50 protein-coding genes and 1 other annotated feature are annotated in these 51,262 nt (G+C 62.9%); of the genes, 25 read left to right on the top strand and 25 right to left on the bottom strand.

Annotation, left to right across the window (positions count from 1 at the left end; genetic code table 11):
- Positions 1-102: 102 nt before the first annotated feature.
- From alkB to VNC39_RS08945, 3 genes are all read right to left on the bottom strand, one after another.
- On the bottom strand, positions 103-726 hold the full coding sequence (gene alkB / locus VNC39_RS08955) for a DNA oxidative demethylase AlkB (RefSeq protein ID WP_325398322.1): 624 nt from the start codon (positions 724-726) through the stop codon (positions 103-105).
- A complete protein-coding gene (locus VNC39_RS08950) occupies positions 723-1,538 on the bottom strand; it encodes a PhzF family phenazine biosynthesis protein (protein WP_325398320.1) in 816 nt (271 codons plus the stop codon). The genes alkB and VNC39_RS08950 overlap by 4 nt, the downstream gene beginning before the upstream one ends.
- 178 nt (positions 1,539-1,716) lie before the next feature.
- Positions 1,717-2,052, bottom strand: a complete 336-nt coding sequence (locus VNC39_RS08945) for a (2Fe-2S) ferredoxin domain-containing protein (RefSeq protein ID WP_413788786.1) — start codon at positions 2,050-2,052, stop codon at positions 1,717-1,719.
- Between the two features lie 61 nt (positions 2,053-2,113).
- Here VNC39_RS08945 and VNC39_RS08940 point away from each other — a divergent pair, with 61 nt between their 5' ends.
- The gene (locus VNC39_RS08940) at positions 2,114-4,099 is read left to right on the top strand and encodes a thioredoxin domain-containing protein (protein WP_325398318.1); all 1,986 of its coding nucleotides are present in this window, start codon (positions 2,114-2,116) and stop codon (positions 4,097-4,099) included.
- Positions 4,100-4,277: 178 nt separating this feature from the next.
- On the opposite strand, the gene VNC39_RS08935 is transcribed toward VNC39_RS08940, so the two are convergent.
- From VNC39_RS08935 to VNC39_RS08920, 4 genes are all read right to left on the bottom strand, one after another.
- Positions 4,278-5,624 (bottom strand): MFS transporter, encoded by a 1,347-nt coding sequence (locus tag VNC39_RS08935; protein ID WP_325398316.1) that lies wholly within the window; start codon positions 5,622-5,624, stop codon positions 4,278-4,280.
- Between the two features lie 150 nt (positions 5,625-5,774).
- Positions 5,775-6,710, bottom strand: coding sequence for a glutamate cyclase domain-containing protein (locus VNC39_RS08930; RefSeq protein WP_325398314.1), 936 nt, complete (start codon positions 6,708-6,710; stop codon positions 5,775-5,777).
- A 58-nt stretch (positions 6,711-6,768) separates the two neighbouring features.
- Positions 6,769-7,863, bottom strand: coding sequence for an alanine racemase (locus tag VNC39_RS08925; RefSeq protein ID WP_325398312.1), 1,095 nt, complete (start codon positions 7,861-7,863; stop codon positions 6,769-6,771).
- Entirely contained in the window at positions 7,860-8,264 is a 405-nt protein-coding gene (locus VNC39_RS08920) for a RidA family protein (protein WP_325398310.1), read from the bottom strand. Before VNC39_RS08920 ends, VNC39_RS08925 begins: the two co-directional genes overlap by 4 nt.
- A gap of 308 nt (positions 8,265-8,572) precedes the next feature.
- Between VNC39_RS08920 and VNC39_RS08915 the strand changes: the two genes are divergently transcribed.
- The gene (locus tag VNC39_RS08915) at positions 8,573-9,976 is read left to right on the top strand and encodes a PLP-dependent aminotransferase family protein (protein WP_325398308.1); all 1,404 of its coding nucleotides are present in this window, start codon (positions 8,573-8,575) and stop codon (positions 9,974-9,976) included.
- An 84-nt stretch (positions 9,977-10,060) separates the two neighbouring features.
- Here VNC39_RS08915 and VNC39_RS08910 read toward each other — a convergent pair whose 3' ends face one another.
- Entirely contained in the window at positions 10,061-10,774 is a 714-nt protein-coding gene (locus VNC39_RS08910) for a DJ-1/PfpI family protein (RefSeq protein WP_325398306.1), read from the bottom strand.
- Between the two features lie 757 nt (positions 10,775-11,531).
- Here VNC39_RS08910 and VNC39_RS08905 point away from each other — a divergent pair.
- The 12 genes from VNC39_RS08905 to VNC39_RS08850 are packed head-to-tail and all read left to right on the top strand — an operon-like array spanning position 11,532 to position 23,676.
- Complete coding sequence (locus VNC39_RS08905) at positions 11,532-13,139, top strand: ABC transporter substrate-binding protein (RefSeq protein WP_325398304.1); 1,608 nt, start codon at positions 11,532-11,534, stop codon at positions 13,137-13,139.
- Between the two features lie 27 nt (positions 13,140-13,166).
- Positions 13,167-14,099, top strand: coding sequence for an ABC transporter permease (locus VNC39_RS08900; protein ID WP_325398302.1), 933 nt, complete (start codon positions 13,167-13,169; stop codon positions 14,097-14,099).
- A gap of 22 nt (positions 14,100-14,121) precedes the next feature.
- Positions 14,122-14,970 (top strand): ABC transporter permease, encoded by an 849-nt coding sequence (locus VNC39_RS08895; protein WP_325398300.1) that lies wholly within the window; start codon positions 14,122-14,124, stop codon positions 14,968-14,970.
- Positions 14,967-16,037, top strand: coding sequence for an ABC transporter ATP-binding protein (locus tag VNC39_RS08890; protein ID WP_325398298.1), 1,071 nt, complete (start codon positions 14,967-14,969; stop codon positions 16,035-16,037). The genes VNC39_RS08895 and VNC39_RS08890 overlap by 4 nt, the downstream gene beginning before the upstream one ends.
- Positions 16,034-17,065, top strand: a complete 1,032-nt coding sequence (locus VNC39_RS08885; RefSeq protein ID WP_325398296.1) for an ABC transporter ATP-binding protein — start codon at positions 16,034-16,036, stop codon at positions 17,063-17,065. The genes VNC39_RS08890 and VNC39_RS08885 overlap by 4 nt, the downstream gene beginning before the upstream one ends.
- Positions 17,062-18,063: an asparaginase gene (locus VNC39_RS08880; protein WP_325398294.1), complete on the top strand. Its 1,002-nt coding sequence runs from the start codon at positions 17,062-17,064 to the stop codon at positions 18,061-18,063. Before VNC39_RS08885 ends, VNC39_RS08880 begins: the two co-directional genes overlap by 4 nt.
- 11 nt (positions 18,064-18,074) lie before the next feature.
- The gene (locus VNC39_RS08875) at positions 18,075-18,257 is read left to right on the top strand and encodes a hypothetical protein (protein ID WP_325398292.1); all 183 of its coding nucleotides are present in this window, start codon (positions 18,075-18,077) and stop codon (positions 18,255-18,257) included.
- Positions 18,254-19,642 (top strand): amidase, encoded by a 1,389-nt coding sequence (locus tag VNC39_RS08870; RefSeq protein ID WP_325398290.1) that lies wholly within the window; start codon positions 18,254-18,256, stop codon positions 19,640-19,642. Before VNC39_RS08875 ends, VNC39_RS08870 begins: the two co-directional genes overlap by 4 nt.
- Entirely contained in the window at positions 19,639-19,833 is a 195-nt protein-coding gene (locus tag VNC39_RS08865) for a hypothetical protein (RefSeq protein WP_325398288.1), read from the top strand. Before VNC39_RS08870 ends, VNC39_RS08865 begins: the two co-directional genes overlap by 4 nt.
- Positions 19,830-21,230, top strand: coding sequence for an amidase (locus tag VNC39_RS08860; protein ID WP_325398286.1), 1,401 nt, complete (start codon positions 19,830-19,832; stop codon positions 21,228-21,230). Before VNC39_RS08865 ends, VNC39_RS08860 begins: the two co-directional genes overlap by 4 nt.
- 40 nt (positions 21,231-21,270) lie before the next feature.
- The gene (locus tag VNC39_RS08855; RefSeq protein ID WP_325398284.1) at positions 21,271-22,539 is read left to right on the top strand and encodes an amidase; all 1,269 of its coding nucleotides are present in this window, start codon (positions 21,271-21,273) and stop codon (positions 22,537-22,539) included.
- Positions 22,540-22,563: 24 nt separating this feature from the next.
- Positions 22,564-23,676: a M20/M25/M40 family metallo-hydrolase gene (locus VNC39_RS08850; protein WP_325398282.1), complete on the top strand. Its 1,113-nt coding sequence runs from the start codon at positions 22,564-22,566 to the stop codon at positions 23,674-23,676.
- 147 nt (positions 23,677-23,823) lie between these two features.
- On the opposite strand, the gene VNC39_RS08845 is transcribed toward VNC39_RS08850, so the two are convergent.
- The 7 genes from VNC39_RS08845 to VNC39_RS08815 all read right to left on the bottom strand — a co-directional run bounded on the left by VNC39_RS08845 (position 23,824) and on the right by VNC39_RS08815 (position 28,763).
- Positions 23,824-24,117 carry an addiction module antidote protein gene (locus tag VNC39_RS08845; RefSeq protein WP_325398280.1) on the bottom strand — a complete coding sequence of 98 codons (294 nt, stop codon included), beginning with the start codon at positions 24,115-24,117 and terminating at the stop codon, positions 23,824-23,826.
- A 3-nt stretch (positions 24,118-24,120) separates the two neighbouring features.
- Positions 24,121-24,417 carry a type II toxin-antitoxin system RelE/ParE family toxin gene (locus tag VNC39_RS08840; RefSeq protein WP_325398278.1) on the bottom strand — a complete coding sequence of 99 codons (297 nt, stop codon included), beginning with the start codon at positions 24,415-24,417 and terminating at the stop codon, positions 24,121-24,123.
- A 180-nt stretch (positions 24,418-24,597) separates the two neighbouring features.
- Positions 24,598-26,076 carry a SulP family inorganic anion transporter gene (locus VNC39_RS08835; RefSeq protein ID WP_325398276.1) on the bottom strand — a complete coding sequence of 493 codons (1,479 nt, stop codon included), beginning with the start codon at positions 26,074-26,076 and terminating at the stop codon, positions 24,598-24,600.
- 69 nt (positions 26,077-26,145) lie between these two features.
- Positions 26,146-26,201, bottom strand: a sequence feature (sul1 is cis-regulatory element that is thought to sense ions involved in sulfur or methionine metabolism; They are found in Alphaproteobacteria).
- A gap of 118 nt (positions 26,202-26,319) precedes the next feature.
- Entirely contained in the window at positions 26,320-26,823 is a 504-nt protein-coding gene (locus VNC39_RS08830) for a Spy/CpxP family protein refolding chaperone (RefSeq protein ID WP_325398274.1), read from the bottom strand.
- Between the two features lie 109 nt (positions 26,824-26,932).
- A complete protein-coding gene (locus VNC39_RS08825; RefSeq protein WP_325398272.1) occupies positions 26,933-27,229 on the bottom strand; it encodes a hypothetical protein in 297 nt (98 codons plus the stop codon).
- Between the two features lie 117 nt (positions 27,230-27,346).
- On the bottom strand, positions 27,347-27,814 hold the full coding sequence (gene rnhA, locus VNC39_RS08820) for a ribonuclease HI (RefSeq protein WP_325398270.1): 468 nt from the start codon (positions 27,812-27,814) through the stop codon (positions 27,347-27,349).
- Positions 27,804-28,763 carry a homoserine kinase gene (locus VNC39_RS08815; protein ID WP_325398268.1) on the bottom strand — a complete coding sequence of 320 codons (960 nt, stop codon included), beginning with the start codon at positions 28,761-28,763 and terminating at the stop codon, positions 27,804-27,806. Before VNC39_RS08815 ends, rnhA begins: the two co-directional genes overlap by 11 nt.
- Positions 28,764-28,807: 44 nt before the next feature.
- Between VNC39_RS08815 and VNC39_RS08810 the strand changes: the two genes are divergently transcribed.
- Both VNC39_RS08810 and VNC39_RS08805 read left to right on the top strand, forming a co-directional pair.
- Entirely contained in the window at positions 28,808-29,335 is a 528-nt protein-coding gene (locus VNC39_RS08810; RefSeq protein ID WP_325398266.1) for a hypothetical protein, read from the top strand.
- A 248-nt stretch (positions 29,336-29,583) separates the two neighbouring features.
- Entirely contained in the window at positions 29,584-30,564 is a 981-nt protein-coding gene (locus VNC39_RS08805) for an aldo/keto reductase (protein WP_325398265.1), read from the top strand.
- A gap of 138 nt (positions 30,565-30,702) precedes the next feature.
- Here the strand turns inward: VNC39_RS08805 and VNC39_RS08800 are convergent, their stop codons facing one another.
- Positions 30,703-31,743, bottom strand: coding sequence for a rod shape-determining protein (locus VNC39_RS08800; protein WP_325398263.1), 1,041 nt, complete (start codon positions 31,741-31,743; stop codon positions 30,703-30,705).
- A 288-nt stretch (positions 31,744-32,031) separates the two neighbouring features.
- On the opposite strand from VNC39_RS08800, the gene VNC39_RS08795 reads away from it, so the two are divergent.
- Positions 32,032-32,250, top strand: coding sequence for a YMGG-like glycine zipper-containing protein (locus tag VNC39_RS08795; RefSeq protein ID WP_325398261.1), 219 nt, complete (start codon positions 32,032-32,034; stop codon positions 32,248-32,250).
- Positions 32,251-32,314: 64 nt separating this feature from the next.
- Here VNC39_RS08795 and htpG read toward each other — a convergent pair whose 3' ends face one another.
- The 3 genes from htpG to VNC39_RS08780 form a co-directional block, all read right to left on the bottom strand.
- The gene (gene htpG, locus VNC39_RS08790; RefSeq protein WP_325398259.1) at positions 32,315-34,126 is read right to left on the bottom strand and encodes a molecular chaperone HtpG; all 1,812 of its coding nucleotides are present in this window, start codon (positions 34,124-34,126) and stop codon (positions 32,315-32,317) included.
- Positions 34,127-34,302: 176 nt separating this feature from the next.
- Positions 34,303-35,070, bottom strand: a complete 768-nt coding sequence (locus tag VNC39_RS08785) for an inositol monophosphatase family protein (RefSeq protein WP_325398257.1) — start codon at positions 35,068-35,070, stop codon at positions 34,303-34,305.
- A complete protein-coding gene (locus VNC39_RS08780) occupies positions 35,067-36,068 on the bottom strand; it encodes a c-type cytochrome (protein ID WP_325398255.1) in 1,002 nt (333 codons plus the stop codon). Before VNC39_RS08780 ends, VNC39_RS08785 begins: the two co-directional genes overlap by 4 nt.
- A 92-nt stretch (positions 36,069-36,160) precedes the next feature.
- On the opposite strand from VNC39_RS08780, the gene VNC39_RS08775 reads away from it, so the two are divergent.
- From VNC39_RS08775 to VNC39_RS08760, 4 genes are all read left to right on the top strand, one after another.
- Positions 36,161-36,898, top strand: coding sequence for a 3-deoxy-manno-octulosonate cytidylyltransferase (locus VNC39_RS08775; RefSeq protein WP_325398254.1), 738 nt, complete (start codon positions 36,161-36,163; stop codon positions 36,896-36,898).
- Positions 36,895-37,740: a prephenate dehydratase gene (locus tag VNC39_RS08770; protein WP_325398252.1), complete on the top strand. Its 846-nt coding sequence runs from the start codon at positions 36,895-36,897 to the stop codon at positions 37,738-37,740. The genes VNC39_RS08775 and VNC39_RS08770 overlap by 4 nt, the downstream gene beginning before the upstream one ends.
- A gap of 167 nt (positions 37,741-37,907) precedes the next feature.
- Positions 37,908-38,729, top strand: a complete 822-nt coding sequence (locus VNC39_RS08765; protein WP_325398250.1) for a DODA-type extradiol aromatic ring-opening family dioxygenase — start codon at positions 37,908-37,910, stop codon at positions 38,727-38,729.
- 94 nt (positions 38,730-38,823) lie between these two features.
- A complete protein-coding gene (locus VNC39_RS08760) occupies positions 38,824-38,985 on the top strand; it encodes a hypothetical protein (RefSeq protein ID WP_325398248.1) in 162 nt (53 codons plus the stop codon).
- Positions 38,986-39,087: 102 nt separating this feature from the next.
- On the opposite strand, the gene VNC39_RS08755 is transcribed toward VNC39_RS08760, so the two are convergent.
- Positions 39,088-39,990 carry an SPFH domain-containing protein gene (locus tag VNC39_RS08755; RefSeq protein WP_325398246.1) on the bottom strand — a complete coding sequence of 301 codons (903 nt, stop codon included), beginning with the start codon at positions 39,988-39,990 and terminating at the stop codon, positions 39,088-39,090.
- A gap of 215 nt (positions 39,991-40,205) precedes the next feature.
- Here VNC39_RS08755 and VNC39_RS08750 point away from each other — a divergent pair, with 215 nt between their 5' ends.
- The 3 genes from VNC39_RS08750 to VNC39_RS08740 all read left to right on the top strand — a co-directional run bounded on the left by VNC39_RS08750 (position 40,206) and on the right by VNC39_RS08740 (position 43,851).
- The gene (locus tag VNC39_RS08750; protein WP_325398244.1) at positions 40,206-41,393 is read left to right on the top strand and encodes a DNA recombination protein RmuC; all 1,188 of its coding nucleotides are present in this window, start codon (positions 40,206-40,208) and stop codon (positions 41,391-41,393) included.
- Positions 41,394-41,561: 168 nt separating this feature from the next.
- Entirely contained in the window at positions 41,562-43,229 is a 1,668-nt protein-coding gene (locus VNC39_RS08745) for a M3 family oligoendopeptidase (protein WP_325398242.1), read from the top strand.
- A gap of 25 nt (positions 43,230-43,254) precedes the next feature.
- Positions 43,255-43,851 carry an SCO family protein gene (locus tag VNC39_RS08740; RefSeq protein WP_325398240.1) on the top strand — a complete coding sequence of 199 codons (597 nt, stop codon included), beginning with the start codon at positions 43,255-43,257 and terminating at the stop codon, positions 43,849-43,851.
- Between the two features lie 132 nt (positions 43,852-43,983).
- Here VNC39_RS08740 and argJ read toward each other — a convergent pair whose 3' ends face one another.
- Positions 43,984-45,210 (bottom strand): bifunctional glutamate N-acetyltransferase/amino-acid acetyltransferase ArgJ, encoded by a 1,227-nt coding sequence (argJ, locus tag VNC39_RS08735; protein ID WP_325398238.1) that lies wholly within the window; start codon positions 45,208-45,210, stop codon positions 43,984-43,986.
- Positions 45,210-46,073 carry a peptidylprolyl isomerase gene (locus VNC39_RS08730; RefSeq protein WP_325398236.1) on the bottom strand — a complete coding sequence of 288 codons (864 nt, stop codon included), beginning with the start codon at positions 46,071-46,073 and terminating at the stop codon, positions 45,210-45,212. Before VNC39_RS08730 ends, argJ begins: the two co-directional genes overlap by 1 nt.
- Before the next feature lie 155 nt (positions 46,074-46,228).
- Between VNC39_RS08730 and secA the strand changes: the two genes are divergently transcribed.
- Positions 46,229-48,946 carry a preprotein translocase subunit SecA gene (gene secA / locus VNC39_RS08725; protein WP_325398234.1) on the top strand — a complete coding sequence of 906 codons (2,718 nt, stop codon included), beginning with the start codon at positions 46,229-46,231 and terminating at the stop codon, positions 48,944-48,946.
- 82 nt (positions 48,947-49,028) lie between these two features.
- Here secA and VNC39_RS08720 read toward each other — a convergent pair whose 3' ends face one another.
- The 3 genes from VNC39_RS08720 to VNC39_RS08710 all read right to left on the bottom strand — a co-directional run.
- Positions 49,029-49,991 (bottom strand): DMT family transporter, encoded by a 963-nt coding sequence (locus tag VNC39_RS08720; RefSeq protein ID WP_325398232.1) that lies wholly within the window; start codon positions 49,989-49,991, stop codon positions 49,029-49,031.
- Entirely contained in the window at positions 49,988-50,980 is a 993-nt protein-coding gene (locus VNC39_RS08715; RefSeq protein WP_325398230.1) for an alpha/beta hydrolase, read from the bottom strand. The genes VNC39_RS08720 and VNC39_RS08715 overlap by 4 nt, the downstream gene beginning before the upstream one ends.
- A gap of 93 nt (positions 50,981-51,073) precedes the next feature.
- Positions 51,074-51,262: hypothetical protein (locus VNC39_RS08710; protein ID WP_325398228.1), on the bottom strand; the 189-nt coding region annotated here is incomplete at its 5' end.

The raw sequence follows: 51,262 nt of genomic DNA, 5'->3' as shown, positions 1-51,262 counted from the left end.
TTCGGTTTTTCGGCTCCGAGCTAACTCCCCTCTCAAATTATGGGGTCAGGGGCCTTCCGGCCCCTGCGGGGTCAAGGGGCGGAGCCCCTTGCCTTGCCTAGCCTACATCGCCCTCCGAAACGTCAAATTGATCCGCGCGCGTCCTGTTAGCGGATGCTCCCCTTCCTTCAGCGGCGCAATTCCGTGAAAATACAGCCGGGCCGAGCCACCCCAGACCAGCACGTCGCCGTTTTCTAACAGGATGCGGTTGGTTTTGTCGGTGCGGGCGGGGCCGCCCCATAGAAACATGGCGGGCAGGCCGAGCGAGACGGAAACGATGGGGGCGGTGAAATCGCGTTCGTTGCGGTCCTGGTGCAAGCTCATCCGCGCGCCGGGGGCGTAGCGGTTGATCAGGCAGGCATCGGGCGTGAAGTTTGTGAAGCCGCCGCGCGCGGCCGCGTTTTGGGCGAGGTCCAGGAAGATTTTTGGCATGGGCGGCCAGGGCTGGCCGGTTTCCGGGTCGGTTTCGGTGTAGCGGTAGCCGCTGAGGTCGGTGACCCAGCCGGCGGCGCCGCAATTGGTCATGCCGACGGACATCTTCTTGCCCCAGGGCGTCACCATCTGCCGGAATGGCGCAGCGGCGGCGATGGTCTGCACGGCTTCCCATAATTGCCCGGCGGTGCCGGCGGCGAGGCCGGGCAGGCAGGTCAGGCCCTCGAATTGTTCCGGGAAAAGATCCGGCGTCACATCACCACGTCGCCGGTGATGCAGGTCACGCAATCCCCGCCCACCCAGATATCGGCGCCCTCCTGTTCGAGATAGATGCGTCCGGCCCGGCCCAGGGCCGTGCCTTGGGCGGCGGTGTAGCGCGCCGGGGCGCGGCCGGTGCCGATCAGCCACCGCGCCAAGCCGGCATTCAGGCTGCCGGTCACCGGGTCTTCGCCGAGGCCGGGCACGAAGCCGCGCACCTCGAAATCGGTTTCACCCTGGGCCGGCCCCACCGCGCCGATTTTCATCTCGCCCATGGCGGCAAAATCGGGCTGGAGCGCCAAAACTTCCTCGCGGCTCGCGAACAGAGCGGCGATCCAGGCGGGTTTTTGGGACACGTGCTGGGCGACGAGAATGGCGGCCGGGTCGACGCGCAGGCTGGCGGCGACCCGTGCAAGGGTCGCCGCGTCGACCTCAACCAGCGTGGCCGGCGGCGCGGCGAACGCCAGGCGGCCCTCTTTACGGCGGACGCGGATCAGCCCGATTTCGCATTGCTGCACGATCTCCGCGCCTTTCGGCCGGCCGCCGGCGGCGAGCCAGGCATGGCAGGCGCCGAGCGTCGGGTGCCCGGCGAAGGGCAGCTCGTCGGTGGGCGTAAAAATCCGCACCCGATAGTCGGCCTTGCCATCGGTCGGCTGGAGCAGAAACGCGGTTTCGCTGAGATTGGTCCAGTTCGCGAACGCCGCCATCTGCGCGTCGCTCAGCGCATCCGCGCCATGCACTACGGCAAGCGGATTGCCCTTGTACGGGACCGCGGTGAACACATCGACCTGGGAGAATTTATATTGCATGGGCGGCAGTTTAGCGCAGCGTGCCGCCAAGGGAAGAAAGGGGCCGCTTTTTTGAAAAAAGCGGCGCAAAAAACTTTTATTGACGCTGGGTCGTGGGCTGTGTCGGCGACAACGCCCATGGCCCGGAATAATAAAAGTTTTTTGCTTCTTTTTTTCAAAAAAGAAGCGCTTCCTTGCCTTACGGCAGCATCAGCTCCGCCACGCGCCCGCCTTCCTTCAGATGTTTTTCCAGCACCTCGTCCACGGCGGCGAAGGAATCCAGCCGGTACCACACGCCTTCGGGGTAGAACACGGCGCAGGGGCCCAGTTCGCAGCGGTCCAGGCAGCCGGCCTGGTTCACGCGCACGTTTTTAATGCCAAGCTCCTTCACCCGCGCTTTCATATAGTCGCGGATTTTTTCCGACCCTTTGGAGGCGCAGCAGCCGCGCTCATGCCCTTCCGGGCGGCGGTTGCAGCACATGAAGATGTGGGTGGAAAAATACGGCGCCGGGTCCGTCTGTCGTCTTTCGCCCAAAGCTGTTACTCCCAGAACTCGGTCTTATCTAAGGTCGATCATCATCAGCGGGAAGCCAGAGATGCCGAACATGTTGAGCGAGGCGTCCTCGCCGTATTTGCTGCAGCACAAGGACAACCCGGTGCATTGGCAGGTCTGGGGGCCTGAGGCCCTGGCCGAGGCGAAGGCGCGCAACGTGCCGATTCTGCTCTCCATCGGCTATGCCGCCTGCCATTGGTGCCATGTGATGGCGCATGAGAGCTTCGAGGACGGCCAAGTCGCTGCGCTGATGAACGCGCATTACGTGAGCATTAAGGTCGACCGCGAGGAGCGGCCGGACATCGACCAGATCTACATGACGGCGCTGCATGCGATGGGCGAGCAGGGCGGCTGGCCGCTCACGATGTTTTTGACCCCGGACGGCGCGCCGTTCTGGGGCGGCACCTATTTTCCGCCCGTGCCCCGTTTCGGCCGGCCGAGCTTCACGCAGGTACTGCAGGCGCTGGCCAAGGCGTGGGAGATCGACCGGGCGCGGATCGACGAGACGGTGGTGGAGATGACCCGGGCGCTGGCCGCCAGCGCGGCGGCCCGGCCGGGCGACGCGCCGGGGCCGCAGGTGCTGGACGAGGTTCGCGGGCGGCTGCTGCATGGCGTGGACTGGACGCGCGGCGGGCTGAACGGCGCGCCGAAATTCCCCAACGCGCCGATTTTCCGCTTCCTGTGGCAGGAGGCGTTCCGCACCGGTGACGCCAAGGCGGCCGACGCGGTGGATCTGCTGCTGACCGCGATGAGCCAGGGCGGCATTCATGACCATCTCGGCGGCGGCTATGCGCGTTACGCGACCGATGAGAACTGGCTGATCCCGCATTTCGAGAAGATGCTCTACGACAATGCGTTGATCCTCGATTTGCTGGCCCTGGTCTATGCAAGGACCAAAAACCCGCTTTACGCCGCGCGGGCGCGGGAGATGGTGGGCTGGCTTGAGCGCGACATGCGCGAGGAAGGCGCCTTCGCCGCCTCGGAGGATGCCGACAGCGAGGGCGTGGAGGGCAAGTTCTATGTCTGGGAAGCCGGCGAAATCGCCGGCATTCTCGGGCTGGAGGAAACGGCGTTCTTTGGCCGCCATTACGACCTCCCGGCGCATGGCAATTGGGAAGAGCGCATCATTCTGGAGCGCAAGACCCCCTTTTCCGATCCCGCCACCGAGGCACGGCTGGCGGCGGCGCGGCACAGGCTTTTGCAGCGGCGCAGCACGCGCATCCGGCCGGCGCGCGACGATAAAATTCTCGCCGACTGGAACGCCCTGACCATCGCCGCTCTGGCGCGGGCCGCTGCGGTGTTCGAGGAGCCCGCCTGGCTCGAATTGGCGGCGCAAAATTTTGATTTTCTACGCGACCGGCTGGGCCAGGCGGATGGCCGCATCGCCCATGCCTACCGCGCCGGGAAAATCTCCGCGGCGGGGCTGCTGGACGACCAGGCTTCGATGATCCGCGCCGGGCTGGCGCTTTATGAGCAGAGCGGCGACGAGTCCTGCCTGCGGCAGGCGCTGCACATCCTGCACGCCGCCGAGGCGCATTTTGCTGATGGCGCGGGCGCGTTCTTCATGGTGGCGGACGATGCGGCGGATGTTCCGGGCCCAAAGGCGCGGCATGTCACGGATGGCCCGACCCCGTCCGGCATCGGGCTGATGGCGGAGAATTATGCGCGCCTGTACCACCTCACCGGCGATGCTTCCTACCGCGCCAGGGCGGAAGCGCTGCTGGCCGCGTTCGGCGGCCGGACGGCCATGCTGGGGGCCTCGCCGGTGCTGCTCGCGGCGGCGGACATGCTGGAAAACGCTGTCTGCGTGGTGGTGACCGGCGGCGACAAAGCTCTGGCCCAGGCCGCGCTCGCCGCGCCCGACCCGGCAATGGTGGTGCTGCAAGCCGCCGGCGGCGCGCTGCCGCCCTTCCATCCGGCGGCAGAAAAAGCCACGGACCGGGCGGCGGCTTATGTCTGCCAGGGCGGCGTGTGCGCTTTGCCGGTGACCACGGTGGAGGCGCTACGCGGTTTGTTGCGCAAAGGCTAAGGGAAGGAAGCGCTACTTTTTGTGAACAAAAAGTAGCAAAAAAACTTTGTTATGCTGGGCCTGAGGCTGTGTCAGGGCCAACGCCCATGGCCCAGCGTAAACAAAAGTTTTTGCGCCGCTTTTTTCAAAAAGCGGCTTCTTTCTTGGCTGCCGGGCATGCCATTAGCAGCGGGGGAGATCAAATCGCATCGTTTTTTCCGAAGACCAAGCGTTTGCTCCCCTCTGCGGTTCGGAAGACCGCCGAGGCCACACAGGCTGACAATAACGGCCCCATGGCCAATGCCAGCAGCCCGAGGCTGAAATCACCCGTCGACTGTTTGATCCAGCCGACGATAAGCGGGCCGACATAGCCACTCAACGCCCCGACCGAGTTGATGATCGCCAGCCCGGGCGCCGCCCCGGGGCCGGCCAGCAGGGTCGGCGCCCAGCCCCAGAAGGTTGCGATCAGCGCGTAGATGCCAACGCTCGCGAAACACAGCGCCGCCATCGTCACGACCGGATTGTGTAGAACGACGCAGACCGCTAGGCCGGCGGCGGCACAAAAAGCCGCGACCACAATGTGGCCGACTCGTTTGCCGGTTCGGTCGGCACTTCGGGTCCAAAGAATCATACTGGCAGATGCGAAGATAGACGGAATCGCCGCAATGAACCCGGTTTCCAGATTGCTGACACCGAACGCTTTGACGATCTGCGGTAGCCACAGGGTCAGGCCATAATTGGCGATATTGGCGCCAAAGCAAATAGCGCTGAGCGCCCATATTTGTGGTTTGGCGAAGGCCCGCCCGATCGAAAGGAAGTCTTTTTTCTCCCCAGCGCGCCGCTCGTCTTCCATCCGGGCGCCAAGCCACTCCCGCTCCGGGGGAGGCAGCCATGCCGCATCTTTGGGGCGATCTGTTAGATAGCGGAGCACGACGAAACCGAGCATGACGGCCGGGGCCGCCTCGATGATGAACAGCCATTGCCAGCCCTGCAGCCCGAGGCCACCATTGAGACCGAGGAGCAAACCGGACAATGGCGTGCCAATGATCCCCGCGATCGGCATCGCCGCCATGAACATGCCGGTGATGCGCGCGCGATAGGCGGCCGGAAACCACCAGGACAGATACAGAACCAAGCCGGGGAAAAATCCGGCTTCGGCGGCGCCAAGAAGAAACCGCACGACCAGAAACGAGTGCGGGCCAATGACGAACGCCGTGGCGCCTGAAACCAAACCCCAGCTTATCATGATACGCGCGATCCACACGCGCGCACCAAGCTTTTGCATCATCAGATTGCTCGGAACCTCGAACAGGAAGTAACCGAGAAAGTAGATGCTGGCGCCCGCTCCGTAAGCGATAGGCGAAAGACCTATGCTCTTGTTCATCGCGATCGCCGCCATGCCGACATTGATGCGGTCTAGATACGAAACAAAGTAGCAGAGAATCAAAAAGGGAATGATCCGACGCATGACCTTAGCCATCGTCGATTGCTCAGTATGTCTTACTTCTGGAGTATTATTATCTCCATGTACATCGATCACGTTCACACGTCTCTCCTATAGAATCAAAGGTTAGGATTGAGAAAATCATTTTTTTAAATTTTTTGTGGCGTGTGCCGTGTGCTGGATAGAAGGCTTTGGAATTAGCGAAGGTTAGCGAAGGTTTTAGAAAATGGCAGATTTATTTGAAAAGAGAAGTTATTTGACCACGATTGACCTCAATGCACTGATCACCTCTGCATGCTGTTCGACCGACAGGCGGTCCACGCTGAGCTGAGGCTTGCCAGGGCGATCAGGCCGGCTGTCGTCCACTGCCTGCCCAATCAGAACGGCAGCTTCAAGAAACTGGCGATCCATCTCTGGCGTGAAATACTGAAGCAGATCAGTGGCACGTTTCGGGCAAAGCGCAGCCATTGCGGCCAGCAATCCATAGGCACCCCAGTTCGAAACGCCTGCGACGATGAGGTGATCGGTGCGCGTTTTCGCCGCGATCAATCCTCCATTCGGAATATCGTTGGCGACGATCTCTGGCGGCAACCCGCCCATGCCGATTTCGTTACCTCCATCGCCGATCCCGATGGTCGTCCACGGAGAGGTCCACCCTTCGTCGTCAAAGAGCAGATCAAGGGGGGCGGTTTCGGCCGTCATGTCCCATCCGTGCTCTCTATGGGGCTTACCATCGACGCCCGGTGCCACACGTTCAATGGCAATGAGATGAGTCATTGGCCGCGCCGCCTGAGAGAGCCTATTTCGCAGCTGATATACGGCATCTCTCGTCGTGGACACGATCTCCAGCTCAACCGCACCAGGTACCGCGGTACTCATTGCCCAGACCGCTTTAGCACAGGGCGCATCCGAAATCAGGGTTGTCGGAATACCAGCATTCAATAGTCCAGCTGCTAAATGTGCAGCGCCCCCAAGGCCATCGGTTTCCGGAGAGGGCGGTTCAGCGTGGCGAATAAAGAATCCCGTGACGATGCCGACATGCGGTTTGGACGCGCCGGTTATCGACCGTGCGGCGCGCTCGACGCCGCCTCTGGCAAAGGCCACCATGCGGCCGATATCCCGGCCAACATTTCGTCCGATAACATCTTCGATTTGCTCTATAACAAGAGAGGTCGTACCGTCATTCATTCGTATTTTTCCACTCCTCGTTGCTTGCCGTTTCGGACGCAGGTTGCGCCGTCGGACGTTATCTTCTGCTGGCAAGTTGGGAACGGCGCTCCCACTTGCCGTCAACCGTCAAAACCAGCGCCTCGTCATAGAGGTAGGCCGTCGTGCAAGCATGCCGGGGCATCAGGAGCACCCGGTCTCCCACGGCAAGCGTCCGGGATTCGACGACGGTATGTTCCTCATTCATCAGGAGGATCCTGCCATCCCAACGAAATCGCTCGGCAACTGGCTTGTCGGGCGCGATGGCCTTGGCCCCGGCATCAAGGGTCGCCGTGCCATTCCTGGTGGAAACCACCGTCGCGAGGACGAACGCGCTTGGCGCCCAGCCGGCGGAGCGGAGCTCTCGATCGTGCTGATCGCTGGAATAGGTCCAACTGCCCGACGAAACATAGGCCGCTGCGTCCTCGGACCAGAACTCAAACGTGTAGCTGGTACCCGCGACAACGTCGGAGGGGATTCCTTCGGCTTTCAGCTGGCGCCGCAAAACGTTGATGGCCTCGACAAGAACGTCGACCTGCCGTTGCCGGACGTTACGATCGAGGTCCTTGACGTTGCCGTCGTAGACGTGCCAGCCAGCGAAACAACCTTCGTGATGCAGGCGACGAGCGAGATCCAGGGCCATGCTTCCGATCGGCACGCCCGTTCGCCCCATGCCGGGATCGAGATCGACACGAAAAGCCAGATTCACCGGTCGGTCGTGCTGCAATGCCGCCGCCCAAGCTTCTACGCCCGCCGCGGAATCAACGAGTCCCACAAGCCGGGCACCAGGATATCGACGTGCATCGGCGATGAAGCGCGCTATATTGGCGGGGTTGACGGTCGGATAGGCCCACAGGACCATCCGCATCCCGGCGGCGAGCGCAAGCTCAGCTTCCGCAGGCGTGGCGACCTTGCAGCCTGTCACACCTTCGGCGACCAGCCATTCCGTGAGCCAGGGCGCCCGGTGGGTTTTCAAATGCGGCAGAAACCGCGCCGCGGACCCACTCGCCGCAATCGCCGCCGCAAGGTTGCGGCGAACAACTTCCTCTATGACCAGGAAGGCCGGGGTCGGTGTATCACGCGGCACCGAGGCTTCGAGTCCGCCTGTGGGCACGCGGTCGGATGCCGGCATCATGCCTCCCGCTCGGTCCGTGATGTTGCGGTACCGACGAAGGCGATGACGTCGATTTCGACCAGCACACCGTTCAGCACACTCCCCACGGTCGTTCTGACGGGCGGATTATCAGGGAAATATCCGGCATAAGTGGCGTCAAACCGCGGCGCATCGCTCAGATTGGCCAAATGGACCGTCGCTTTGACCACTTGGGAGAGCGTCGCCCCGGCCTCCTCCAGCACCACCCTGAGATTTTCGATGGTCGCCGCGGTCTGCTCCTCGATCGTTGCGCCGACAACCCGGCGCTCAGCATCACGTGGGGTCTGCCCGGCGACGAAGACAAAGTCGCCGGCTCGGATGCTCGGAGAATAATGGCCACCGGTTGACCGCTTTCGGACGGCCGTGTCGACATCAGCCTGCATGATCTGCCCCCCAACATATTGTACTGACAAAAGTGTCAGAAATTTTGTAAAATTCGGTACAAAGCAAAGACGCAATGAATTATGTACGCATACATTGTAACAGGCAAGACGAAATTATTTGAATGACTCGAAAAAATGCGTCCGCCGTTTCCAACGATCGCCGCGATCCCCAGGGCAAGCCAGGCGATCAATCGATCGTCCGCCCTCAGCGTGATCCCTATTGTAATGGTTCATTGTATCTTGTGAACACGAATCCGTGACGGTACGGTACAGTTGGCGCACGGCGACGAGAAAATGAGGATGACACGGTGACTTGGGAACCGAACCTGGAGGGGGCGACTGGTCCGATATACGAGCGCATCGCCAATGCGATGGTCGCTGACATCCATAACGGCACGCTACAGCCTGGCGACCGGCTTCCGGGGCATCGTGAGCTGGCCGCAAAACTCGGCATCACGGTCAGTACGGTCTCCCGCGCTTTTCGCGAGGTGATCCAGCAGAACCTGATCGATGCGGGCACCCGCCGCGGGACGCATGTGCGCGCCGATATCGGCGTGGCGACGTCGAACAAGCCTGGTGGGCTGCGCGAAGGGGCCTCGGATGAGGGCCGGCCGGTCGATCTGCGCGGCCACCGGGCGCCGCTGGCGACGTGGGCCGCGGCACTACGATGCGCAATGAGCGATTGCGCGCAGGACGAAGAGTTTGGCGCGTCCCTCGACTACGTCTATGGCGGCGGCCACCTGCGTCACCGCGAGGCAGGCGCCGCATGGTTCGGCATCACGTCCGGTAGCGCGCCGGAACCCGACCGGGTGTTCATTTGCAACGGGGCTCAGCATGCCCTGTTTTGCGCCCTGCTCGCGTTATGCGATCACGGTGATGCTGTTGCCACCGAACGGCTGACCTATACGAGCTTCAAGGCGGCGACCCCCCTGCTCGGACTGCGCCTGGCGCCGATCGACATTGACGAGCATGGGTTGCTTCCGGACTCTTTTGAAGCAGCGTGTACGGCGCAGCGGATCAAGGCGCTGGTATGCGTACCCAATCTGCAGAACCCGACCACTGCAACGCTGCCTGAGGAGCGCCGCCACGCAATTGTGGAAATTGCACGCCGCCACAATGTCTCTATCATCGAAGACGATGTTTACAGGGGTCTCATCGATACCAAGCTTCCGCCGCTGGTGAGCCTGGCGCCGGAGCGCGTGATCCGATTGACCGGCCTATCGAAAACCTTAGGCCCGGGACTCCGCATCGGCTATCTCGACGTGCCGGCTTCAATGACCGGCAAGATCGCTGCGGCACTGCACGGCACGAGCTGGATGGCATCGTCGCTGCCGGCAGATGTCGCAACCAAGATGATCTGCAACGGCACGGCGGGGCGGATCCTTCACGAGAACCGCGCTGAACTCGCGCAGCGCAATGCGATCCTCGGGCAAATCTTGGGCCGCCAAAAGATCCATACGGCGCCGTATGCCCCGCACGCGTGGCTCGAACTGCCCGAACCATGGACAAAGGACGAATTTACCCGATGGAGCCGCGGCAACGGCATCCTTGTCCTGCCCTCTGATGCCTTCGCGGTCGGGCGAGAGAATGCCGATCACGCTGTGCGCCTGAGCGTTGCTGCCGCGGTCGACCAAGACGCGCTCGCGAATGCGGCGCGGAAGATCGCCAACGCGCTGATCGATCATACGCCGTTCGTGGAAATCATGGCGTAGGTGTTGGAGCCCCAAACAGGAGAGGTAGGCAGCCGCCCCGTGTCTTGAGGGGCGAATTTGCAGATCGTCGTCCGTTCCTTCCGCTTATCGAACTTCAGTCGGGTGAGAGGGGGCCAGGCGCTGGGCGACCTGTTCGGTAACAGCGCGCCGGGATGCGATAAACGGCGCGATCTTGGTGCTCACCTGTTCAAGGATCGCGTGAGGGGCTGTGCGCGGCGACCCGGCATGAAACGGAGGCTGCGGATCATATTCAAGCTGAAGCTGGATCTCTTGAGCCGTTTCAGGGCCGGCAAGCTCGGCAGCCACCGCCAGGGCAAAATCAATGCCCGAGGTTACGCCCGCACCCGTTAGCCGGTTGCGGTCACGCACAACCCGATCGTTAACAGGTATCGCCCCGAGTAAACTCAATTGATCGATGGAGGACCAATGGCAGGTTGCGCGGTATCCCGACAGAAGCCCCGCTGCAGCCAATACCAACGAGCCGGTACAGACCGAAGTGACGAACCGGCAGGTCGGCGCGATCCGACGGAGGAAGTCCAGTGTCTCATCATCCGTCATAAGTTCAATTTGCCCAGGACCACCAGGAACGCAGATGACATCGAGTGTCGGGCACGCGCTGAATTCTGTCGTGGGCAGGATCGATAACCCTCTATCGGATGTCACCGGTTCCAATGTCTTCCACAAAAGCTGGAGATTGGCCCCTGGAATCCGGGCAAAAACTTCGGCCGGTCCCGTTAGGTCCAATTGCGTGAGTCCGGGAAAAAGAACGAGCCCGATATTGATGGTGGAAGCGCTCAACGTTACCCCCAATGTCTTGACGATGGTGATATCCTAGGCAGTCCGAAATCAATTGCCAGCCGGCCTCTTGCGCATCGCTCAGGAAGGCCGGCAGCAATAGCGGATCGGTGCCTTTTGCGCGGCGAGCATTTTGTGGACGGCATCCACGGTCACCGGCAATTCCGCTTCCGCGCGCCAATGTTTGAACAAGTGAGGCACATCGGCGTGCGCCGTCGTAAGACGCCATTAAGACTGAAAAAATGCAAAGCTCTCCTTCCTGGGGGGTGGCAGACGTCAAAGGCGACCACGGCTTTCGATTCGGTATACGCGTGGCAGTGAGATAGATATCGCTGAAAAAACGGGCGTCAAGCGTATTCCGATGGGATAGCGTGAGATGAAATGACAAATTATCATCAAAAAAAGATCAATTTTTGTCTGATCCGATAAAACTAACGCCAAACATAGCTCTGAAAGGCAATTTTTTATTCACGCGTATCTTGCGCTCGTGCTGGACGATGTCAGGTTAGGGACTGATAAAGCTTCGCGATCTCTCGGCACCCGTAACGATGAAGGTCAAACCGAACTTGAAGAGTCCTCGCAAAATGGACGCCGATGAGCACGCTTTGGCATTCGAGCTCGCAAGTCATTTTGCTCCTGCGGGAGGCACCCGTGCGAGGTACCGGCCGCACCAAGGATGTTAGAAATACAGGCAACGAGCCGTCCGTTTGACGCAATGTTTTCTGGATAATGTTTGATACGAAGAAAAGGCGGCAGATCTATGAAATCCGACTCCTTCTCGTCTAACCATCGCTGGCTGCGTACGCTCTTGCTGTTATCGGTGGCGGTGTCTGCGGCCGATGTCTCAGTTGCCCATGCCCAAGGCGTGCTGAAAATCGGCATGACCGCTTCTGACCTGCCGATCACCACGGGTAATCCCGACCAGGGTTTTGAGGGATACCGTTTCGTAGGTTACAATCTCTACGACTCGCTTGTCGAATGGGATCTTTCGAGCGCGACCAAGCCCTCTGTCCTTGTTCCTGGCCTTGCAACATCCTGGCATGTCGATCCCAACGACAACAAACGCTGGATCTTTAATCTCCGTCAGGGGGTCAAGTGGGATGACGGGTGCCCGTTCGTCGCCAGTGATGTGGTGTGGAATCTGGCGCATCTAACCGACCCAAAATCAGCGCAATATTATGCGGCGGAGGCCGCGCAAGCATCGTCCTATCTCACGAATTATGCTTCGTCGGAGGCGATCGACGATCACACGGTGGCGATTACGACGAAGCGCGTCGATTCCCTGTTCCCGTACGAAATCAGCTACATTCTGCTCGTCAGCCCCTGCCGTGCAAAGGCCCTGAATTATAACTGGCAAGATTTTGCAAATCATCCGTCGGGCACAGGACCCTACCTTTTCTCGAGAGAAATTCCGCATCAGGAAATGGATCTCGTTCCGAACAAGAATTATTGGAACAAGGCCCGCATTCCCAAGCAGGATAAGGTCGAGCTGTTCCCGATGCCAGACCCCGCGACCCGCACCGCCGCGCTCCTGAGCGGCCAGGTGAACTGGATCGAAGCGCCGGATCCGGATTCCGCAAGGCGCCTCAAGGCTGCCGGCATGCAGATCATCACCAATACCTATCCCCATAACTGGGATTACCAGCTCAACTTCGTGAAGAGCCCGTTCACGGATATCCGTGTGCGACAAGCCGCGAACTATGCCATCAATCGCGCTGACATGAAGGCCCTGCTGGACGGTATGATGATCGAAGGCTATTCGACCGTCCCTCCGAGCACGCCGTATTACGGGCACCCTGTCGAATATAAATTCGACCCGGCCAAGGCGACGGCATTGCTGAAGCAGGCGGGATGCTATCCTTGCAATGTGGTCTTTGGCATCTCCAGTTCCGGCTCGGGGCAGATGCAATCTCTCTCCATGAATGAACTCGTGAAAGAGCAGCTCGATGCCGTCGGCTTCAATGTGAAGCTCGACACCATGGATTGGAATCAGTTGCTCGCCGTGGGGCGCAACGGTGTGGACAAATATCCCAACTTGAGCGCGATCAATATCAGCCACCAGAGTCAGGATCCGTTTGATGCGTTAATCCGCCTTGTCTCCACATCTCAATGGGCGCCGCATGGCAGCAATTGGGGCCACTATTCGAACAAGGATGCCGACGCGTTGATAACCCAGATCTATGGCGAATTCGACGCGCAGAAACGCACGGCGCTCCTGGCCAAACTCAATGAGTTGATGAACGTCCAGGCCATGCAGATTTTTGTGGCCTATGACGTGAACCCCCGTGCATTGTCGCCGAACGTCCATGGGTTTGTGCAGGCGCAGAGTTGGTTTCAAGACATCACATCTGTGACGATCAGCCCGTAATCGGTTATGCTTGGAATTTTCAGGCGCTTGGCGCTGGCTTTTCCGATTGCCGTTGGCGTTAGCGTCGTCTGCTTTGCTTTGGTCTATATTGCGCCGGGCGATCCTCTGGAGACCGTGGTTCCCTCCGACGCAACGGCCGCCACGATCGCCGTCATCAAACACGCTTACGGCTTCGATAAGCCGCTCGCAATACAGTATCTGATCTGGCTCGGTCGCGTGCTGCATGGCAATCTCGGGATTTCGATCGCGACCAATCGTCCGGTTTCTCTGGAGGTCGGCGAGGCGCTCGTGAACACGTTGCGGCTTGTCGCGCTTGCCATGCCGGCCGCGCTCATCATCGGTTATGCGATGGGGGTCGCGGCCGCCCGCTATCCGGGCCGCATGCTTGATCGGATCGTGTCCGGATTGGCCATGTTCGGCATCAGCCTGCCGAATTACTGGGTCGGGGTGGTGCTGGTGATCGTCTTCGCCGTGCAATGGCCGCTGCTGCCGGCAACGGGCATGGCCCCGATCGCGCCCGGTTCGATCGGCATGTTCAATTGGTCCGACCTGCGCTTCATGATTTTGCCGGCGATCAGCCTGGCGCTGATCCCAACCGGGATTATTGCGCGCAGCACACGGGCTGCGGTGCTCGACGTGCTTTCGCAAGACTTCGTGCTGACGTTGCGCGCAAAGGGGTTGGACGAGGAGGCAATCACCCGCCACGTGCTTCGTAACGCGCTGCCGCAAGTGATCGCGGTGGTCGCGCTGCAGTTCGGCTACCTGATGGGGGGCTCGATCCTGGTGGAAACCGTGTTCAGTTGGCCGGGTACCGGATATCTGCTCGGGTACGCGATTCAGAACCGGGATGTTCCCTTGCTGCAGGGAATCGTTCTGGTGCTTTCGATGATTTTCGTGGTCACCAACCTTATCGCCGATCTGCTTCAGGTCCGCGTCGATCCGCGCCTTCGCCGTGGTTGAGGTTATTTCAATTCCGGCCGGAATGCCCGCCAGCCATGGCTACTGGCTAGGCGTGTGGCGGAAGTTCTGCAAACATCCCGGTGCCTTGCTGGGAGCCTTCCTGCTTTTGTGCATCGTCCTCGCCGCGGTCCTGGCACCTTGGGTCGCGCCATTCGATCCGAACCAGGGCGGCATCATCCTGCGTCTCAAGCCGTTTGGCTATGACGGGCATCTCCTTGGCACCGATGAGCTTGGTCGCGATATGCTGAGCCGTCTCATTTACGGGGCGCGGGTTTCCCTCGCGATGGGCGTGGCGCCGGTGGTCGGTGCGACCATTATTGGCGGCGGCCTTGGCATTGTTGCCGGGTTTTACGGCAAGATCGCGAACGGGATCGTCATGCGGGTGATGGACGTGTTCTATGCTTTCCCGTCCGTGCTGCTCGCGGTCGCGATCGCGGGGGCGATGGGCGGCGGGTTAATTGACGGCATGGTGGCGCTGACGCTCGTCTTCATCCCGCCAATGTGCCGTGTGGCGGAAACCGCCACGGCACAAGTTCGGCGGCTCGATTTCATAGAGGCCGCGCGGGCCACGGGGGCGGGCGGCTGGGCCATCATCCGCTACCATGTCATCGGCAACGTGCTAGGCCCCATTCTGGTCTATGCTTCGAGCCTCGTGAGCGTCAGCATGCTGCTATCCGCGGGCCTCTCCTTTCTCGGCCTCAGCGTTCAGCCACCGACCCCTGATTGGGGCTTGATGCTCAGCACGCTAGTGCAGTCGATTTACGTGGTGCCCTGGGTTTGTGCCCTTCCAGGTGCTGCGATCTTCATCACCTCCGTTTCGTTCAGCCTGCTCAGCAATGGGCTTGGCGAGGCGATGGATGTCCGCCGATGAGCTCAATCCTCGCGCAACCCCCTTCGGATTTCGAAGGCCCGCTGCTGCCGTTGCTATTGGTCCGAGATCTGAAGAAGCATTTCCTTTTGCGCGGCAGCGGCAAGCTTGGCGCGCGCGTGCATGCGGTGGACGGTGTCTCCTTCAGCATCGCGAAGGGGGAAACGCTCGGGATCGTGGGCGAATCCGGTTGCGGAAAATCCACGCTCGCGCGTTTGCTCATGCATCTCATGCCCTGTGACGAAGGAGATTTTACGTTCGATGGCGAGGCGGTGAATGGCGCGCAAGGCATCGGCGTCGCCTCTCTTCGGCGCCAGATGCAGATGGTGTTCCAGGATAGCAGCGCCTCGCTCAACCCGCGCCTGCCGGTACAGGACAGCATCGCCTTCGGTCCCCGCATGCAGGGCAAGGGGCGGCGCGAAGCGCTGACGGTTGCGCGCGAGGCCCTGCGGCAAGTCAATCTCGATCCGGATCTGGTCGGGGGACGCTTTCCGCACGAACTGTCAGGCGGCCAGAAGCAGCGCGTGAACATCGCCCGTGCCCTCGCGATCGGCCCCCGCATGGTGATCCTGGACGAGGCAGTGTCCGCCCTCGACAAATCCGTGCAGGCACAAGTGCTCAATCTGCTGGTGCGGCTCCGCGCCGAGCTGGGACTGGCCTTTCTTTTCATCAGCCACGATCTGAGCGTCGTGCGCTATATCAGCCATCGCGTGCTGGTGATGTATCTTGGTCAGGTGGTGGAGGTGGGGCCCGCTTCAGCCCTGTTTGCCGCACCGCTTCATCCCTATACGCGCGCGCTTTTGGCCTCACGGCCGTCGATGGATCCGGCGCGGCGGATCGAGAGCCTGCCGGTGACAGGCGAGCCCCCGAACCCGGTCGATCTGCCGCCGGGTTGCCGGTTCGCGCCGCGCTGCCGTTTTGCCGAGGCCGTGTGCACCGCCAAAATGCCGATGCTTGTCACCAGACCGCCGGACGAGGGCCTGCGCCACGAGGCTGCGTGCTTTATCCATGATCCGGAATCCGGGCACAGCCTGGCAGGCACGGGCTTGTCATGGGAAACATTGACATGACTGGGCCGAAGAGCCCGCCTAACGCGGATCCCATCGCACGGCTTGAAGACCTCACGGTGCAGTTCACGGCTGGCGGCCCCCCGGTGCGCGCGGTGAATGGTGTGAGCCTTTCCCTCGCGCAAAGCGAGATCCTTTGCATCATCGGTGAATCCGGCAGCGGCAAGAGCGTGACGCTGCGCGCGCTGATGCGCCTGTTGCCCGAACGCCGGACGAAACTCACGGGCAAGATCGAGATCGATGGCCAAAATGTCCTCTCGCTCACGCCGCGCGCGCTGCGCAACCTGCGGGGCGGTGTCGTCTCCATGGTGTTTCAAGAGCCGATGACGGCTCTGGATCCGGTCTATACGGTGGGCGCGCAAATTGCGGAGACGGTGCGCCGGCATAAGGGAGGAACGGCGCAAGCGGCGCGGGCGCGCGCGCTGGAGCTGCTCGAACTCGTGGGCGTGCCGTCCGCGAAGCGCAGGCTCGATGCCTACCCGCACGAACTTTCGGGCGGGCTGCGCCAGCGTGCGATGATCGCACTGGCCCTCTCTTGCGGGCCCAGATTGCTGCTCGCGGACGAGCCGACCACGGCGCTTGACGCGACGGTGCAGATCCAGGTGCTTCTGCTGCTGCGCAGGCTTCGCGACGAGTTCGGCATGGCCATCATTTTTGTGACTCATGACCTCGGCGTGGCGGCGCAAATCGCCGATCGGATTGCCGTGATGTATGCCGGCCGTATCGTGGAGGAAGGTCCGGTTGCCGAAGTTCTGGGGAATCCGCTGCATCCGTACACGAGGGGCTTACTCGCCTCGGACGTGGATAGCGTGCCGGCGGGCGAACCGATCGCCGCGATCGCCGGCGCGCCCCCCGATTTGCGCGCGCTGCCGCCGGGCTGCAGCTTCGCGCCGCGTTGCCATTTGGCGGTTGACGCTTGCGTTGAGGCCGTGCCCGGCATTTGGCGGCGGGATGAACATCATATGGCCCGTTGCATCAGGGCGGAAGCACGTGCGGAACTCCCGCACGAAGAAGGAGTTTATGACGCATGACATCCAAGCCAAAGGTAGCCTTCATTGGTACGGGTGGCACCATTGCGTCCATCGGCACCGGCCCGCTCGACATCCTTGATTACGGCGCGAATGAGACGGTGCTTCATGCGGACATGCTGGCGGCGCGCGTCCCGGAGCTCGCCCTCGTCGCCGATGTACGTCCCGTACCGTTTCGCAACGTGCCGAGCCATCACATTTTCTTTCCCGATTGGAAGGAGCTGGTCTGGCTGTGCGAGCGGCTGGCGACCGAAGAGCCTGACCTTGCGGGCATCGTCATTGGTCATGGTACGGCCTCGCTCGAGGAGACGGCGTGGTTTCTCAGCCTGACGCTGAAAATCCCGTTGCCGGTCGTGTTGGTGGGGGCACAGCGTCCGGCGAGCGCACTTTCGACGGATGCCAACATGAACCTCTTGAACGCGGTGCGCGTCGCGGCCTCGCCCGCGGCGCGCGGGCTCGGTGTGCTTGCCGTGCTGAACGACGAGATCCATGCGGCGCGGGAGGTCACGAAAACCTCGACATTCCGCCTGCAGACATTCCGTTCTCCGGATTTCGGCGCGCTCGGCCATGCGGACGGCGATGCGGTGACGTTCTATCGCCGGCCGGTTCGCAAAACCGCGCCGGACACTGAATTCGATGTGCGGTTTCTCGATGCGCTGCCGCGCGTGGACATCGCTTATGCCTATACCGGTAGCGACGGCGCGGCGGTGCGCGCCTTCGTCGATGCCGGGGCCCGGGGAATCGTCTCGGCGGGCTTCGCGCCAGGCTTTCCGGGCGTCGCGGATGAGGCTGTCCTTCGCGACGCTGTGGCAAAGGGCGTGATTGTGGTGCAGTCCACCCGCGCGGGTTCCGGACGTACCTTCGCGGGCACGAGGGCAACGAAGAACGGTTTTCTGATTGCTGACAACCTCAACCCGCAAAAGGCGCGTCTCTTGCTCGCGCTGGCGCTCACGGTGACCAGTGACCCGGCTGAGATCCGGCGTATCTTTGCGACATACTGAGGGGAATTTTCATGGAAGCGATATCCGAGGCGGATTTTGCGGCGTTGCTGCGTCATGCGGGGCTCAATCCGGCGCCTGAAACGATCAAGGAAATGCACCGCGTCTATCCGCGTCTGGCGGCGATGCTCCTTCGGAACCGCGGCGAGCGGGAAAGAGCCGCGGAACCTGCGCTCACTTTCGAGGTGTTGCCATGATTCCGACCATTGCCGAGGCGGCGCGGCAGTTCGAGACACGCGCCCTTTCACCTGTCGAGCTGACGAAAGCCTGCCTTGCCCGTATCGAGGCGTGCGATGGCGCGATCAACGCCTTCCTGTTGCGCACCGAGGAGCGCGCGCTTGCGGACGCCAAAGCCGCCGAACAGCGGATGATGAGCGGGGCACGCCGCGGGAAGCTCGATGGCATTCCGATCGCGCATAAGGATATTTACAACACGGCCGGCATCCGTACCACCGCACATTCGCGATTGCTCGCCGACAACGTGCCGACACAGGATGCGACGACCGTGCGCAAATTGGCCGAGGCCGGCACGGTCATGCTCGGCAAGCTTGCGACCCACGAATTTGCCTGGGGTGGTCCATCCTTCGACTTGCCGTGGCCGCCCGCGCGAAACCCGTGGAACACAGACCATTTTACGGGCGGATCATCCAGCGGCACAGGCGCCGCGCTTGCGGCTGGCATGATCCTGGGCGGGACAGGCACGGACACGGCGGGCTCCATCCGCAACCCGGCGGGGCTTTGCGGGGTGGTCGGTATCAAACCCACTTATGGACTATGCAGCCGCGGCGGAATCCTGCCGCTTGCCCACACGCTCGATCATGCGGGCCCGCTGGCCTGGACGGTCGAGGATTGCGCGCTGCTGCTCCAGGCCATGGCCGGATACGATCAGGCCGATCCGGCGAGCGCCAACCGCAAGGTGCCCGATTTTTCCGCTAAGCTCGGCGCCGGCGCGCAAGGGCTGCGCGTTGGTGTGGTACGCCATTTCCACGAGCGTGACGTGGCGGTGAGCGATGCCACGACGAGGGGAATCGAGGAGACGCTCGGTCTTCTTCAGGGCCTTGGTGCAACCATCAGAGATGTCACGTTGTCTCCGCTCGCCGATTACAACGCGTGCGGCTACGTGATCATGTCCGCCGAGGCGTTCGCGATCCATCAGCGTTGGATGCTGACCGTACCGGGGCAATATGGCGCGCTTCTGCGGGATCGGCTGGCGCTCGGCGGTCTGATCGGCGGGGCCGATTACGTGCAGGCGCAACGCCGCCGTCGGGAACTCGCAGCCGAGATGAAGGCCGCGATGGAGGAGATAGATATCCTGCTCTGCGCCTGTCAGCCCGGAGAGGCGGCGCGGATCGACGCGGCGCCAAAATGGTCCGGGCTCGAAACCGAGGGTTTTACCTTGCCGTTCAATGTCAGCGGCTACCCTGCCATATCCATGCGTGCGGGATTTGGCACGGGCGGCCTGCCGGTCAGCGTGCAACTCGCGGCAAAGCCATTTGACGAGGCGACGCTATTTCAAATCGCGCATGCGCTCGAGCAGGCAAGCGATTGGCACAACCGTCGGCCGTCCATGAGGCGGGCATGAGCGAAGGGGACGAGGAGGATTTCCGCTCCGCCCTTCGCCGCGCCGGGATCACGGTGCAAGCTGAGCGGTATGACGTGATGCTGGCGGCGTACCGGGACTTCCAGGCGCTCATGGCGTGTTTGGACGAGCCCTTTGCCTATGCGGTGGAACCGGCCTGTACGCTGCAGCTTCTGCCTTTGGTCGCGCGATGAGCACGCTGCCCGCCCGTCTGCCCACACTTGCCGAAGCCAGCGCGGCCATCGCGGCGGGCGCAACCTCTCCGGTGATCCTGACCGAGGCGGCTATCGCGCGGGCCGAAGCGTTGCAACCGACGCTTTCCGCCTTCATCACACTGGCGGGGGATCGTGCTCGGGAGGCGGCAAGACGCGCGGAGGCGGAGATCGCCGCCGGGCGTAAGCGGGGGCCATTACACGGCATCCCCTATGCGCTGAAGGATATCTACGACGTGGCAGGTTTGCCGACGACAGCTCATTCCCGCCTGCTGCGGAACAACGTGGCAGGTGAGGATGCGGAGACCACCGCGCGGCTTGAAGCCGCCGGCATGATTCTCATCGGCAAACTCGCCACTCATGAATTCGCGACCGGCGGCCCAGCCTGGGACACGGAATGGCCGCCGGCGCTCAATCCCTGGAATCTCGATCATTTTCCGGGTGGTTCCAGCTCAGGCTCCGGTGCGGCTGTCGCCGCAGGAATTGTCCCAATGGCGCTTGGGACAGATACGTCCGGTTCCATTCGGCTGCCCGCAGCCTATTGCGGCGTTGCCGGGCTGAAACCAACCTATGGGCGGGTGAGCCGGCGGGGCGTCGTACCGCTCAGCTTCAGCCTCGATCATTGCGGTCCGCTTGCCGCGACGGTGCAAGATTGCGCGCTTGTGATGCAGGCACTCGCGGGGCACGATCCGCGGGATCCCGGCGCGGCGGACCAGCCGGTGCCCGATTATTCCGCGACGCTGAAAAACGGTGTGCATGGGCTCAGGATCGGCTATGCCAAAGCGTTCAACGCCGATGCCGGCGTTGATGCCGTGCAAAGCGCGGCTTTGGACGAGGCCGCACGCGTTTTCGAACGGCTTGGGGCAGTCGTCGAGGAGGTCGCTCTGCCGCCGATCTCACTGTTCAATGCCTGCACGCGCGCAATCTCTCATGGCGAGAGCTTTGCGATCCACCAGAAGGATCTGCGTGAGCGACCGGAGCTTTATGCGCGCGTGACGCGCGAGCGGTTGATGATGGGGGCGTTCGTGTCCTCCACCCAATATGTGCAGGCGCAGCGCCTGCGCCGCAGACTCACGGAAGCGGTGGACGCCGTGTTTGAAAAACACGATCTGCTGCTGACCGCGACGATACCGGGCGCCGCGCCGCGCATGGACGAAATGGAGACCGGTCCCTGGCGGCGCAACCAGCAGCCTATCACGGCGGTGTTCAATGTGACGGGTCATCCGGCACTTTGTCAGCCCTGCGGCTTTTCGCAGAACGGCCTCCCGTTATCCCTGCAGCTCGCAGGGCGCAATTTCGATGAGGCCACCGTTTTACAGGCGGGTCATGCCTATGAGCAGGCGACCCCGTGGCTTGGCCGCCGGCCACCGCTCGGCTGAAAGGCTGACGCTAACATATTGTCTCGAGGAGAAACGAACCATGCAGGATCCGTCCCGCCTAACCGCCAGTGACGCGGCGCGCGCCATCCGCGAAGAGCGGCTTCATCCCCAAGCGCTGATGGAAGCTTGTGCCGCGCGAATTGCGGCGCGGGAGGGCACGGTGCGCGCCTTTGCCTGGTATGATGCCGCGCAAGCGATGCAGGCGGCCGCCGCTGCCCGGCCGGGCGCGCTACGGGGCCTGCCGGTCGGGGTCAAAGACGTGCTGGACACCGCCGATATGCCGACGGAATACGGCTCGCAGATCTGGCAAGGTTGGCAGCCGCGCGCGGACTCGGCCTGCGTTGCCGGCGCCCGTGCGGCCGGCGCGGTTATCATCGGCAAAACCGTCACCACGGAATTTGCCACGCGCAAGCCGGGCGCGACGACGAACCCTCATAATGTCGCGCATACGCCCGGCGGTTCGTCCAGCGGTTCGGCCGCGGGGGTTGCGGATTTCTTCTTTCCCCTCGCTTTTGCAACGCAGACCGGCGGCAGCATCATCCGTCCTGCCGCGTATTGCGGCGTGGTCGGATACAAGCCCAGCTATAACCTCATCCATCGCGGCGGCATGCGGGTGATGTCCGAAACGTTGGATACGATCGGTGTGATGTCACGCAGCGTGGCCGATTGCGCGCTTTTCGTGGGCGCTGTTGCCGGCATCGATCTTGGCGACCCGAACGAAAGACCGTCGCGCCTGCCGAGGGTCGGGATTTGCCGCTCGCCGAGCTGGGACCTCGCGGCGCCGGAGACCCAATCACTGCTCGAGCATGTCGCCACGCTTCTTGGGCGGAGCGGGGCGGTCTTGAGCGACCATATGTTATCGGCGCCGAGCGATGAACTGCAGGCTGCGCATAGGATCGTGATGCACCGGGAAAGTGCGCATGCCCTGGGCTGGGAGCGCGCTCATGCCCGGTCCGGCCTCAGCGCCGGGCTGTTGCAGAATATGGAAAGCGGGCTCGCGAAAACGCCCGGCGAAGTCGCCCGTGCCTACGAGGTTTTCGCCGCGGCCCAAGCCGCGTTTCCGGCCGGGATGGAGGGGCTCGATTTCCTCATCACCCCGTCGGCGCCAGGCGAAGCGCCGGCAGGCTTGGCCTCGACCGGCGAACATTCATTCAACTATATCTGGACCAGCTTGCATGTGCCTTGCGTGACGGTGCCAGCGGGAACGGGTCCAAGCGGCCTACCGTTGGGAATTCAGATCGTGGGCCGGGCGGGATCAGACAAAGCCACGCTCGCTTGGGCGCAATGGGTTGCGGCAGCGCTCGCGTAAGGGAAATTGCATATGCTTGCTGCCATGACTGACCGCGTCGCCGCGCTTACCACGCTGACCCGCGATCTCATTTCGATCGACAGTCGCAGTTTCGTCTCGAATCTTCCGATCGCGGAGCGCATCAGCGTCGAACTCGGTGATTTCGAAGTGGAAACGCTGGATTATGCGGATGCGGACGGCACCGCCAAGCGCGCGCTGGTGGCGCATCGCGGCGGCCCCGGGGGGATCGCCTTCTCCGGCCATATGGATACCGTCCCGGATACCGGCTGGCAGGAGGATCCATGGTCTGGCCGGAGCGATGCCGGGATGCTGCACGGGCTAGGTGCCACGGATATGAAGGGGCCGGTTGCCGCGGCCATTATGGCGGCCCGGGCGCTGCCGCTCGACGTGCCGGTCAGCCTGTTCATCACGACCGACGAGGAAACCACCAAGGCGGGCGCGCGTGAACTGGTGCAGCGCTCCGCGTTGGCGCGGGCCGCGAAACCCGCGATGATCCTGGTCGTCGAGCCGACGAACATGATTCCGGTGCGCGGCCATCGCAGCCACATCCTGTTTACCTGCGTCGCGACCGGCGTGCAGGCGCATAGCGCGACCGGGCTTGGCAGAAATGCCAACTGGGCACTGCTTCCGTTCCTGACGGAGATGCAAGCCCTCTTCGACCGGTTGCGTACGGTCCCGGCTCTGCAGGACCAGGATTACGATCCGGTGTTCAGCGATCTTAACCTAGTGCTCGACAACCATGGCGCGGCCATCAATGTCACCGTCCCGCAGGCGACCGCGCGCCTGAAATTTCGCTATTCGGCGAAAATCGATCCGGCCCCCGTGCTCGATGCGGTGTATGGCGCGGCGAAGCGCGCGGGCGTTGCGGTGAGCGAGACGCGCGAGGGCTCGCCGCCGGAACTACCAGCAGATCACCCCTTGGTGCGCCTATGCACGGACATCACCGGCAAACGTCCCGGCACCGTTCCCTTCGGCACGGACGCTTCCGTCTTACAGGCTTTGGCCCCCTGCGTGGTGATGGGGCCGGGCGATATGAGCGTCGCCCATGCGCCGGGGGAAGCGGTCTCGATTGCAGAACTGGATGCGGCGATCCCCGTGTTCACGCGCCTCGCCGAGGCGATTGCCGAACGAAGGTAAGCCTCACCATGGTCCTCGCCGGGTGGCGCCGGGAGCGATAGAAGTTCTGTCGCACTGTCTGGCGTACTTCCGCCGGAGTGGCCGTGTGTACGGCGTTAGAGGGTACCCATTCGTGGGATCTCTCTGCCGCCGCATGCCACGTGACGACTATGCGGCAGGGCGAAACCCAACGCGCAAGCCAAGAGCCTTGGCAACCTTCATCACGGTTGCGAGGGTTGGGTTGCCATCGCCGGACAGGGCCTTATTTAACCCTTCGCGGCTCATTCCAACGTCTCGCGCGAGTTGGCTCATGTTGCGCGCACGGGCTACAACGCCAAGCGCCCGCGCCAGGAAAGCCGGATCGTCCCCCTCTTCTGCGGCGGCCTCAAGATAGGCGGCAATATCTTCCTCGGTTTTGAGATAGTCGGCAGAATCGTAGTGGCTGAAAGTTTCGTTGTTCATATCTCAATCCTTCCAAAGTTCGGCCAAACCTTTGGCTTGCTCGATGTCGCGGGCTTGGGTGGATTTGTCGCCGCCGCAAAGCAGAACGATTACGATCTGTCCGCGCTGCATGTAATAAACCCTGTACCCCGGCCCGTAGTCGATCCGTATTTCGGATAGGCCGTTGCCGATTGGTTTCACGTCACCCGGATTGCCCGTAGCCAGGCGGTCAATCCGTGCCGCTATCTTGGCGACGGCACGCCGGTCTTTGAGTCGAGAAAACCAGGCATCAAATGTGCTACTCTTGATCAGCTCGACCATATGATAACTATAGTGCGCAATTCAAGGGTTGTAAACTATAGTACTCAGACCTCGGGCAATCCTTCCGTGGCCTAGAAAATTCACAAAATTCAAGAATTTTGTACCATACCGTCTCGTCGGACGCGGCTGCCCGGATAAGCAGACCCCGGGAGCCGACGTTCATCGAGCTCTGTGAGGTCTTCAGGTATCCGCCTGAATCAGAGGGCCATGCTGGTCAACGAGCGTCGCGCTCGCTTGGTTCAGCCCAATCAGCTCAACGCGTGTCCCGTGGCGGCGTATCTTAGTAACCACACTTTCCAGGGCGGCGACTGAGGTCACATCCCAGATATGGGCGTCATGGAGGTCGATGAGCACATTGGCCGCGGTGTCGCGAAGATCGAAGCTTTCAGCGAACATGTCGGCGCTCGCAAAAAACACCTGGCCACTCACGGTATAAGTCCGCGTGTCGGCAATCTCATTGTAGGTGCTCGTCACCGTCATCAAGCGCGTGACCTTGAAGGCGAAGAAGACGCCACTCAGAAGCACTCCGACCATGACACCGGCCGCGAGATCGCTGGTCGCCACCGTGACCACAACGGTCGCCAGCATCACAAGGCTGGAAACCTTGGGGTGGCGGGTAAGGTCACGCAACGAGGTCCACGAGAAGGTGCTGATCGAGACCATGATCATGATCGCCACGAGCGCGGCGACCGGAACGCGGGCCACCCAGGGCCGGAGCAGCACCATGAGTATGAGCAGGAACAGCCCGGCAACCAGCGTCGACAGCCTGCCGCGGCCGCCGTACCGGACATTGCCGACGGTCTGGCCGATCATCCCGCAGCCAGCGATACCGCCGAACAGCCCTGCGGCGACGTTGGCGAAACCAAGACCCGTGCATTCCCGCGCCTTCGAGCTCGTCGTGTCGGTGAGGTCATCCACCACAGTTGCCGTCATCATGGATTCCAGCAGGCCCACGACCGCCATTGCCAGGGCATAAGGGGCAACGATGCGTAGCGTCGTCCAATTCAGGGGCACATGCGGCAGGACTAGGCTGGGCAGCGACGACGGAAGCTTTCCAAGGTCAGCCACTGTATGCAGGGGCATTGGCACGAGAAAGCTGATGCCGGTGAGGATGATGATGCAGATGAGTGGAGAGGGAACTGCAGTGGTCAGGCGGGGCAAGAGATAAATTATGACGAGACCCACCGTGATCATCGCGTAGGTGTGCCAGGTCACCCCGAGCATCTGCGGCACCTGGGCTGAGAAAATGAGGATGGCCAGGGCATTGACGAAGCCCGTCCGGACCGAGCGGGAGACGAACCGCATCAGCACGTCGAGCCTCAGGAGGCCGAATACGATCTGGAAACCACCGGCCAGGAGGGTGGCGGCGAGCAGGTAGTCCAGGCCATGCGCCCGGACGAGTGCAGCGGCAACAAGCGCGACGGAGCCCGCAGCGCCGGAAATCATAGCGGGACGGCCACCTGTGAAGGAGATGACGATGCCGATGACGAAGGATGAGAAGAGGCCGACCTCCGGATCGACGCCTGCCACGAAGGAAAAGGCGATGACCTCCGGGATGAGGGCAAAGGTGCCAACCATCCCGGCGAGGACCTCGCGTCTAAGGTCGCCGAAGCTGGTGAACCACTCGGAGCGGTAGCGAGATAGGGATTGTGGGTTCATAATGGGTATCCGCAGTAAGCGCACGAGCTCGGCATCGGCTTCAGCGATGCGTAATATTCGTGTCATATGCGTTGTCCGGCGGATCAGCGGCCGGAAGAGCCACCCGGATTTACACCGGGTCCAGAGCGAATGAATGAACGGTATCTTATCGTTTGCGGCGGTGCAACATACCTGGCGCTCAGCCAACCAATGCCCAGGGGCATGTTAGCTTGCGCCATCTTCCCGCCCCATTTCCAATCCAGCTCACGGGGGTGCTGGTGATGCCAACAGCTCTGCAAAGGTCGCCTTTTGCTCCGGCGTCAGCAGCGCGTACGCCCTGAGATGGTAGGGAACCATCGCCAGACCGGCACGTGTCTCCGCCCGCCCAACAGCCTCGACATCGGCAATAATCGTCTCTTGAACGGGAGACGCCATCGCGGCATCAGCATGATATTTGGCATAGGCAGCCTGCAGTCGGGTGACGCTGGCTTGGGCCGCCGCGACCATCCCTGCGGCGAGTTTTTGCTCTGCCGTGACTTGAGTTGGCGTTAGGTGCAGTTGCGACTTACGGGCCAGTATCCAGCCCGGTCCTGGGTGGTGTGTACGAAAGATCTGAGGAAAACCAAGAGAATTCGCTTTGAAATAGGCCTGCCATGCGGGCACGGCCGCTTGCGTTGTGGGCACGCTCACGGCCTGGACACCTGTGGTGCCCAGCAGCGCAACCATCAATGCCAGCACCGCTGAGCAACCCATTTTCGTTAAACGCATCTCAACTCCTCCATGGAACCCAGCTCAGCTGCGGTATCATGGAGAGGACGCCCCTTCCAGGTGCCGCTCCAGCTCAGCTAAACCTGGACATCCAGGGCGGCTTGGGTGGTTATCTGCACTCTGCCAAAAGCGCTACTGCGATTTCTTGCCATTCCGCGTCGACGGAAGCGCTGAAGAATGGCTTCCGAGCCCGACGATACCAGTAGGCGGCGTTGCTCGCGTCACCTTCCTTGCGATGAAGGTAAGCATGTACCCAGTCCCCGGCGCCCCCTTCATCGGCCTGCGCGGCGGCATGCGCGGCCTCCCAATCCCCCTTAGCGTCAAACCAAAGGGCGCGGAGGGCGAGGTTGAGGCTTGGAGGTGGCTCGGCACGCGTAAGCGACGTTCGAAAGGTGACGAGATCCATGGGCTTTCTCCTATCTCGCGTTCTTAGACTCGTTTCACCAGAAGCCGTCATTGCTTTGAGAAAACCAGGTCAAACCATAATTTGCCGTGTTCCGGCCTGCCCGTCACGGGGGAAGCTTTATGGTTTGATGGACATGAGCAGTTCTTCCCGCGCCTGCGTCGCCAGCTCATCGGCCCGTTCGTTCATGGCGTTGCCCGAATGGCCCCGCACCCAGCGCCAGTCGATTTTGTGCGCGGCGGCGGCGTCCAGGATGCGTTTCCACAGATCCATGTTTTTTACCGGGTCGCCGGCGGCGTTGCGCCAGTTCTTGCGCACCCAGCCGGTATGCCAGCGGGTGATGCCGTTGCGCAGATATTCGCTGTCGGTGTGCAGGATGATGGTGCAGGGGCGCGTGAGCGCCGTGAGCGCCTCGGCGGCCGCGGTCAGCTCCATGCGGTTGTTGGTGGTCTCCGCCTCGGCGCCGGAGAGCTCCTTCATGGTGCCGCGGAATTTCAAAATCGCCGCCCAGCCGCCGGGGCCGGGATTGGGCCGGCAGCCGCCGTCGGTCCAGATTTCGACGATGTTGTCGGCGGTTTCAGAGTCCATAGGATGAGGCATCCAGGGCGGTGTTGTGGAAGCGCAGGCGGCGGTAATAGTCCATCGGGTCTTTCGGGGTGACCAGCGCGCCCGCCGGCGTGTGCAGCCAGTCATAGAGCCGCGTGAGCAGGAAGCGCATGGCAGCGCCCTGGGCCAGCACCGGCAGCGCCGCGCGCTCGGCGCCGCTCAGCGGCCGGTGCGCGAGATAGCCGCGCAGCAAGGCGCGGGACTTGGTGACATTGAAGCTGAAATCCCGCTCGAAGCACCAGGCGTTCAGGCAGATGGCGATGTCGTAGGCGTAAATGTCGGTGGCGGCAAAATAAAAATCGATCAGCCCGGAGATTTTGCCGTTGAGGAAAAACACATTGTCCGGGAATAGGTCGGCATGGATGTGCCCCACCGGCAGGTCGCGCGGCCAGGCGGCGGTGATGCGCGCGAGGTTTTCCTGCAATTCGGCGCTGAGGCCGGCCTGTACATCGTCGGCATGGGCGAGGGATTTATCCAGGAGCGGCGCCCACGCATCGGGCCCGAGCGCGTTGGCCCGCCGCGGCGCGAAATCCTGGCCGGCTAGGTGCAACTGCGCCAGGGCCGCGCCCAACGGTTCGCAATGGTCGACCGTCACGCGGCGCGGCCAGACGCCGGGCAGGAAGGTGGTGATCGCAGCGACGCGGCCCGAGAGCGGGTTGAGGTTCTGCCCATCCCTGGCGCGCACCGGCAGCGGGCAGGAGAGGCCGCGCGCCGCCAGATGCTCCATCAAACCGAGAAACCAGGGCAGATCGGCGGTGTTCACCCGCTTTTCGTACAAGGTGAGGATAAAATCGCCCTGCGTGGTTTTCAGCGCGTAATTGCTGTTCTCCACGCCTTCGGCAATGCCGCGGAACGCGACCATCTCGCCGATCGCATAGCCGGCCAGAAACGCCGCGAGGGCTTCGTCCGTGACTTCAGTATAAACTGCCATGCGGGTAGATGACCGCGCTGGAAAATTCTGGCAAGGGAGCCGGCATGAAACGCCTGATTCCCGCTTGCTGCGCTCCGTTCCTCCTGGCTGGCCTGGCCTCTTGCGCCGATGACCCGCCGCCGCCGATGTTCTGCCCGCAGGTAGCGGTTCTGCAGCAGGCCGGCATCATGACGGAATTCCTGCCCGGGCGCACGGATGTGGCGGCGCAGATCACCACGGCGCAGATCACCGGCGTTGCCGGCGCCTGCGCCACCGCGCACGAGGACCATACGCTGCGCGTGACCTTCCGCGCCGGTTTCGTCGCCAGCAACGGCCCGGCAAACCAGGGCGACACGTTGCATCTGCCTTATTTCGTGGCATTGAGCCGCGGCAACCAGATCATTCAGAAACAGGACTACACGATCGCGCTGCAGTTTAACGGCAACGCCACCACCACGGCGGCGACCAGCAAGCCGATAAAGGTGGAGCTGGGCAATGTGGACGCCAGCCAGGACGTGCAGGTGCTGATCGGGTTCGAGATGACGCCGGAGCAGTTGAGCTACGCCGCCGCGCACCCGCTGGCGGTGCCTTAAGGGAGAGGAAGAAAGCGCTACTTTTTGTGAACAAAAAGTAGCAAAAAAACTTTGTTATGCTGGGCCATGGGCTGTGTCAGCGACAACGCCCATGGCCCAGCATAAACAAAAGTTTTTGCGCCGCTTTTTCCAAAAAGCGGCCGCTTCCCTTGCTTTGATTGGCCGTTAGTATCGCGGTCGCTCTACGGACGCCTTGGCTTTCTCCGCCTCGGCCCTATTTTTTTTCGAGTCATCAAGGAGACGGTTTCATGGAATATGTAAGACTCGGCCGCACCGGCCTGCAGGTATCGCGCATTACGCTCGGCTGCATGACCTACGGCACACCGGACCGCGGCGGTCATAGCTGGACCATGCCGGAAGAGGCCTCGCGGCCGCTGATCCGCCAGGCGCTCGAACTCGGCATCAATTTCTTTGACACGGCGAATGTCTATTCTGACGGCACCTCAGAAGAGATCGTGGGCCGCGCCCTGAAGGATTTTTCGACCCGCGACGAGGTCGTGATCGCGACCAAGGTGTTCAACCGCATGCGTCCCGGCCCGAATGGCGCCGGCCTGTCGCGCCGGGCGATTTTCACGGAAATCGACCACAGCCTGCGCCGCCTCGGCACCGACTATGTCGACCTGTATCAAATCCATCGCTGGGACTACGAAACCCCGATCGAAGAGACGATGGAAGCGCTGCATGACGTGGTGAAGGCCGGCAAGGCCCGGTATATCGGCGCCTCGTCGATGTATGCATGGCAGTTCGCCAAGGCCAATTACATCGCCCGCATGAATGGCTGGACCGAGTTCGTCTCGATGCAGAACTACGTCAACCTGCTCTATCGCGAGGAAGAGCACGAGATGATCCCGCTCTGCCGGGATATGGGCGTGGCGGTGATCCCCTGGAGCCCGATGGCGCGCGGCCGCCTGACCCGCGATTGGGACGAGAGCACCGCGCGGACCGAGACCGACGAGTTCGGCAAGACGTTGTATGCCGGGACCGGCGATGCCGACCGTAAGGTGGTGGAGCGGGTGGCCGAACTGGCGAAGGCGCGCGGGGTGCCGCGGGCGCAGGTGGCGTTGGCCTGGGTCGCCCAGAAGCCGGGCATCACCTCGCCGATCATCGGCGCCTCCAAGCCGGCCCATCTCACCGACGCGGCGGCTGCGCTGCAGCTGAACCTGACGGCAGAAGAGATGGCCTTCCTGGAAGCGGCCTACGTGCCGCACGCGATCGCCGGGCATAAGTAAGGAAGGAAGCAGGCGCTTTTTGAAAAAAGCGCCGCAAAAACTTTTTTGAAACTGGGCCCGTGGCGTTGAAACCGCACGGGCCCAAAGTAAACAAAGTTTTTTTGCTACTTTTTGTTCACAAAAAGTAGCGCTTACTTTTCAATACATTGACGAAAGCACGCTGCGCAGGCGCTTCAATTCCTCAAGCGCGCGGCCCGTTCCCAGGGCGACGCATTGCAGCGGGTTCTCGGCCACCATCACCGGTAAGCCGGTGGAGACGCGCAGCACTTCATCCAGCCGGTGCAGCAGGGCCCCGCCGCCGGTGAGCATGATGCCCTTATCGACGATGTCGGCGGCCAGTTCCGGCGGACAGTTTTCCAGCGCCACCTTCACGGTCTCGACGATCTGTCCCACCGGCTCGGCCAGGCTGTCGGCGATCTGGCGCTGCGACACCGTGACCTCGCGCGGCACGCCGTTGATCAGGTCACGGCCCTTCACAAAACGCGACGGGCCTTCCTCGGCACGGTCCATCCAGGCGGCGCCGATATCCATCTTGATGCGCTCGGCCGAGCTCTCGCCGATCAGCAGGTTGAAGGTGCGGCGAATGTAGGAAATGATCGCGTCGTCCATCTTGTCCCCGCCGACGCGGACCGAACGGGAATAGACGATGCCGCCGAGCGAGATCACCGCCACTTCGGTGGTGCCGCCGCCGATATCGACGACCATGGAGCCGGACGGTTCGGTGACCGGCAGGTTGGCGCCGATGGCCGCAGCCATCGGCTCCTCGATCAGCAGCACTTTGCGGGCGCCGGCGGATTCGGCGGATTCCTGGATGGCGCGGCGCTCGACGGCGGTGGAGCCGGAGGGCACGCAAATAATGATCAGCGGCGAGGCATAGCCGCGGCGGTTATGCACCTTGCGGATGAAATGCTTGATCATTTCCTCCGCGACCTCGAAATCGGCGATCACGCCGTCGCGTAAGGGGCGGATGGCGGAAATGTTGCCCGGCGTGCGGCCCAGCATCTGCTTGGCTTCGTCGCCCACGGCCAGCACCTGCTTGCGGCCCTTGGCGTCGGCGATTGCGACCACGGAGGGCTCCGCCAGGACGATGCCGCGGCCTTTGACATAGACGAGGGTGTTGGCTGTACCGAGATCGATCGCCATGTCGGCCGACATCAGCCCGAGAAGCTTGGAAAACATCAAAAACCTTTCCGTTGTGCCGTATCCCGTCGGGAATAATGACGGAACACGGCCTGCGCCGCCGATGCCAGGGCTTACAGCCAAGCAGGGGCAAGGAGCAAGCCCGGCGCAGGCTGCAGATGAGGCCTGCGTCCCGCTTAGGACGCCGTTGGGCGGGGAGGAGAGGGGGTGGGCACAGGGTTAACGAATCGTCATCGCGGCTGCTTTTGTCGGGTGATCAGGTTGAATTGTCGGCGTGCCAACGAAACATCAGTGTATAATGTCGAGAACCAATAGGGGTGAATCGTCATGTTGCGTAGGCTGAGCATTTGGGTGGTGCTGGCGGCGTCGCTCACGACGTTGGCCGGATGCGGCAATACGGCCGGGAGCCGGGCTTTGACGGGGGGCGCGATCGGCGCCGGCGGCGGCGCGATCATTGGCGGGGCAACCGGCCTTGGGGCCGGCACGGGCGCGCTGATCGGCGCCGGTGCGGGCGCGCTGACAGGGGCCGCGACGACCCATCATTAAAGCCGTCGGCGCCAGGATAAAGGGCGTTTTGGAAGGCGGCCGGGCTTCCGGCCGCCTTTTCCGTTCAGCCGCCGGCCTTGGCGAGCTGGGCCGCGATCTGCCGCACGAAGGCGGCCGGGTTTTCCGGCAGGTCGCCCTCCTGCAATTTCGCCAGGTCGAACAGCAACGCCGCTTCCTCGGTCAGCGTTTCGCGTCCGGCCAGGGCCAGGATGAGCTTATGCTCGGGGTTGATTTCCAGTTTCGGCGGCAGGCCGAAGGCGGGGCGGCCGGCGCGGCGCAGCAGGCGCTGCATCGCCAGGTCCGGCCCCAAATCGTTGGCGACCAGCATCGCCGGGCTGTCTTTCAGGCGGGTGGAGATTGTGACCTCGGAAACCTTGTCGCCCAGGGCCGTTTGCAGCGCCTTGCAGATCGCGCCGAGCGCCTCGGAAGCTTCCGCCGGGGCGAACAGCGCGCCCGATTGTGACACGCTCTTGAATTTTTTATCCTTATAGCTTTCGGTGCGGGTCGGCCAGAAGGCGTCGATCGGGTCGGAGAGCAGCAGCACCTCGTAGCCCTTCTCGGCGAAGCCCTCGAGCTGCGGCGAGGCCTTCAGCGCTGCCGCATCGTCGCCGGCGAGGTAGTAAATCTCGTTCTGGCCTTCAGGCAGGCGGGCGATATACTCATCGAGCGTCGTCGACTCCTCCTTGGTCGAGACAAAGCGCAGCAGCCCGGCGATCTCCTCGGCGTGGCCGGTATCCTCATACAGGCCCTCTTTCAGCACGTTGCCGAAATTGACGAGGAACGTCTTGAAATCCTCGGCATCCTTGGCCTTGGCTTTCAGTTCGGAGAGCACGCGGTTGACCAGCGCCTTGCGGATGCGCTCCAGCACCGGGGTGCTTTGCAGGATCTCGCGCGAGACGTTGAGCGGCAAATCCTCGGTATCCACCACGCCGACCACGAAGGAGAGCCAGGAGGGCAGCAATTTGGCGCCTTCGGTGATGAACATGCGCTTCACATGCAGCCGCACCTTGGAGTCGTGCTGCTCCTCGACCGGCATGAACGGCTTGGAGGAGGGGATGAACAGCAGCGCGGAGAATTCCAGCGTGCCCTCGGCGCGCCAATGGATCGTCGCCCACGGGGCGTCGAAACTATGGCCGAGATGGCGGTAGAAACTCGCATAATCCTGTTCGGAAATGTCCGCTTTCGCCCGGCGCCAGAGGGCGGTGCCTTCGGTGACGGCGGAGAATTTGCCGTCTTCCTCCAGCTCGATGGGCAGGGCCACATGGTCCGCCCATTTGCGGATGATGGTCTTCAGCCGTAGCGGCTCAAGGAACTCGTCGGCATCCGGCTTCATGTGGAGGATGATGGTGGTGCCGGCCTCCTCGCGGGCGGCGGGCTTGAGCGTGTAGAGGCCGCGCCCTTCGGAAACCCATTCCCAGGCCTCGGCGCCGCCGGCCTTGCGGGAGATCACCTCGACCTTATCGGCGACCATGAAGGCGGAGTAGAACCCGACGCCGAACTGGCCGATCAGGCTCGGCCGGTCCTCGGGCTTTTGCGCGGCGAGGCTGGCGGTGAAGGCGGAGGTGCCGGAGCGGGCGATGGTGCCGAGATTCTCCGCCAGCTCCTCTTTGCCCATGCCGATGCCGTGATCAGTAATGGTGATGGTGTGGGCCTGCTTGTCCGCGGCGATGCGCACCGACGGGTTCTCGGGAAGCGCGGGCGCTTCGTCGGACAAAGCCAGGAAGCGGCGCTTGTCGGTGGCGTCAGCGGCGTTCGCGACCAGCTCACGGAGAAAAATCTCGCGGTCGGAATAAAGCGAATGCACCACCAGATCGAGCAGGCGGCCAACTTCGGTCCCGAAAGGGCGGGTTTCTTCAGCAGCATTGATGTCGGACATGCGATCCTCGTTGAAGGCAAAGGAAGAAAGTAGGGAAGTAAGCGCTTCTTTTTGTGAACAAAAAGAAGCAAAAAAACTTTGTTATGCTGGGCCATGGGCTTCGTCGGCGACAACGCCCCTGGCCCAGCATCGTAAAAGTTTTTGCGGCGCTTTTTTCAAAAAGCGCCTGCTTTCTTTTAACTTAGCGCCGCGAGCGCGGCCGTGTGCAACGCCGGCGTGGCGGCCGCCAGCACCGAGCCGTCGCAGCCCAGGCGGAGCTTGGCGCCGGACCAGTCGGTGATCACGCCGCCGGCAGCTTCGACCACCGGGGCGATGGCGGCCCAGTCCCAGGGTTTGAGATTGCATTCGACGACAATGTCGATCTGCCCCAGCGCCAGCAGCCCGTAGCCATAGGCGTCGCCGCCCCAGTAGATGCGCCGGCACAGGGATTTCAGCCGGTCGATGCGCGGCAGATGGGGGCCGAACATTTCCGGCGAGGTGGAGGAAAGTTCCGCCTGCCCGATATCAGTGATGGCGCGCGTGCCCATTTTGCCGCCGAACGGGCCGGTGAAGCGGGAGATGAAGCTGCTGCCGAGCCAGCGTTCGCCGGTCACCGGCTGGTCGATGGCGCCGAATACCGGCACGCCGTCTTCGAGCAGCCCGACCAGGGTGCAAAAACTCGGCCGGCCGGTGATGAAGGCGCGGGTGCCGTCGATCGGGTCGATCACCCAGACGCGGCGCGCGCCTTCGTTGTGCGGCGGTAGTTCCTCGCCGAGGATGCCGTCATCGGGGAAGCGCGCGGCGAGGATTTTGCGCAGTGTTTCCTCGGCCAGGCGGTCGGCGATGGTGACCGGGCTCTCGTCGGATTTCTGCTCGGTGGCCACGCCGGCGCGGAAATAGGGGCGGATCACCGCGCCGGCTTCATCCAGGGCGGCGGCGACTCCCTCAAGCCAGGCGCCGCTCATGGGCTGGGGAGTTTGATCGGGGAGGCGGAGTTCTTGTTCAGGTAAGCGATCACATCGGCCCTCGTCTGGTCGTTCTTGATGCCCGGATAGGCCATCATGGTGCCGGGTGCAAAGCCCATCGGGTTCTTCAGCCAGTCGCTCATCTCCTGCGCGGTCCAGGTGCCGCCTTCCTTGGCTTTGACGGCGGCGGAATAGTTGAAGCCGGGATGGGCGAACATCTTGGCGCCGACGATGCCATACAGATTGGGGCCGACAATCGTGGCCCCGCCTTGGTTGAGGCTGTGGCAGGCGGAGCATTGCTCCTGCACCAGCGCCTGGCCCTTGGCGAGATCGACATGGGCAAAGAACGGGGCGATGCCGGAGGGCGGGGCGCCGCCTGCGGCCGGCGCGGGCGCGGTGGCACTGGCGGCCTGCACTTGCGCCGCACTTGGCAAGGGCAGCGGCGTCGCGGCCAGCGTGCGCAGATAGGCGATCACATCGGCGCGGGTCTCGGTGTTCTTGATCCCGGCATAAGGCATCGCCGTGCCGGGGACATAAGCGGCCGGGTCCGTCAGCCAGTCATTCATTTTCGCATAGTCCCAGTCGCCCTTGGCTTTGGCCTTGGCCGCGCTGGAGAAAGAGAACCCGGCCTTGGCGAACATCGGGCCGCCGAGCACGCCATAAAGGTTCGGGCCCACGCCGTTGGCGCCGCCATTGTTCAGGGTATGGCAGGCCGCGCATTGCTCCTGGACGAAGGCCTGGCCTTTCGCCACATCGGCATGGCCCAGCAGCGGAAGCACGGACGCGGGACCTGACGGGGGCGCCGTGGCCGGCGTGGCTTGCGGGGTGGAAACGCCGAGCGCCGGCAGGCCGGCGAGCTTGATCGCAGGGGTCTTGGGCGCCTCTTCCGGAACCAGGACGCTGGCGATGCGGTTTGCCCCCCAGAAGACCAGCCCCGCGGTGAGCAATGCCGCGGCGATCTTGTTGCCGAGCAGACGATCCCGACCTTTTCCGCTCATCCGTTTTTTCCCCCGGTTTTATTTATGGATTTGCGCTGAATCCTATCGCGAATTAGGCAGGGGCGACAAGCAGCCGCGAATTGGGACATTAAGTGACGCCGATTATTCTGATCCCCGCCCGCCTGGGTTCGACTCGTTTGCCGAACAAGGTGCTGGCCGATATTGCCGGAAAACCGATGATTGCGCACGTGCTGCAGCGGGCCCGCGAGGCGGGGCTGGGGCCGGTGGCGGTGGCCTGCGGCGAGCCGGAAATCGCCGAGGCGGTGCGGGCGGCGGGCGGCGAGGCGGTGATGACCGACCCGGCTCTGCCCTCCGGCTCCGACCGGATCTGCGCCGCGTTGCAAGTTTTGGACCCGGCGGCGCGGTTTGACATCGTGATCAACCTGCAAGGCGACCTGCCGAGCATCGATCCGGCCTATCTGCGCGCCGTGCTGCAGCCTTTGGCGGATCCGCAGTGTGACATCGCGACCCTGGTGGCGCCGATCACCAGCCCGGCGGAGGCGGCGGCGCCGTCTGTGGTGAAATGCGTGTGCGCTTTCGCCGAGGGCCGGGAGGTGGCGCCGGCACTGTATTTTTCGCGCAGCCCCGTGCCCTCCGGCGAGGGGCCGCTCTGGCACCATATCGGCATCTACGCCTATCGCCGCGCGGCGCTGGCGCGGTTCGTGTCCTTGCCGCCTTCAGCGCTGGAACAGCGGGAGAAACTCGAGCAGTTGCGGGCGCTCGAGGCGGGCATGCGCATCGGCGCGGCGCGCGTTTCGGTGGCGCCATTCGGGGTGGATACGCCGGAAGACCTTGCCCAGGCCCAGAAAATTTTGGAAGCAAGAGTATGACCAGCATCGCCTTTCAGGGCCAGCCCGGCGCCTATTCAGATCTCGCCTGCCGCAAGGCGTTTCCCACCATGACCACGCTGCCCTGCGAGAGTTTCGAGGCGGCGATTGCCGCGGTGCATGAGGGGCGCGCGGCGCTCGCCATGCTGCCGCCGGAGAATTCCTTGGCCGGGCGCGTGCCGGACATGCATGCCTTGCTGCCCAAAAGCGGCCTCTCGATCATCGCCGAGAAGTTTTTGCGCGTGGAGCATTGCCTGCTGGCGCCGCCGGGGGCGAGTCTCGCCACCATCAAGCGCATTCATTCGCACCCTGTGGCGCTGGGCCAGGTGCGCAACCTGCTCCGCGAGCTGGGGGCGACGCCCGTGGTGGAATACGACACCGCGGGTTCGGCCGAGATCGTCGCGAAATTGAACGATATCGGCGACGCGGCGGTGGCTTCGTCGCTGGCGGCGGAACTGCACGGGCTGCAGATTCTGCGCCGCAACGTCGAGGACGAAGCGCATAACACCACGCGCTTTTATGTGATGGCGAAGAACCCGGTGGTGCCGGCGCCGGGCACGCCGCATCTGATGACGACGTTTCTTTTCCGTGTCCGCAACGTGCCGGCGGCCTTGTACAAGGCATTGGGCGGGTTCGCGACCAATGGCGTGAACATGACCAAGCTGGAAAGCTATATGGTCAACGGCACCTTCACCGCGACACAATTTCTAGCTGAAGTTGAAGGGCATCCAGAAGAGCGGAAGTTGCGGCTGGCGCTGGAGGAACTGGAATTTTTTTCCACTGAAATCAAGCTTCTCGGGACCTATCCGGCGGATCCGTTCCGCCTGGCGCAGCGCGGCGATTAAAAGGAAGCAGCCGCTTTTTAAAAAAAGCGGCGCAAAAATTTTTGTTATGCTGGGCCATGGGCTTTGTCAGGGACGACGCCCATGGCCCAGAGTCATAAAGTTTTTTTGCTACTTTTTTATTCACAAAAAGCAGTCTTCCTTTTCCCAGGCATGATTGATTTCGGAAGATGCTTGCGCATCCGGTGCCCGCAGGCCACAATCGGGCGGTGCTGCCCACCGTCTATATCAGCCATGGTTCACCGATGGCGGCTTTGCAGGAAGGTCCCGCGCGCTATTTCCTGGAATCGCTCGGTGCGTTCTTTCCGCGCCCGCGTGCGGTGCTGATGGTTTCCGCGCATTGGGAAACGGATCTGCCGATGTTGTGCGCCCCGCCCGACAATCAGGTCGAGCCCGACGCCAGCGGTTTCCCGGCGGCGCTTTATGGCCTGCATTACAATGCGCCCGGCGCGGCGGAGCTGGCGGCCAAATTGTCCGACCATTTGGCGCAAGCAGGCTTTTCCTGCGGCATCGACCGCGGGCGGGGGCTGGACCAGGGGGTCTGGCTGCCGTTGCTGCTGGCCTTCCCGGAGGCCAATATCCCGGTGCTGCAATTATCCTTGCAACCGCATCGCGGGCCCCGGCACCACCTGGCGCTCGGCGCCGCTTTGTCCGAGCTGCGTGACGAGGGCGTGCTGATCGTCGGTTCCGGCAGTTTCGTTCATGACACGCGGCGGTTTCGCCTGCATGGGCAGGAGCAGGAACCGGTGGACATCGCCGCAAGCGCGGCTTTTGCGGCCTGGATGGATGAGAAGATCGTGGCGCTGGACCTCAAGGCGCTGATGGCCTACCGGCGGCTTGCGCCCTATGCCCTCGAAGAGCATCCGACCGAGGAACATCTGCTGCCGCTCTATGTCGCCCTGGGCGGCGCGGGCATGGCGTTTGCCGCGACGCGGCTGCATCACTCCACCGAGACAGGCGGGTGGCGCACGGACGCTTACGCCTTCTCCTGATCGCGTAACGGCTTACGCGGACATGAATCTTCCGCAAAATGAGTTCGTTTCCGGCGTCGTTCTCCTTACCTCTTGAGCAGAGGAGGAGATGAACATGCGGGTATTGTTTTGTTTTGCGGCCCTTTGTGCGTTGAGCGGCTGCATCGTGCTGGGAGGCGGCTCGCCGCCGCAGCACACGACGGTGGTGGTGCCGCCGGGCTCGACCGTCACCTGCACCGATCAGAGCGGCACCGATTGTCACACCGAAACACAGTGAGTGCTTACTTTGGGCCCATGCGGTTTCAGCACCTCAGGCCCAGCGCAAACAAAAGTTTTTGGAGCCGCTTTTTTCAAAAAGCGGCTCCTTTCTTTCTTCTCCTTACGCCTGAGGAACAGACCCTGACGGCGGGATAAACGGCGAGACCGGTGGTGTGGGGGGCGGAAAGTCCGGGTTGTTGACGTTGAGGGCGATGCCGGCGCCGAGCGCGTTGGCCATGCCGGTCGGCACCAGGATGGTGACGCCGCGATCCTTGTTCATATCGTAGATCAGGCCCATTTGCCGGATTTGCAGCGCCACCGGATTGTTGGCGTAGATATGCGAGGCGTCGGCGATTTGCTGCGCGATCGCAACTTCCGCGCTGGCCAGGGTGACGCGGGCCTGCTTTTCCTTTTCCGCCTGGGCATTGCGGCTCATCGCGTCGTTCAGCTCGCGGGGGATTTTCACGTCGCGGATTTCCACCGTGATGTCGCCGATGCCCCAGCCTTCGGTCTTTTTCAGGATGTAGAATTTCAGCTTCTCATCCATTGCTTCGCGGTTGGCGAGGATGTCGTTCAGCGTGGTGGCGCTGATCACTTCGCGCAATGAGGTCTGGGCGATCTGCGCAACCATGCTCCGGTAATCGGCCAGCTCGGTCGCGGCGCGCTTCACGTCGGAGACACGCCAGAACAGGATTGAATCGATCGTGACCGAAACCGCATCGGAGGTCAGCGTGTCCTCGGCGGAGATGCGTGTGCTCTGCCGGCGCGTATCGACCACTGTATAGACGGTCTCGAACGCCGGAATAAGGAAATACAGGCCCGGGCCGCGCACGCCGGCAAAGCGGCCGAGGCGCAACACCACGGCGCGTTCCCATTCCGCGGCGGTGCGCAGAGTCAAGGCGAGAATCACCCCGATGGCGATGACGACGCCGCCGAAGAAAGGCTGGTCGAGGAAATAGGCGATGGCGGTTCCGACGAGGAGGAAGAGAACGGCAATCACCGTAACGGCGCTGTTGGAGGGCATTTGGGTCTCCGTTTGTTGCGCCGATGATAGCAGGGCTGACAAAGAAAGTTGGCGCTTTTTGAAAAAAGCGCCGCAAAAACTTTTGTTTATGCTGGGCCGGTGGCGGTGAAACCAGCACGGCACCTGATTGATCTTGGTCGACCATGCTTTAAACTCCCGTCATGCAAGGTGATTTTCTACTTTTGGTTGTTGGCTTATTGGCGCTCGGCGCCCTGGTGGCCAGTCTGCTGGCCTGGCGGGCGACGCAGGCGGCGCCGCTGAGACTGCAGCAAATGCTGGAAAAACTGCAGGACGGGGCGCGGATTGAGGCCGATGGGATTCGTGCCGCGCTGGCCGCGGCCGAGGGGCGGCTCACCTCTGCGATCCAGGCGGGGACGACCGAGGCGCTGACCGCCGCCTTCGCGCAGATGAGTGCGGCGACGCAGAGCGTGGCGAGCACGGTGGACGCGCTGCGCCGCCAGGCCGCCGAGGATGCACAAAAGACGCTGGGGCTGCTGGAGACCCGGCTCGGCGCGATCCAGACCTCGGTGAACGAGAAGTTGCACGAGGCGGTCGAGCAGCAAATGACCGCCAGTTTCGCCCGCGTGCTGGAGCAGTTCGCGCAGGTGCAGCAGGCCATGGGCGAAGTGCAGTCTGCCGCGGCGCAGATCGGCGACCTCAAGCGGATTTTCTCCAACGTGAAGACGCGCGGCGGCTGGGGCGAGGCGCAGCTCGGCGCGATGCTGGAGCAGGTGCTGCCGCCCGGCGCCTTCGAGCGCAATTTCGCGCTGCGCGACGGGGCGCGCGAGCGGGTGGATTTCGCCATCCGCATGCCCTCGCGCCAGCTGCTCTGGCTGCCGGTGGACGCGAAATTCCCGACCGAGGATTATGACCGGCTGTTGCTGGCGGCCGAGACCGCCGACCTCGACGCCGAACGCGCCGCGCGGGACGGCATCGCTGTGCGCATCCGGCTCGAGGCGAAGAAGATCGCCGAGAAATATATCTGCCCGCCGGAAACGGTGGAGTTCGGCGTGATGTACCTGCCCTCGGACGGGTTGTTTGCCGAAGTGGCGCGCATCCCGAACCTGATCGACGACATCAGGGCGCGGGAGCGCGTGATCATTCTCGGGCCGACTTTGTTGCCGGCGCTGCTGCAGACCATTCATCTCGGCCATGTCACGCTCGACCTCGAGAAGCGGGCCGGCGAGATCGGCAAGCTCCTGGGGGCGACGCGCATGGAGATGACGAAAATGGACGATGTGCTTGCCAAGCTCGCGGCCAACGCCTCGGCGATGTCGAGCAATATCGAGAAGGCGCGGGTGCGCACGCGGGCAATGGGGCGGGTGCTGCGCACGGTGGAAATGGTCGAGGCCGATACGGCGAGCGGCCTGCTCGGGCTGGAGGCGGATGATGTGTCCGAGTAGGAAGGACTACTTTTTGTGAACAAAAAGTAGCAAAAAAACTTTGTTTACTTTGGGCCCGTGCTGGTTTTACCGCCACCGGCCCAGCATAACAGAAGTTTTTTGCGCCGCTTTTTTACAAAAAAGCGGCCTCTTTCTTGTTTTGTTGCCGAATGCGGGGGGACAGCCGACATGATGTTTGTCGAGATCACAGCCGAAACGCCCAGCAAGGACAGCCTGGCCTGCGCCTATGCCGCCATCAACCGGCTGCTCGATGCCGGCGATCTTGCCGGCGTCATCGCCGCCTGGGAGCGTTTGCGCCGCGAGGTGGAAAGCTGGAGCGCGCTCACCCATCTGCGTTTCGAGCAGGACACGGCGGACGAGGCGGCCAAGGCGGCGAAGGAATATCGCGACGAACTGGCGCCGACCGCGACGCATCATGAAGTGGCGCTGAAGCGGCGCCTGCTCGCCCATCCTGACCGCGCCGCGGTGGCGGCCATTACCGGCGCGCACGCGCTGCTTCTGTGGGAGACCGACATCACCACTTTCGCGCCGGAAATCGAGGAGGATCTGCAGGCCGAGGCGAAGCTTGATTCGCGCTACACCGCGCTGATGGCTTCGGCGCGGATCGAGATCGAGGGCCAGACGGTGAATCTCTCCGGCCTGGCGCCCTTCCTGCAAAGCCTGGACCGCGCTGTGCGCCACCGCGCCGAGGCCGCGCGTTCCGAATTTTTCGCGACCAACGCCACCGCCTTCGACGAGATTTATGATCATCTGGTGACATTGCGGCACGGCATGGCGCGCAAGCTGGGCTTTGAGACCTATACCGAGCTCGGCTACCGGCGGATGCGCCGGGTGGATTACGATGCGGCCGACGTGGCGCGCTACCGCGCCGAAATCGTCGCTCACGTGGTGCCGCTGGTGGGCAAAATTCTCGAGGCGCGGCGGCAGGAGCACGGGTGGGACCGGCTCTACGCCTGGGATGAGCCGCTGACGGACGCGAAAGGCAATGTCGAACCGGCGGGCGATGAGGCGTTCATGCGCGCCAGCGCGCAAAAGATGTTCGACGCCATGGATGCGCGCCTCGCCGAATTTTATCGCATGATGAACGAGAACGGGTTCCTCGATCTCGACAACCGGCCGGCCAAGGCGCCGGGCGGGTTCTGCACCTCGTTCCCAACCGTGGGGCTGCCGTTCATTTTCGCGAATTTCAATGGCACGCACCACGATATCGACGTGTTCACCCATGAGATGGGCCACGCGTTCCAGGCGTACCAGAGCCGGAACCTGGCCGGCTTCGACTATCTCTGGCCGACCTTCGAGTCCTGCGAGATCCATTCGATGAGCCTCGAGCATCTTGCTTATCCGCAGATCGGGTTGATGGTGGGCGAGGCGGCGGCGGAACGTTACCGGCGCATGCATCTGATCCAGTCTCTCGCGTTTCTGCCTTACGGCGTGTGCGTCGATCATTTCCAGCACGAGATCTATGCCAACCCGCAGGCGAGCCCGGCCGAACGCCATGCGATGTGGAAGCGCCTGGAAGCGATCTATCTGCCGTGGCGGGACTATGGCGACATCGCCTATTTTGGCGGCGGCGCGCGCTGGCAGGCGCAACTGCATATTTACGGCATGCCGTTCTATTATATCGATTACACGCTGGCCGAATGTTGCGCGCTGCAGTTCTGGGTGAAGTCGCGCCACGACTATACGCAGGCGCTGCGGGATTACGTCGCGCTGTGCGGGCGCGGCGGGGCGGCGCCGTTCCAGACGCTGGTGGCGGAGGCCGGGCTGATCTCGCCGTTCCGGGAGGGCGCGCTGAAGGACGCGGTGGCCGAGGCGGCGCTGGTTCTGGCCGCGTAACCACGTTGTCAGGCAAGGCCAGGTGATGCACAAAAGCACCATGCTGCGGCGCGCGTTTCTGCTCTCCTGCCTGGCTTTAACGGCGTGTCACCATCGCCTGTCATCGGTGCAGGATGTGAACATCGCCGGCATGCTGCCGCCCTTGGCATTGTCGATGACCGATGTTCAGACCGGCCGGCTGGTCTCGGGTGCGGATTTTCGGGGCAAGGTAACGCTACTTTATTTCGGCTATACGAATTGCCCGGATGTGTGCCCGGCGACGCTGTATAATTTTACGCGGATCATGCAGCGCCTCGGCGCCGAGGGCGGAAAGTTCCAGATGCTGTTCGTCACCGTCGACCCCGACCGCGACACGCCCTCGGTGCTCAGCCACTATGCCGCGCTGTTCGGGCCGAACATTATCGGGCTGCGCGGCACGAAGGACCAGCTCGACGCCGTGGCCAGGCGCTACCGCGCAGAGTTCTCGGTGGTGAAAACGCCGACCTACGCGGTGACGCATTCCTCGGCGGTGTATGTGTTCGACGCGCAGGGCAAGCCGCAATTCCTGATCGCCGGGCTGGAGGGCACAAACCCGGATTTCAAGGGAATCACGGCAGATTTGAAGAGTGTGATCGGAGATTAAGAAAGGAAGCGCTTCTTTTTTGAAAAAAAGAAGCAAAAAACTTTTTGTAAACTGGGCCCGTGCCGGTTCAACGCCTCCGGCCCAGCATAACAAAAGTTTTTGCGCCGCTTTTTTCAAAAAGCGGCTGCTTGCTTAACTACGATACGACCCGTTGATGTCGATATAGCCATGCGTGAGGTCGCAGGTCCAAACCGTGGCGTGGCCGTGGCCAAGGCCGATATCGACCTGAATGTCGATTTCCCGCCCCTTCATATGTGCGACCACCGGGGTTTCGTCATAGCCGGGCACGATGCCGCCATTCTGCGCCATCCAGGTGCCGCCCACGGCGACGCCGAGCTTGTCGCGGTCCGCCGGCTCGCCGGCCTTGCCGACGGCCATGACGATGCGGCCCCAGTTCGCATCCTCGCCGGCGATGGCGGTTTTCACCAGCGGGGAGTTGGCGATGGCCATGGCGATGCGCCGCGCGGAGGCGTGGGAGACCGCGCCCTCGACGGTGATCTGTACGAATTTCTGCGCGCCTTCGCCGTCGCGCACCACCATCATCGCCAGATCATGCAGCACCTCGTTCAAGGCGCGGCGGAAATCGGCGAGATGGCCGGGATCGTCGGTGGGGGCGTTGCCGGCCTGGCCGGTGGCGAACAGAAGCACCGTGTCCGAGGTCGAGGTGTCGGAATCGATGGTGATGCAGTTGAAGCTGGTCTCGACGCCCTTGCTCAGCATCGCCTGCAAGGCGGCGGCTGGAATGGCGGCGTCGGTGAAAATGAAGGCCAGCATGGTCGCCATGTCCGGTGCGATCATGCCGCTGCCCTTGGCGATGCCGGTGATCCGCACGTCCACGCCGCCCAGGCGCGCCACACGGGTGGCGGCCTTGGGGAAGGTGTCGGTGGTCATGATCGCGCGCGCCGCCTCGGCGAGGCGGTCCGCGGCGAGCTTGGTGTGCAGCTCGTCCATCACGGCGACGATTTTCTGCGCCGGCAGGGGCTCGCCGATCACGCCGGTGGAGGAGAGGAAAATCTGTCCGGGCGTGGTCTTGAGCGTGGCAGCAGCGGCATGGGCCGTGGCCTCCACCGCGCGGACGCCTGCCAGACCGTTGAAGACATTGGCGTTGCCGGCGTTGACGACGAGGCCCCGGGCGCCGCCGCCCTGCAGGGCTTCACGGCACCAGGTGACAGGTGCGCCGGGGCAGAGATTCTTCGTAAACACGCCGGCGACGGTCGTGCCTTCGGCGAATTCCGCCAGCAGCACGTCCGTTCGGCCCTTATAGCGGATACCCGCCTCAGCCGTGGCAAGGCGCACCCCGGCGACCGGGAGAAGTTCGGGGAGCGGCAGCGCCAGCGGAGAGACGGGTATCTTCGACATTAATTGCTAGCCGGAGCGGCCGGCGTGCTTGGCGTACCGGCCGTGTTGTTGATGGTGATTTTCACTTTGGCACGGGCCGCGGCCAGGGTCGCCTGAATGGCGTTGTCGGCGAGGTTCTGACGGATCTGGTCCTGCACATCCGCGAGAGTCGGGGCCGGTGAGGCGCGGCGGCCTTCGAGCAGGATCACATGCCAGCCGAACTGCGATTGCACGGGGGTCTTGGTGTACTGGCCGGGCTGCAGTGCGAAGGCGGCATTGGCGAAAGCCGGAACCATCTGGTCCTTGGTGAACCAGCCGAGCTCGCCGCCATTCTTGGCGCCCGGATCGATGCTGTCCTTGGTCGCCAGGGTGGCGAAATTGGCGCCATGGTTGAGCTGGTTGATGATCGCCTCGGCTTCGGCCTTGGTCTTCACCAGAATATGGCGGGCATCCACCTCTTCAGGGCCCGGCTTGCCGGCATAATTTTTGTTGTATTCGGCCTGCACGGCGGCGTCGGTCACGGCGCTGGTGACATGTTGCTGCACATAGGCGTTTTCCAGGCTGACATTGGCGGCATGCGCCATGGCGGCGGCGACGGTCGGTTGCTTTTCCAGGTCTTCCTGGTGCGCGGCCACCAGCAGCGCGGCGCGGTCGATCTCCTGGTTGAGCAGCAGGGGGAAGAGCTGGTTCGGCGGCAGCTGCTGCAGCTGCTGCGGCGCGTCCTGCGCGGCTTTCTGGATGTCGCTGAGATGGATTTGCATGCCGTTGACGGTGGCCACCACCGGGTCGGTCGAGGCGGGAGCGGCGGCGGGGGCATCGGCAAAAGCCGCCGGGGCCATGAGGCCGGCGGCGAGGGCGAGAGCGGAAAGCGTGGTACGACGCATAGAGGGGGAACCCTTCCTGTGTTTTTTCGATCCTATGAGCTAACTGTCGAACCGGGGCAAGGGTTTGACCACCCGGGGGGCGGCGCTTATGTGAGCCGGAGACGACGACTTATAGTAAGGTACGCGGTATCCGCCCGCTGCACCAGGAAGAGAGAATGTTCGCAAGCCTCGCCCGAGCCGTTTTTGGTACCAGTAACGACCGCGCCCTGAAAGCTTTTCGGCGCAAGGTCAATGCGATTGCCGCCTGGGAGCCGGAATTGGCGGCGCTGGACGACGAGGCCCTACGCGGCCAGACCGCGAAATTCAAGGCCCGCCTGGAGGAAGGTGAGACGCTCGACGATCTGCTCGAGGAAGCCTTCGCCACGGTGCGCGAGGCGGCCAAGCGGGCGCTGGGGATGCGCCATTTCGACGTGCAGATGATCGGCGGCATGGTGCTGCATTCCGGCCGGATCGCGGAAATGAAGACCGGCGAGGGCAAGACCCTGGTGGCGACCCTGGCGGTGTACCTCAACGCGCTCACGGGCAAGGGCGTGCATGTGGTGACGGTGAACGACTACCTGGCAAGGCGCGACGCGGAGTGGATGAGCCGGCTGTACGGCTTCCTCGGCCTGACGACCGGGATCATCGTGCATGGGTTGGATGACCCGCAGCGCCGCGCCGCCTATGCGGCGGACATCACCTACGGCACGAACAACGAATTCGGCTTCGACTATCTGCGCGACAATATGAAATACCGGCTGGAGGACATGGTCCAGCGGCCGTTCAATTTCGCCATCGTCGACGAGGTGGACAGCATCCTGATCGACGAGGCGCGCACGCCGCTGATCATTTCCGGCCCGTCCGACGAGCCGACCGACCTTTATGTCAAGGTCGATTCCGTGGTGGCCGCCTTGGTGGCGCGGGGCCGGGCCGAGGATGGGGCGAACCAGTTCTATGACAAGGACGAGAAGGCGCGCACCGCGATCCTGACCGATCTCGGCTCCGAGACGGTGGAGCAGATGCTGCGCGAGGCCGGGCTGCTCACCGAAGGCAATCTGTACGATATTTTCAACATCTCGCTGGTGCACCATGTGCAGCAGAGCCTGCGGGCGCGGGTGCTGTACACGCGCGACGTCGATTACATCGTGCGCGACGGCAAAGTGGTGATCATCGACGAGTTCACCGGGCGCATGATGGAGGGCCGCCGCTATTCGGACGGCCTGCACCAGGCGCTGGAGGCCAAGGAGCAGGTGACGGTGGAACGCGAGAACCAGACGCTCGCCTCGATCACCTTCCAGAATTATTTCCGCCTGTTCCCCAAGCTCGCCGGCATGACCGGCACGGCGATGACCGAGGCCGACGAGTTCGAGCAGATCTACAAGCTCGAAGTGGTGGACATTCCCACCAACGTGCCGGTGGCGCGCGCCGACCAGGACGATGAGGTCTACCGCACCGCGGCGGAAAAATACGAGGCGGTGGCGAAGCTGATCGAGGAATGCCGGGAGCGCGGCCAGCCGGTGCTGGTGGGCACCACCAGCATCGAAAAGAGCGAGATCATCTCCGCGCTGCTGAACAAGAAGAAAATCAAGCACAGCGTGCTGAACGCGCGCTTCCACGAGCAGGAGGCGAAAATCGTCGCGCAGGCCGGCGCGCCGGGGGCGATCACCATCGCCACCAACATGGCGGGCCGTGGCACCGACATTAAGCTCGGCGGCAATTACGAGATGCGGGTGCAACTGGAGCCGGAGGCCGATCCGGAACGCATCCGTGCCGAGATCGACGCCAACCACGACGCCGTGAAGGCGGCGGGCGGGCTGTTCGTGATCGGCACTGAGCGGCATGAGAGCCGGCGCATCGACAACCAGCTGCGCGGCCGTTCCGGCCGCCAGGGCGACCCGGGCGCGTCGCGCTTCTTCCTGTCGCTGGAAGACGATTTGATGCGCATTTTCGGCTCCGGCCGGATGGGCGGCATGCTGCAGCGCTTAGGGCTTCAGGAGGGCGAGGCGATCGTCCATCCCTGGATCAATAAGGCGCTGGAAAAGGCGCAGAAGAAGGTCGAGACGCGCAATTTCGACATGCGCAAGAACGTGTTGAAATACGACGACGTGATGAACGACCAGCGCAAGGAAGTGTATGCCCAGCGCCGCGAGTTCATGGCCGCGGACACGGTCTCCAGCGTGGTGGCGGAGATGCGCGAGGACATGATCGCCACCTCGGTGGCGATGCGCATCCCCGAGAAGGCGTTCGCCGAGCAGTGGCAGAGTGCGGAGCTGGCCGAGGATATCAAGCGCCTGCTGGGGCTGGAGCTGCCGATCGCCGACTGGGCGGCGGAAGAAGGGATCGACGAGACCGGCATCCGCGAGCGGATCGTCGCGGCGGCCGAGGCGGCGTCTGCTGCCAAGGCGGCGCAATTCGGGCCGGAGCTCAACAATTATATCGAGAAATCGGTGCTGCTGCAGACGCTGGACCATGTCTGGAAGGAGCACCTGCTGGCGCTGGATTATCTCCGCCAGGGCATCGGCCTACGCTCTTACGGGCAGCGCGACCCGCTGAACGAGTACAAGCGCGAGGCCTTTGCCTTGTTCAACGGGCTGCTGGACGAGCTGCGCCAGCGGGTGACGCATGTGCTGGCGCATGTGGTGGTCGGCGAGGCGCCGCCCCCGCCGCCGGCGCCGGAGCCGGTGGTGGAGAACCACAGCCCGCCGGGCGGCATGGTGGGCGGGCTGGCGCTGGCCGAGCCGGTGGTGCGGGCGGCCGCGTCCGACCAGCATCTGCAGGCGGCCCAGGTAGACCCGGCGCGCCCCGAGACGTGGGCCGCGACCCCGCGCAACGCCCCGTGCCCCTGCGGCTCGGGCAAGAAGTTCAAATATTGCCACGGACGGGTACAAAACTAAGTCTTTTCAAGGGGTTAACTCGAAAAACACTCCGTTTTGCCTAGGCACTGCCTAGACACTCTACAAAATAAGTAGGGTTTCATCACCTTTCAGGTCGTCCGCACATCAGATGTCGTTTGCGTGCATCGAGAACCAGGGGAATCAGGAGCCCTGCTGACAGGACCAGGAGACCGGCGACCTGCATGCAGGAGGGGATCTCTCCGGTCACCGGAATGCCCAATAGGATCGCCACGCCGGGGGAGGTTGCCGGAAAGAGCGCTGAGCGGCTTGCTCCGATCGCCGCAACGGCACGCGAGAAGGCATAAATGGCGATAACGCCTGAAAAGACCCCTTGGGCCAACGCCTGCTCGGCAAGCACCGTCCATGGGAGGTGCCAGATGCGGCCATGCGTTAGCAGCAGGTAGGCAGGAGCGTAGATGAGCGCCGAAACAAGCGACAGTGATGCGGTCGCCGCGAAGGCGGGGACGCCCCATTGGCGTTGCAGGACCGTGAAAATTGCCCAGGACAGCCCGGCCGAGCCGAATAGAAGGTCGCCGATCCAAGCATGGGAGCTGCCGGTCCAAAGCGCCGGCCCGGCCGCCACGATTAGCCCCACGACGACCAGGGTCAAGCCGAAAAGCCGGGGCGCACTCGGATGCTCCCTCAGCACAATTGACGCCAGCAAGACATTGAAGAGCGTCAGTGCGCCGAGCTGCACGACCGCGGCATGGGCGAGCGGCGCGAACAGATAGCCGCTCGCGCTCAGCAAAATGAACGGGGGTCCCGCGAACAAGGCCATGCAACCGGCCTTCACCCAGCCGACACCAGCCAGCCGGTGCGGTGTATTGCGTAGCAGCCATGGCAGCACGATCAATCCGGCCGTTGCGTACCGCAGGAAAGCGATGTCGGCCGCCGTCAGGCCCTCCCCGACGCCATAGCGCGAAGCCACAAGGAACCAGCCCCAAATGAGAGAAGCGAGAAACCCGAACGCGTAGCCGTGTTTTACTGACGTAGCATGCGTCGCTTGATCTGGTCTTGGGGAGAGGTCGGCCCTACGCGCTGTCACGGCTCGTCCTCCGCCTGGCCGCCGAAATGGGCGCGGATGAAGCTGGCGTCGTGCTGCAGGGCTGCGGCGGCCTGAGGCAGCACTTCCGGGTAGAGTTGCCATTGATGCGTCATACCGGGCCAGATTTCGAGTTTGGTCGCGACGCCGGCTGCGGCCGCTTTGCGTGCCAAGTTCACGGAATCGTCGAGGAGGATTTCACCTGCTGCGACTTGCAGCATCAGCGGCGGAAGACCGTGGAGATTTGCGAACGCCGGTGAAGCGTCCGGATTCCGGAGATTGCCTCCGGGCATATAGGTGTGGCTTACCGCCAGCAGGCCAGTGCGCGTGAGCAGTGGATCGCTGTGCGCATTCGTCACCATTGATCGCCCCGATGCGGTCAGATCGGTGATCGGGCTCATGGCGACCAATGATGATGGGAGGGGCTGATGCTGCTCGCGTAGATGCAATGCGAGCTCCAGGACCAGATTGCCGCCGACGGATTCGCCAGCAACAGCGATGTGATCTGCAGCGTAACCTTGGCTCAGGAGCCAACGATAGGCCGCAAGCGCATCATCGATTTGGGCGGGATATGTGGCCTCCGGCATCGGCCGGTAGTCGATGAGGAAGACGTCGGCACCGCTATCTTTGGCCAGCGTTGCGCCGAGGACGCGGTGGGTACAACTCGACCCGCTGTAGAAGCCACCCCCGTGGATGTAGAGGATGACATTCGTGCTTCTTGTCCCGCTTGGATTCGCGAACACCCAAAGCCCTGGAACGCCATCGGCGTCGATCTTGGCGGATCGCGCATCGAAGGGCTGATGAAGTTCGTTGATGAAGTCAGCAAAGGCTTTGCGGTGACCGAGATAACCGACCGTTCCTTGCGCCGCATCCTGACGGAGCTGGTCGATCTGGCTCATGGTCAGGCTGGACGTGCCCTGAGCTTGGGCGGCGCCAGCGGCGAGAAGAGTGCCGAGTACGAGGGCAGTCAGCCCACATAGGAAGGATTTCATGTCGTTCCCTGGGAAAAGATTGCAGATGCGCCTTTTTCCTCAATGGGAGCCGGCTCGGCCAATTCGTTTCGTTTGAGACGACGATAAGCGCCGCTAATCGCGGCTGACTTTGTTCCCGTTTTCATCTGCCGCGAGCCGGGCCGCTTGCTCGGTTGCCAAGTCGGCAAAATCGAGAATCAACGGCCTGGACTCGTCACGCCGGATGAAAAGGTGCACGTCGAGCGGATCAAAGCCGTCGACAGGTCTTGCGACGAGCCCCTGCGGCAGCTCGGTGAAGACATA

The organism is Acidocella sp., from assembly GCF_035535915.1.
Classification (GTDB): Bacteria; Pseudomonadota; Alphaproteobacteria; order Acetobacterales; family Acetobacteraceae; genus Acidocella.
The sequence above is the reverse complement of the archived record's forward strand: the minus strand, read 5'-3'. Positions and strand labels throughout refer to the sequence as shown.

What these genes read in the sequence shown, in the direction of transcription:
- VNC39_RS08950 (WP_325398320.1), bottom strand. Translation starts at nt 1,538, where the DNA reads ATGCAATATAAATTCTCCCAGGTCGATGTGTTCACCGCGGTCCCGTAC.
- VNC39_RS08940 (WP_325398318.1), top strand. Translation starts at nt 2,114, where the DNA reads ATGCCGAACATGTTGAGCGAGGCGTCCTCGCCGTATTTGCTGCAGCAC.
- VNC39_RS08930 (WP_325398314.1), bottom strand. Translation starts at nt 6,710, where the DNA reads ATGAATGACGGTACGACCTCTCTTGTTATAGAGCAAATCGAAGATGTT.
- VNC39_RS08925 (WP_325398312.1), bottom strand. Translation starts at nt 7,863, where the DNA reads ATGATGCCGGCATCCGACCGCGTGCCCACAGGCGGACTCGAAGCCTCG.
- VNC39_RS08920 (WP_325398310.1), bottom strand. Translation starts at nt 8,264, where the DNA reads ATGCAGGCTGATGTCGACACGGCCGTCCGAAAGCGGTCAACCGGTGGC.
- VNC39_RS08905 (WP_325398304.1), top strand. Translation starts at nt 11,532, where the DNA reads ATGAAATCCGACTCCTTCTCGTCTAACCATCGCTGGCTGCGTACGCTC.
- VNC39_RS08895 (WP_325398300.1), top strand. Translation starts at nt 14,122, where the DNA reads ATGCCCGCCAGCCATGGCTACTGGCTAGGCGTGTGGCGGAAGTTCTGC.
- VNC39_RS08890 (WP_325398298.1), top strand. Translation starts at nt 14,967, where the DNA reads ATGAGCTCAATCCTCGCGCAACCCCCTTCGGATTTCGAAGGCCCGCTG.
- VNC39_RS08885 (WP_325398296.1), top strand. Translation starts at nt 16,034, where the DNA reads ATGACTGGGCCGAAGAGCCCGCCTAACGCGGATCCCATCGCACGGCTT.
- VNC39_RS08880 (WP_325398294.1), top strand. Translation starts at nt 17,062, where the DNA reads ATGACATCCAAGCCAAAGGTAGCCTTCATTGGTACGGGTGGCACCATT.
- VNC39_RS08875 (WP_325398292.1), top strand. Translation starts at nt 18,075, where the DNA reads ATGGAAGCGATATCCGAGGCGGATTTTGCGGCGTTGCTGCGTCATGCG.
- VNC39_RS08870 (WP_325398290.1), top strand. Translation starts at nt 18,254, where the DNA reads ATGATTCCGACCATTGCCGAGGCGGCGCGGCAGTTCGAGACACGCGCC.
- VNC39_RS08865 (WP_325398288.1), top strand. Translation starts at nt 19,639, where the DNA reads ATGAGCGAAGGGGACGAGGAGGATTTCCGCTCCGCCCTTCGCCGCGCC.
- VNC39_RS08860 (WP_325398286.1), top strand. Translation starts at nt 19,830, where the DNA reads ATGAGCACGCTGCCCGCCCGTCTGCCCACACTTGCCGAAGCCAGCGCG.
- VNC39_RS08855 (WP_325398284.1), top strand. Translation starts at nt 21,271, where the DNA reads ATGCAGGATCCGTCCCGCCTAACCGCCAGTGACGCGGCGCGCGCCATC.
- VNC39_RS08850 (WP_325398282.1), top strand. Translation starts at nt 22,564, where the DNA reads ATGACTGACCGCGTCGCCGCGCTTACCACGCTGACCCGCGATCTCATT.
- VNC39_RS08845 (WP_325398280.1), bottom strand. Translation starts at nt 24,117, where the DNA reads ATGAACAACGAAACTTTCAGCCACTACGATTCTGCCGACTATCTCAAA.
- VNC39_RS08840 (WP_325398278.1), bottom strand. Translation starts at nt 24,417, where the DNA reads ATGGTCGAGCTGATCAAGAGTAGCACATTTGATGCCTGGTTTTCTCGA.
- VNC39_RS08835 (WP_325398276.1), bottom strand. Translation starts at nt 26,076, where the DNA reads ATGAACCCACAATCCCTATCTCGCTACCGCTCCGAGTGGTTCACCAGC.
- VNC39_RS08830 (WP_325398274.1), bottom strand. Translation starts at nt 26,823, where the DNA reads ATGCGTTTAACGAAAATGGGTTGCTCAGCGGTGCTGGCATTGATGGTT.
- VNC39_RS08825 (WP_325398272.1), bottom strand. Translation starts at nt 27,229, where the DNA reads ATGGATCTCGTCACCTTTCGAACGTCGCTTACGCGTGCCGAGCCACCT.
- rnhA (WP_325398270.1), bottom strand. Translation starts at nt 27,814, where the DNA reads ATGGACTCTGAAACCGCCGACAACATCGTCGAAATCTGGACCGACGGC.
- VNC39_RS08815 (WP_325398268.1), bottom strand. Translation starts at nt 28,763, where the DNA reads ATGGCAGTTTATACTGAAGTCACGGACGAAGCCCTCGCGGCGTTTCTG.
- VNC39_RS08810 (WP_325398266.1), top strand. Translation starts at nt 28,808, where the DNA reads ATGAAACGCCTGATTCCCGCTTGCTGCGCTCCGTTCCTCCTGGCTGGC.
- VNC39_RS08805 (WP_325398265.1), top strand. Translation starts at nt 29,584, where the DNA reads ATGGAATATGTAAGACTCGGCCGCACCGGCCTGCAGGTATCGCGCATT.
- VNC39_RS08800 (WP_325398263.1), bottom strand. Translation starts at nt 31,743, where the DNA reads ATGTTTTCCAAGCTTCTCGGGCTGATGTCGGCCGACATGGCGATCGAT.
- VNC39_RS08795 (WP_325398261.1), top strand. Translation starts at nt 32,032, where the DNA reads ATGTTGCGTAGGCTGAGCATTTGGGTGGTGCTGGCGGCGTCGCTCACG.
- htpG (WP_325398259.1), bottom strand. Translation starts at nt 34,126, where the DNA reads ATGTCCGACATCAATGCTGCTGAAGAAACCCGCCCTTTCGGGACCGAA.
- VNC39_RS08785 (WP_325398257.1), bottom strand. Translation starts at nt 35,070, where the DNA reads ATGAGCGGCGCCTGGCTTGAGGGAGTCGCCGCCGCCCTGGATGAAGCC.
- VNC39_RS08780 (WP_325398255.1), bottom strand. Translation starts at nt 36,068, where the DNA reads ATGAGCGGAAAAGGTCGGGATCGTCTGCTCGGCAACAAGATCGCCGCG.
- VNC39_RS08770 (WP_325398252.1), top strand. Translation starts at nt 36,895, where the DNA reads ATGACCAGCATCGCCTTTCAGGGCCAGCCCGGCGCCTATTCAGATCTC.
- VNC39_RS08765 (WP_325398250.1), top strand. Translation starts at nt 37,908, where the DNA reads ATGCTTGCGCATCCGGTGCCCGCAGGCCACAATCGGGCGGTGCTGCCC.
- VNC39_RS08760 (WP_325398248.1), top strand. Translation starts at nt 38,824, where the DNA reads ATGCGGGTATTGTTTTGTTTTGCGGCCCTTTGTGCGTTGAGCGGCTGC.
- VNC39_RS08755 (WP_325398246.1), bottom strand. Translation starts at nt 39,990, where the DNA reads ATGCCCTCCAACAGCGCCGTTACGGTGATTGCCGTTCTCTTCCTCCTC.
- VNC39_RS08745 (WP_325398242.1), top strand. Translation starts at nt 41,562, where the DNA reads ATGATGTTTGTCGAGATCACAGCCGAAACGCCCAGCAAGGACAGCCTG.
- VNC39_RS08740 (WP_325398240.1), top strand. Translation starts at nt 43,255, where the DNA reads ATGCACAAAAGCACCATGCTGCGGCGCGCGTTTCTGCTCTCCTGCCTG.
- argJ (WP_325398238.1), bottom strand. Translation starts at nt 45,210, where the DNA reads ATGTCGAAGATACCCGTCTCTCCGCTGGCGCTGCCGCTCCCCGAACTT.
- VNC39_RS08730 (WP_325398236.1), bottom strand. Translation starts at nt 46,073, where the DNA reads ATGCGTCGTACCACGCTTTCCGCTCTCGCCCTCGCCGCCGGCCTCATG.
- secA (WP_325398234.1), top strand. Translation starts at nt 46,229, where the DNA reads ATGTTCGCAAGCCTCGCCCGAGCCGTTTTTGGTACCAGTAACGACCGC.
- VNC39_RS08715 (WP_325398230.1), bottom strand. Translation starts at nt 50,980, where the DNA reads ATGAAATCCTTCCTATGTGGGCTGACTGCCCTCGTACTCGGCACTCTT.